A 57,671-nucleotide genomic window follows, 5' to 3' on the forward strand; every position below is an offset into this window, starting at 1 on the left:
TGAAAGCTAAAAGCTACTTATAGTAAGTATTTACCTATTGCCCATTGCCCATTCCCTATTGCCTCTTGCTATACCCTAACCCGGGTTATCAACAGCGATAAGAATTGCTATAGAGAATTAAATTAATTACTAATTTTTAAACTTTGGATTTTGGGTTCAGGCACACCCCAACTTTTGAGAATATTATAGGCAATAATTTGATGTCCGGCAATATTCGGGTGAATCCCATCCCGAGTTAATAGATTTTGTCCCTGTCCCCCATAACGTTGATAGGTGATAATGACATGACGAAAGGGAATATTTAAGTCAATAAATTGACAGCGATATTGCAGGGCAACATCCCGCATTACCGCGATATATTCTGCAATGCGTTGATTTTCTCGACTACTCAGATCTTCCTGAATAATAGTAGGTGATAATAATAAAACCGGAATGGCTTTTGAGGTTGCTACCTGTACCATTGCGGTTAAATTTTGCCGATATTCTTGGGTTGTGGGAATATTCGGTCTGGCGGTCGTCGGAGTTTGGAAACTTTGTAAAACATCATTCACCCCAATATTAATCGTAATTAAATCGGGTTTTTTGTCTAAAACATCTTGTTTAAATCGTTCATTCAGTTGGGTTGAAGTATTCCCAGAAACACCTGAACTGATGATTTCCACGGGTTTATTAGGATATAGTAAATTCAAATAGCGTTGTAATAGCCAGACATAACCCCCATATTGTCCTCCACTTTGAGTAATACTATCCCCAACCACCACAATTCGCTGTTTATTGCGTAGGGCTTCAGGTTGGGGGTCGATGGTGGGTTGAGGTGATGGAGGTTGAGGCGGTTTAGGGACTGGAGACAGAGGAGGGGTTGAGGTGGGAGGGAGATTTGGGGACGGTGCGGCTTGTATGCGTACCGATGCGGCTAGAGCATACCATCCTAAACCACCGATTGTAAGGGTAAGGAGAAATCGGACTACAAATGTCTGAACTTGTTTCATCTGTGAGCAGTGTTATGGGAAGTTACAGCAGGGATAATTCAGTTATCAAGTATCCGCATTATCAGTTATTAGCGCAAGAGTTAAGATTTAATCAACTGTCCACTTCTTTACTGATTACTGTTTACTAATAAGTAGAATTTGATCATTTCCAATTCAGAATTTTTAGAAAATCCAGGGGAATGAAATATCGTTTACAATCGGGTTCCATCGGGAATATTATCGGCGTGTTTATGGAAAAAAACCAATCCAAATATCAGGTAGTGATTCGGACAACCTCGGGAACGAATAATATTGGTGAACTATTTGTGGCGGAGGAATGCGCCTGGTTAACCCAGGAAATCCAAGATTGGCTTCATCCTCGCTAACGGGCTTTAAAACGGAGAGGGAGGGATTCGAACCCTCGGTACGGAGTTACCTGCCGTACAACAGATTAGCAATCTGTCGCTTTCGACCGCTCAGCCACCTCTCCAGGAGCGACAATTAAGTATACTAACAGATCATTTGGGGTTTGTCTAGGGGGGAGATGAAATTTTTTTTCGGTTAGACAGATTCCGGTGCGACCCCTTCCCCAACCCCATCACGACTAGAAAAAACAAGATAGACTGTTGATTAACCCTTTTCGGCCTTTTTTCAAGCTGTCCCATGAACAGACAAGAATTTTTAGATCGGTACCAAGCGGGAGAGCGCAATTTTACTTATATTGATTTAAGTGAGGTGAACCTAAGCGGTGTCAATTTGCAGGGGGTTAACCTCACGGGCGCGAACCTCACAGGTGTTAACCTCAGTTGGGCGGTATTAAGCAAAACTCAATTAGTGGGAGTGTGTTTTCGTCGGGCTGATTTACGCAGTACGGTATTAACCCGGAGTAATCTGAATCAAAGCAATTTAAGTGGTGCAAATCTGACGAAGGCGGACTTACGATTTGCCACTTTACAACAGGCGGATTTGAACTGGGCGGTTTTAATTGAAGCGGATTTAAGCAATGCGGATTTAACAAGCGCGAAATTAGATCAGATTAATTTAGAACAGGCAAAATTAAATCATGCTGTATTAATCGGTGCAGAATTAATGGAGGCGAATTTAACCCGGGCAAGTTTAGTGGCGACAAATTTAACCAAGGCAAATTTACGAGAATCTCAGTTAGCGGGGGCTAATTTAAAAGATGCAATTCTGATTGAAGCCAACTTAACGGAAGCAGACTTAAATGGTGCTACTTTACGGTCTACGAATTTAACGGGGGCGGATATGCACCGAGTTGTATTAACGGGGGCAGATTTAACCGATGCGGTTCTTGATGGGGCAGATTTAAGTCGCGGAAATTTAACCGGAGCTTATTTATTAAAAACCAGTTTTAAAAAGGCTTATTTATTACGGGCAAATTTAGAGGAAGTTTATCTACTTTGGTCAAATTTAACCGAAGCGAATTTAAGGGGGGCAAACCTCCGTCGGGCGGATTTAAGCGGGGCTTATCTGGGGGATACGATTTTAAGCGAGGCGGATTTGCGAGATAGTTTATTAATCGAAACTCGTTTAATTAGAACAAATTTGGAGGGAGCAAAATTAACAGGGTGTTGTATTTATAATTGGCAAAAATCAGATGTGGAACTGAATAAAGTAGAGTGTGAATATGTTTATACTGAGTTTGATTATACGAATAAAAAACCCAAAAATCGTTATCCCAGTGACCGAGATTTTTTACCTGGAGAATTAGCTCAAGATTCGCCAGAAGATAGCCAGTTAATTCCGGTAGAATTTACGGAATATCCGAATTGGGAAGCCTTGGTTTATACTTTAGTTAAAGTAGAACAGGAGAGTCATGAACTTGAGTTGATCATTCAAGGATTTGAAACCCAACCGGATAGTTTTTTACTGCATATTAGGGCAAATTATTTAGTCAATGCTAAACTTTTGAGTCAACAGATTTTAACGTCCTATCCGGCCATGAAGCAGAAACTTATACAGAAGCGATCGGATATTTTGGGGTTATTAAATTTAGAGGTTCCTATTTTTAATGCGGCGGCTGATTTGGATGGAATTCCTGAAGCGGTGATCTCTCCTGTTATAATCGAAGGGAATAACCATCAAACTTTGTATCAAGAGATTTCTCGTCAAATTCAAGGGATTTTGCGATCGCAGGAACCAGAAAAATTTGTGGTTAGTGTCCAAAGATTATTAGATTTCCTGGCTAAAAATGGTGTAGAACTTGAGGATTTGCAACATCAAGTGATTATTCAAGGTATTGTGCAACGCGCCCAAAGAGAACCTCTATTTAAGGAGAATTTATTCCGTTGGGAACAGGTCGCCAGTCCGACGGAAAGAATTTCGTTAATGGGGGAATTAGTTAGATTTGCGATCGCTCTTTTATGGGAAGAATAAATCAGTTATTAGTCATCAGTTATTACCAATTCGTAATTCGTAATTACCTATTACCAAGGACTACCAATTAAGTTAAAACTCGCCCAATAGTAAGGATGAACTAAAGATAAATTTTCTAAATTTTCCAGCTCTGGAGGCAGGGGAATTGATAGATTTTCTTCTGATAAGAATAAAGAATTAGACTGAAATTTTGCTGTCCCTCGCAATAAGCTGATTTGTGCATTTCGTAACGCTTCTGCTTTAGTGTTGGTTTTGGTTAAATAGTGGTAAAATTCCGCCATTAATCCCAAGGTTCCAGCATCACTAATATACCATAAACTCGCTAAAACTGACTTGGTTCCAGAGGCGATCGCTAACCCGGCAAAACCCAATTCTGCTTGATTATCCCCGATGGCAGTTCGACAGGCAGACAGGGTTAATAAGTCCGCCGTTGGCTGTTGCCATCCCATTTCAGACATTTGGTCTAAGGTTAATTTGGTATCCCATAACTGAATAAAAGAATTGTGGGGACTACCCGGTCGAAAATCGGCATGGGTGGCTAAATGGACAATCGGGAAAGGTTGCGTTTGATATTGTTGTTTAAGGTTTTCTAAAGTAAACTGTTCATTCAAGAAATATTCTCCTTCGGTGCGTTGTTCGGTGATGGTTTTAACTTCAGTGGGAACACTGGGTAAAGCACTTTGTTCCTTAAAAACAGAGGCCCCCATCGCTAAAACTTTCTCTTGAGAAATTGAACGATAGCGAGTATCTAAGGAGCTAAAACTCGGAATCATACTCAAGCCATATTTTTCAATTAAAAATTGCTTGCCATCATGGAGAGCCGCTAAAGGAAGGGATTTAAGTCCCGTATCTAAACTTAACATCAAAATATCGATATTATTTTCCTTTAAGGTTTCCTCAAGAGGTGCAATCATCCATTGATAAAGTTGTTGTGCCGATTGTAAATAACTGGTCGTATCCCGTTTACGAGGGGATGTAATTTCACTCACAAATTCCTTGGTTTTGGAAAACAATACTTCTGGAATTGCCTCGGGAACATTTTTGTGAACTACTGTATTTTCTAAAACTGCAACTAATTCTAATTTTTCTGGTCGAGAGTATACATAAATAACGGCTGATTTTTTGCCCGTTTCCGCTTGAATTTTCCTTAATTGGCTTTGAATTTCGGGTACAGTTAATTGGTTAGTGGAAGCGGGTTTTCCCAAGTAGTTGACATATTCTAAATTAACTAATTCTTCAATCTTTACAACTGCCGTTCCCACATCACCCGCATCGAAAATCCGATTAATTTCTACACGAACATCTTGAATAGAGGTTTCTGCAATACTAGAATTACTAATCGATGAACTTTCAAGGGTGATTTGATTATTTTCATTAGTTTTAACCGTTAATTCACCTGTATCTCCCGATAATTGATTCTTTATTGTTAGAGCAATTAACGGATCAATTGTCAATACCTGCTCAGTTTTATTCCTGACTATATCTTTTTCATCCGCATCAGGTTCTGTTAACAAACTAGGAGTCGGTTGCAAAAGTGTTTCAACTATTTCCCTCTCCCGTTGGACAATGGGTGTGGGAATTTGTGTGGGAATTTGTATGGGAATTTGTGTGGGAATTTGTGTGGGAATTTGTGTAGGAATTTGTGTAGGAATTTGTGTGGGTATGGGTGCAGGAATCGGCGACGGAATTGGGGGAATTGGGGTCGGAAAAGGCGACGGAATTGGGAGAATTGGGGTCGGAAAGGGCAACGGAATTGGGGGAATTGGGGTCGGAAAGGGCAACGGAATTGGGGGAATTGGGGTCGGAAAGGGCAACGGAATCGGTTCTACCGTGGGAATGGGTGTGGGTTCTACCGTGGGTTTTATTGTGGGTTCGGGTGTGGGTTCAGGGGGAGCAGTATAATTGGTTGTAATAGTAATATTTCCTCGGGTAAAAGTAGCCGGAGGAACGGGAACAGCAAAACCTGATTGTAAGGTTTCTGAACCCGTTGTAATCGCCCCGGCGGTTCCGTTTTTGGCTGCATCTCCAATAATAAAAGGAGTCTCTACACCGCCCCCATGTTGAATTGTAATAGTGCCATTTCGACTTTGCCCCGCCGAGGAAATACTGGCATTAATTCCATTAAAATCGGTGAAGGTTTCTTGAACTCGTAATAAATTTTCTGTGGCAATTTTAATATCCCCTCCACCAGAGGCTAAAATCCCTGAAATTAAAATATTGTCAACCCCATTTAATTCGATATTTCCCCCAGAAGTTCTAATGGTGTCAACGGCAATTTTTCCAGGGGATTGGAGAATCACAGGCCCTCCGGTGGTGGTAATATTACCAACGGAAATATTATTCCCTAAATTCTGATTTGAATTAATAAAAATAGTATCATTAATTGTGGTACTTTCTTCTAAATTTGGAGAGTTACTCGGAGTCTGACCTGAACGCAAGATTAAACTAGGACTCCCACTTAAAATACCCGCATCAGCATCACTAGAATTGGATAACGCAATATCCGCTTGGGTAATATTAATATCTCCCCCTAGAATTGAACCTTGAGCCTCTATTTTTAAGGAAGCCCCTTGATAATCTCCAAAAATCACACTCCCATTAGCATAAATAATCGGGTCATAGAGACTGAAAAAGGTTCCTCCGCCTCCTGATAAATTCAAGATTTGAAAATTTCCTCCCGCCGCAAAATGGGTATCTCCCGAAATTAACCCATCACTAATTAAGGTTAAATTCCCTCCCGCTTGTAGGGGAATTTGAGGAAAATTCAGGGCTAAAATATCAATATTTTGATTTCCTTGAATCGTGAGATTTCCCCCAGAAAATGCTTGAAAGGGGATTTTTCCATCCCGAATGATGACGGTATTGTTAGCGAATAGGTTTAGGTTTTCTGTGGTGTAGAGTTGACTTTCAATTAAGGTTAGATTCCGACTCGCATGGAAAAAAGCATTATCGGCAATTGTGGCAGTATTTGATAATACAATATCCCCGGATTGTACGGTTTTTCCTTGAGTTAAAACAATTTCTCCCGCTTGATTAATACTCAGATTTGTGGCTTCTTTTATTCCTGCTCCGGTTAATAATTGTGGGAGAGATAAAGGAGCGATCGCTAATTCTTTTTCTTCTCCGGTTGGACTAATTTCTAAACTGAGTAAATAACCCGCTTGACTCATTCTAACTAAGTTTTCTCCGGGTACAGTTTGCACTAAAATTGTCCCCCCTTGCAGGGAACCTTGATTAATAATAGTTCCGGCTAGTAAGGTTAATTGTTGTTCTGCATCGACTTCTAATTCACCCAAATTAATGATACTCCCAGGTTCAGATGAGTGAAAAACAAAGGCATTAGGACGACCCACAAGCTGATTCCAATTGGCATCTCCCACCGCCGGAAACCAACTCCCAGAACTTAAACCAATGCCATCGGCGGTTGTTGCCAAAAACGAAGCGGGAACATCCAAACGGGCATGGGAACCAAAAATTATTCCCGCCGGATTCATTAAAAATAGATTAGAGTTGCCGCCCGTAACTTGAATTAATCCATCAATAAAAGACGGATTTCCCCCATTAATTCGCCCTAAGATATTTTGAATATTGGGGGTAGAAATAAAATTAATAATTTGATTCTGGGGAACATTAAACTGTTGAAAACTATGGAATAAATTAGCCCCATCCCCAGAAACTTTTCCCCCGGTAATATTAATTTGAACTGGGGAACTCCCTGGGACTGTTACGGGTGTAACAAAGGTTCTAGTATTATCATTTGCAGGAATAACCGATTGAGCTTTAACCAGAGAAGACCCTATCATCAACCCGGGACTGCTCAACAAGACAGAAATGAGAAAGGATGGGGATATTTTGGTCATATAAATCAATTAATTGGATTTGATTTTTTATACGCAGCCCAACCCCCAAAGGCGGAAATATCTGGCCATCGATAGTGTTCGACTAATTCCCGGGGATAGAGCATCGCAGTTAGGACTTCCCCATCTTCTAACTTGATATCCCCTGGATACATATTCGGAGGTTCATTAATTAGTAAATGTTCATACTGGGCGTGGGAAATTTCATAGACTTCTCCAGGGATAGAAATTCCGTCTTCTCCAATTTCATAAATTGCCGGATGCCAACCATTGCCCGCCGCGTGTAAGCGATATAGGGGTAAAGTTTTAGCAGATTTAATCAATTTTGCTTTCCCTAAATTTTTATGATCCGGTTGACCCTGGAGGGCAGAACCACAAATAAAGATACGTTTAGTGTTATCTGTCATATTTTGATTAAACTCAGCGATCAATTTATAGCATTTTTTGAGCTTGTAAAGTACATTTTATACAGTATTCTGTCACAGAAATCAAGAGAATTGTGGAGAGAATAAAAAACAGAGGTTAAAAAAGATTAAATTTTGATTTATTGGTTTTCAGGAGTATCAAATCATGGATAAGATTACCCAAATTCGTATTAATAGCGATCGCCTACATCACCGAATTAACACTTTAGCCCAAATCGGTCAACAGCCTTCGGGAAGTATTTGTCGCCTCGCCTTTTCCCCGGAAGATCTACAGGCGCGTGCTACTGTGAAACAGTGGATGCTAGAGGCGGGAATGACCGTTAGCACCGATGCGGCGGGAAATCTCATCGGCCGCTATCCTGGTAAAAGTCCTACGGCTCCGGCTTTAGCGACGGGTTCCCATCTCGACACCGTACCCACGGGCGGACGCTATGATGGAGCCTTGGGGGTATTAGCTGGCATAGAAGTAGCACACACGTTGAAAGACTATGATCTACAACTCCATCATCCCCTAGAAGTGATAGTATTTATCGACGAAGAAAGTACCATGATCGGTGCCCAGGCGATGGCTGGGACGGTGTTACTCGATACCCCGGATCGTTATCAATCGAAGGCAGGAGAGTCGATTCAAGGCTGTTTAGCACGAGTGGGAGGCAACTGGGATAACCTAGCAACGGCAGCACGCTCACGGGCCGATCTGGCGGCGTTTGTGGAACTGCACGTTGAACAGGGGGCTATATTAGAACAGAATGGAGTTTCTATTGGAATTGTGCAGGGGGTGGTGGGCATGGAACGCCTAAAAATTACGATTATTGGAGAAGCCAACCACGCTGGAACAACGCCGATGGAAATGCGACAGGATGCGTTAATAGCGGCAGCAGAATTGATTTTAGCCGTGCGAGAAATAGCCTTAAAAATGCCATCTCAACCCGTAGCAACCGTAGGATATATTAATCTATTACCCAATGCAGTTAATATTATCCCCGGACAGGTAGAACTATCAGTTGATATGCGAGATTTATCCCAGAATTGTTTAGAAAAAATGTTAGCACAATTGCACCATAAAATAAGAGCGATCGCTAATTCAACTCATACCCAAATTTCAACAACTCCCTTACTTAGTGTTAAACCCACTTTAGCAGCTTCTGAAGTTCAATCAACAATTGAATCCGTTTGTAAACAGTTAAACCTAAATTATTATTATCTTCCCAGTCGCGCCGGACATGATGCCTTAGAAATCGGTAGAATTACTAATATGGGGATGATTTTTGTCCCCTCAAAAGGCGGCTTTAGTCATTCCGAAGCCGAATATACATCCCCCGAACATTGTACCCAAGGAGCCAATGTATTATTACAAACTTTACTGTTATTAGGTCAAAGCCATTAAACATCATCTGGGATGTGCATATAACAGAAAAATCCGATTATCCCTTCCTGTCTTAGTGCCTTTGTGTTTCCTTAATAATCTCTTGAAATAATCGTTTAATTGCTCTATAATAGGATCATTTATTATCGTTATAAATCATGATTATGAACAATCATCAACCCCTATCTTTACCTAAAATGGGATGCGGAACTTGGGCCTGGGGAAATCGCATCCTATGGGGTTATGATCCCAGTATGGATACACAATTACAACAAGTATTTAATTTGTGTGTCAGTCAGGGTGTCACCTTATTTGATACGGGAGATTCCTATGGGACAGGAAAATTAAATGGACGCAGTGAATCGCTTTTAGGACAGTTTTCTCAAGAATATCAAGGAATTAATCAAGAGCAAATTTGTATCGCCACAAAATTAGCCCCCTATCCTTGGAGATTAACTCGTAAATCGATGATTCATGCCTGTGAAAATTCAGCCCAACGGTTAGGAAAAAATGTCGATTTAGTTCAGATGCACTGGTCTACAGCTAATTACGCACCTTGGCAAGAAGGGAATTTATTAGAGGGTTTGGGGGATTTATATGAACAGGGATTAGTTAAAGGAATTGGCTTATCTAATTATGGGCCAAAACGCTTAAAAAAAGTTTATCAAAAATTTGCAGATCGGGGGATTCCGATTTCAACTTTACAGGTACAATATTCTTTATTATCGACCTATCCAGTCACGGAATTAGGGTTAAAAGAGGTTTGTGATGAATTAGGAATTAAATTAATTGCCTATAGTCCGTTGGGGTTAGGATTATTAACGGGAAAATTCTCGGAAAATACTCCTTTACCTAAAGGCATTCGGGGGGGATTATTTAAAAAATTATTACCTGGAATTCAACCGATTTTAGCTTGTTTAAAGGAAATTGCAGAATTTCGCTCTAAAACCTTAACCCAAGTTGCTTTAAATTGGTGTATTTGTAAAGGGACAATTCCAATTCCTGGGGCAAAAAACCTAGAGCAAGCTAAAGATAATTTAGGGGCGTTAGGGTGGTATTTGGACTCAGGAGAAGTTGCAGCGTTAGATAATGCTGTAATGCGTTCTAATCAACAAATGGTACAGAATATTTTCCAGACTTCTTAGTGTTTATAAATTTTATCATTAATCATAGCCAACTGTGAACAGTTAGCAATCATTACCTGTTTCTTCTCGTCGTTCTTGAATGAACTCATCAACTAAATTACCTTCAGGGTATTGAGATTTTAAAATCTCTCGTGATTTTTCTTCTAGGCGTTGGGTTTCGGCTTCTTTTGCAAGTTCTAGCAACACTATCCGTTTTTGTTCTAGTGGTAATTGTTGGATCAGATCAATAATTTGTTCTATTGTTACAGTTAAGGTGGGCATAAGGATTGTTCTGAAAGATTAAATTAAGATAGCGAATATTAGAATAATATGATATTTTTGAGTATAACACAAATATTATCTAACAGACCAATCCTCTAAAGCCATCTGGATTATACTATCTACTGAGGTAAAATCAGAAGCATCAACTGGTCTTAGCTTTTGACGAGATTTCATATATTTTCGATAATTGATATAATAATCTTGAAAACTCTTATAAACTTCATTAATTTCTGTTGTTCTTAAAGGATAATTTAAGTAACAAGGATCATTTCTATAACAACGAGTATAAAAATCTTCAATTTTTTCAACATTGGTATAATCATCAGTACATATTCTAATTCTATCTACTCTTTTAACATTCTTAGTCACCATTGAAAAGATAGTAGGTAAATAAACATATAATGATAATTTATCTTTTGGATCTGTTTGTTCGGCGGGATCATACATAAAAGATATGCAAGTTTTATCAGTTAATAACTCACCCTTTTTATTGAATTTTGCAAAAATCATTTCTTTTGAAGAATAATTATATTGAGTCTCTAAACTTAGATCAGGACTATAAGATAGTATTTTTTGAATGATTAATAAAATCCTTTCTCTAATTTCTGGTTTGTCTAACAAATATCCCTGAATAAAGGAAGGTAAAGACTCAAATAATGAATCTTCTATGATTTCAATTGGAATTTTTGATAAAATTCTATTGTCAAGTTTTTTTAAAAGCAAAAAATATTCTCCATTGTCGTATTGTTTGACTTCATGGGTTAATAATAAGCAATCAGGAATCATTTTTTGAGCATAATCAATGGTTGAACTATTGAAATGTGAAGCGATCGCAATTAAAAGAAATTTTTTACTAAAATCTACTCGTTCAAAATTAGGATCTTGATGAGATTCTTTTCTGAAGAAATCTTGATATCTTAATAGTTGATCTATACTGGTTTTTCCTTCTCCTTTTTTAAGCTCTAATATTGCCAGTCTACCTTCTGGGTTAACTCCTAATATATCAGAACGATTTTGTTTATTAATAAAATATTGTTTTTTAACTGGATCTAAACTAAGCAAAGGTTTAAGATGTAACCAGATAAATTCTTCGAGTAATGCTTCAGACTTGAGCAAAAATTTTCCCTTAGACTGTCTTAACATGATTTTTATAAAAATAACCTATTTTATTATCAACCAAACTTGAAACTAACGCTATATTAATATCCCATTAATTTGTAGGGGCGGGTTCCCTAGGGTTTTTGACATCCTACTGTTAATCTTTGTAAACCCGCCCTCTCTCTCTTTCCTTAAGGATTAAAGAAAAGGGCGGGTTTATTCAGGTTAAGGGTGGGATTTTAATATTTTTGTAGAACCCGCCCCTACAAATTTTGGGAAAAATATTAGGGAAAATGTGAACAATCTTTTTCTAAACAACGAATAACCTCGGAACAGAAACTGCCACATCAGGAAACGCAAGCGGGTAAATGTTTCCTTGAGTTAAAATCTCTTGAGATTGATACTCGCCCTGTTGAGGATTTCTAAACATAATTAATGTCTGATTTCGTAAATTCACAACCCAATATTCTCGAATATTTTCTGTTGCGTAGACTTTGCTTTTTTTCTCTAAATCTTTTGTTAAACTAGAATTAGAAAACTCAATTAACCAAAAAATATTATTGGGATAGGGATGATGCTCTAAATAAACACTTCCCAAGGGTTCAACAATCGCCAAATCCGGTTCAGGTTCAGAACTCGATTGAAATAAACTAATGGGTTTTCCTTCCCGAACTTTTGCCCGATTTCCTAATAAATTTCTTAAATAATCTGCTGTAGCATCACTAAAATAAGCGTGGGGAATTCCTTCGGGAGACATTTTAATAATTTGGCCATTCAATAATTCAACAGATCGATCATCCAGAATTCCAGCATCAATCATGCGATGATAGTCTTCTATTGTCCATTCTAAAAGGGCGATTTTCATTGATGTTGCCTTTCGGTGAATTAATGGATATATTTATTCTATCAATAAAAACGAATTGTGTTAAGGTAGAATCAGAATAATAATAGGAAATTAACAATAAATGGAAAATACTGGGGTATTAGATGCGGTGATGGGGGGAATAGCGATCGCAATTTTAATTGGAGGATTAGTAATGCTATTTAAAGGCATTTCATCCATGCCCAAAAATTAATGGTAAAATTGATTAACGTAAAAACAATTAGATCAGAATTACATCCCGTGAATTTTCAATCAATTATTGCTACATTGAATCAATTTTGGAGCGATCGCGGCTGCTTGATTGCCCAATCCTATGATACCGAAAAAGGGGCGGGAACCATGAACCCCCATACCTTTTTACGCGCCATTGGCCCGGAACCCTGGTCGGTCGCCTATGTGGAACCCTGTCGTCGTCCCACCGATGGCCGTTATGGAGAAAACCCCAACCGTTTTCAGCATTATTATCAATATCAAGTGTTAATTAAACCCTCTCCTAATAATATCCAAGAGGTTTATTTAGACTCCTTGAGACTGTTAGGAATTAATCCCGAAGATCATGATATTCGCTTTGTAGAAGATAACTGGGAATCTCCTACTTTGGGTGCTTGGGGTGTGGGTTGGGAAGTTTGGTTAGATGGGATGGAAATTACCCAATTTACCTATTTTCAACAATGCGGAAGTATTGATTGTCGTCCCGTTTCCATTGAGATTACCTATGGTTTAGAACGTCTAGCCATGTATCTACAAAATGTGGATGCCATGACTAAAATTTCTTGGACTGATAGGATTAATTATGGGGATGTTCACCTCCAGGGAGAAATAGAACAATGTACCTATAATTTTGAAGCCTCAAACCCGGAATTTTTGTTTACTTTGTTTGGACTTTATGAACAGGAAGCGGAACAATTAATCGAAAAAGGATTGGTTTTACCGAGTTTAGATTATGTTCTCAAATGTTCCCATAGTTTCAATTTATTGGATGCTAGGGGAGTCATTGCGGTAACAGAAAGGACTCGTTATATTGGTCGAATTCGCAATTTAGCTAGACGGGTCGCCCAACGCTATTTAGAACAGCGAGAACAGTTAGGTTTCCCCTTAGAAAAAACCTCCCTAGTTAGATAAACAAGTCGGGTGCGTAAGCTCCACACACGCACCACTCCACTTAACAATATAGCGGTTTTTAATCCGAGGAGATACCGGGTATTTTTGAAGAAATCACAAATACACGAAATCAAAAATCATCATCATTGTCTTCATCCAGATCATCGGTTTCTATAAAGTTCTCATTTTCATTGATTTCAATAAAATCAGTTTTTTTGTCTAATAAAGTAGCGGTTTCAGATGTGGGTTTTTCTTCTAATTCAATCATTTTTCCTTGAAAGAAATCGACTAGTTTTTGAGAGGCGATCGCTAACGCCTGAGTATCTGCTTGTTCAGGACTTATCGGAAGTGTTTCTACTGTTTCAATCGGTTTAAATGAATAATTATTAATCGTTTCGATTTGATTCTGTTTATTAATATTCTGATTTGGAGATTCAGAAATTTGTTGTTCTTCTTGAGTATTAATTACAGGAGGTTGTACAACTTCAGGAGAAGAAACCGTAGGATTATTAACGGGAGGATAGGAGGGAGAAGGAGGATTAACTTCTTGAATTTGATTGACAGAATTTCCGCCTCTACTATCAAAATTAATTTTAACGAAATTACCGAAAACCTGCTGAAAGGCTTTTTCTAAACTGGATAATTTTTGTTTAGTTTGTGCCATTTTTAACAGAGGTTCAGATTTCATTTTAATATATGCAACTTCCGAATTAAACTGAATTAAACGCCCGTGTTGTCGAAAGAAAGATTGTGTTCCTGGGAGTTCAATACAAGCTAATACCTTTTGCCAAATTTGATCTAAATTACCATCAGTAACAATAGGTGGTTCTGCGGGAGTTGCGGGAATTTCTGCTTTAACTTGGGGTTGAGGTTCTGGGGTATAGGTAGGTTGAGAAACTGGAGAATTAACTGGGTTTGGTGGCGGGTTTGAAGGTTCTGAACGTTGCACAAAGAGAATGGTTTCGGGTTGAGGTTGAACCATTCTTTGAGGAGTTTGGGTAACAGTAACCGTTTGAGTAATAACAGATTTTTGTAACGCTGCTGGAAGTAACCCTAATAAGATAATTTCTAGCCATAAACGCGGTTGAGTTGAATGTTTGATTTGAGCTTCACTTTCGCGTAAATGTTTCTGACCTGCTAATATAATTGTACTATCCCAACGGTGGGAAAATTGACACAGTTGTTCCCAAGTCGGTTGAGTTAAAGCGACTAAATCAGAACGAGTTGATGCAGTTTTAGCAATTAATAAATCTCGATAAAATCCGGCTAAATTTTGCAAAACAATTAAAGGTTCCCGTCCTCGGTTTAAGAGGTTACGAATACAATCTAAAATAATAGCTGTATCCCCTGAATCAATGGCTTCTAATAAACTGATTAAGTCCCGTTCAGGAACTGCCCCCACTAAATCCCAGACTTTTTCAACAGTAATTTCACCGGATAATAAACTGAGTTGATCCAGCAAACTTTCGGCATCTCTTAACCCCCCTTGGGCAATTTGAGCCACCATAAAAACCGCATCATCAGCAATATTAATATTTTCCTGTTGAGCAATATATTTTAAATGTTTGATCATTGAATCTAGGGGGATTCGTCGAAAATCAAACCGTTGACATCGAGAAATAATAGTAGGTAAAACCCGTTGGGGGTCAGTGGTTGCTAATACAAATACAACTCGATCTGGAGGTTCTTCTAAGGTTTTTAAGAGGGCATTAAACGCTGCCGTACTTAACATATGACAGTTATGAACTAAAAGTCCATTAGCGACAAAATTATGATGATCTTCTACTTCAATATCATAAACTTTAGCGATTTCTCCGGCTTGAACAGATACGACTGTTTCTAAACTTGTATTCCATTGATGGGATTGAATACTGTTCAAAGTCTGACAGCCATTTTCTGGTGACTTCAGCACCCAAGGCGATCCGGTAGTAGAGTTTACCTGACTTTGCTTTTGTATAGGATTGTACTGTGGCTGGATATCCTTTTGTGGTGAGCCAATTGGCAATGATTTGATTTTCTTCGCCGGAGTATCCTTCAGTACAAAAGTTAATTCTAGGGCTTCCGTGTGGGCTAAGGATGAGTGTTCCATCATCCATGTACCACCAGGCAAGTCCTTCTGAATTAATCCGGTTAAGCCAGTCAACAGAAACGATTTTTTTGTTGTTATTTGGTTTAACAACGTTAAAGACTTCTTGGAGTTGGATATGGCAAGCGGTATGACAACAGATGGATAGGTTTCCATACCCTTGATTTGGGGTAATTCGTAATTTAGGTCGTAAGTCTGACAATTGAGATGCTTTGTATTCCATCCATTCTTTTTGCTTGTCTCCATGTGTCCAAGCCAATCGGGGAAATCGGCTATTTTTGTTAGGATAGGTGATGGAACCGTCTCCGAGTAAAGTTCCATAGATAAGCCCAAGTTGATCGATTGACAAAACTGTGGACTTAGCCAAGAAATGTTCGGTTCTTTTATCCCAAATTCCGTGTCCTTTTCTGTAAGGATGTTTTTCCCAGTGAGTTTGAATACTTTGAATTCCTCTACCTTTTTGTTGAAGAAATTGGGGCACATCCAGTTTTTCTCCACACCCACAGGCACAGAAAGGTTGAATAACTTCAGCTTGTTCCATGATGACATCCAAGTTATAGGATTTTTTGCCATAGGCATTTCCATAAAATTGATGTCCTCTGGAAAATCTTCGGATTTTTCCATCAGTCCCCCATTTGTAAATGAAGGTTCCACACCCACATTCACAGGGGATAAGATCTTCATTCCTTCTCTGACGTTTTTGGCTTCTATCCATCCTGTTTCTGTTCTTAATAAATGATTATCTGTGCATCTAATTTCGTAATTTTTTGTTTTAATAACAAGGGTAGAACGTTCTCCTTGATCTAACCATCGAAGAACTTTTTTATATTCCCACATTCCTTTATCTTCGTTATAACTTAAAACTTCTTTTCCTTTCAATTGGGGATTATCAATTCGGATGAGTCCTTGACGGGTCTGAACTAAACTATCTCCAGTTAAACATTCATCTATAACATATACTTTATACCGACATTGAACCGGGGCAAATTGCGATCGCTCAATTAATTCTCTAATATTATCAACTCCGGTATTACTGGCCGCGTCAATTTCAATCACATCCAAGGTTGAACCATTGGTAATCCCTTTACAAATATCACAAACCCCGCAAGGAGTGGCCGTGGGAGTGGAATTGGCCGAACAATTCAGAGATTTGGCCAAAATTCTGGCGCTTGAAGTTTTGCCCGTCCCCCTTGGCCCGGTAAATAGGTAAGCCGGGGCGATGCGTTGAGACTCGATCGCATTAGTGAGGGTGGTAGCGATCGCCTCTTGTCCAACCAAATGGGCAAAGGTTTGGGGACGGTATTTGTGGTGTAGGGGTTCGTAACTCACAACGCAATACTAAAATCAAGGGAATAGGAAACATTCTTAGCTAGAATAGCAGTAGAGTAGAAGCATAAACCTGGCTTGCAGTGTAACATAAAAACTTCAGGGTTCTAGTAAGGTATAAAGGGAACTATCCCATCTCTTGTTTAGTGAGTTTTTACTAAATCCTAGGCAATGGAATGGAATCTTTGATAACTTGGAGTTAAATAATTTGATCATGACAATATCAAGGGTTTATTTTAGTTTCTTTTAATAGCTTTACCAGAAATTTATCAACCTGAAAGCCATGAAATTTATGAATAACATTGAAGGAGAAAAAACGAGCAATTAAAATAAATTCAATCAGATCGTTAGAAGACTACAGATGTACTATTGTCCTACTGTTTTCATTTTAACATATCTTGGATCGGTTAAAACAGTTTTACTCCAAATTACGAAAGTTGAGTCTACAGTTTAGTGATTATAACTTATGTCTAATCAAATTATTCTAGTTCAGCCTTTGCTGGCAGCAAAGCCCCCAAAACCTCCGGCTAAAAGTCCCCAACTGGGTACGGATATAATCTGGATGGGGGCGACGGGTGTTTTGTTTGTTTTACTATTAGGAAGTATGATTTTTTTCAAAATCAAAACCAAGGCTTTAACTAAACAGGTAAACACAGAAATATTTAGGAATAAAGAGCTACAGAAAAAATATAAATTGGCGGTGGGAACGATTGCCAAAATGGAGAAAAATCCCGACTTAATTCACTCCAGGGAATTTAACTTAGATTACTTGAGAATGCGGATGGCGGAGGATGTTTTCCACTATGCCATTATTGTTCAAATTAAGATGAAAGTTAAACAACAAATTTCCATCGCCCTCCGCCCGACTCAAACCGCCGTGGGAGAACAAAGCAATGCCGGAACAGCCCGTCAAGTGGATTCCATCTTTGATGTCGAATATGAAACCGGAATTGCTGGAGACTCGAAAAAACGGGTATTATTTCGGATTCAAGTGCGACTGATGAAGTTACCCACCCAATCGACATCTACTACCATTAATGAAATTATTGATTGTTTAGAAACCTATTTAAGTCCTAGTGATGAACATGATAATTGGCAACCCACGATTCAAGGGCGGATTGTTCATATTGAATGGGATCAAAAAGCCAAACCCACGCCTCTGCTAGTCTTAGAACAATCGAATGAAGGAGTAAATGTGACCTTCCGTACTACTCGACCGGCGGGGATTAAATCATCACCCCATGACACTCCCGTTGAAGAAACAAATCAAAGTAAAACTCCAGGTAAAACTCAACGAAAAAAAAGCAGTAAATCAGAATCTGGTAAATCCACTTAAGTTAGCTTTTAGCCAGATCAAATAGAACCGTTGTCATATAGTTATTAGCCCATTCTTCACCAAAGGCTTTTTCTAGGACACGGCGAGTTTTATCATTTTGTTGTTGTTGAGTACAATACCGTTCTTGACCAGCAATAATTTCTAATTTCTGTTCCTCGGAAATCGGGTTTTGAGCGATCGCATATTCACAATGAACTTTTAAATATTGGGTCACAATTTGCAAAAATTGAGTTTCTTCTTCCGGTGTTGTCGGTCGAATAAATAAACAAAATTCCGAAAAAATATCTCCCCAAGTGGGAATTTCCCGGGGTTGGGAAAACTTTTGTTGGGGTTGGGGTTGTAATTGCTGTTGATAGGGTAATGGTAAACTCCGGTCTAAACGGGTTGGGGATAAATCCACAATGGCGGCACTAATTTGGCCCCGTCCCCCCACTAAATCCGCCCCAAACATGGGGATATCATATTCCACCCTGGGAAACATCACGCAATGGAGAATATCCAGGTTTTGGCCAACTTTAGCCAATTCTAAATGGAGTTTACGAAAGTGTTGGGTTTGATAGCATTTATTTTCAATGATCAGCTTTTCCCCTTCTAGGCGTCCCTCCACATATCCTAAATCTTCTGGTAAATGGTAGGGTTGCAAATCCAGATATTGATGCCAACTGGCCTCAATTTGGGTAGCGAGTTGGCGGATGAGGGAATGCTGTTGTTCTCGAATTGAGGGGGAGGAGGTGTTGACCATTGTAGGATTTTAAATGTTTCGGACTTATTTTTAAAATATCAGTTTAGGATGAACATTAACTCATCCCTTTAGAAAAGTAGCTTAAAATTATGTTTGGTTTAGGTTGGCCGGAAATTGCAATTATTTTAGTGGTGGCGGTGTTAATTTTTGGCCCTAAAAAAATTCCTGAAATTGGGAAAAGTTTAGGCCAAAGTCTCAAAGGCTTTAAAGATGGACTCTCCAGCCCTCCAGAGGCTTCTGATTCAGTCCCCTCCGAGACGGAACAGAATTCCCACAAATCCTAATGTATTCCAACCCCGTAGGGGCGGGTTCCATACTAATATCTGTTTCTAACAACTGATCATTATAAACCCTCGCCCAACCCCAGATATTTCTGATTCTGTCTCCTCTGAGACAGAAAAGAATTCCCACAAGTCCTAATGTATCCCAACCCCGTAGGGGCGGGTTCCGTACTAATATCCATTTCCAACAACTGATTATTATAAACCCGCCCAACCCCACAATAATACTGAATTAATCGTTGATTTATGGGTAATCGGGGCAGGTTTTGGTCGGTTGTTTGTGGGTAGTGGGTAGTAATCGGGGCGGGTTTTGGTCGGTTGTTTGTGGGTAGTGGGTAGTAATCGGGGCGGGTTTTGGTCGGTTGTTTGTGGGTAGTGGGTAGTAATCGGGGCGGGTTTTGGTCGGTTGTTTGTGGGTAGTGGGTAGTAATCGGGGCGGGTTTTGGTCGGTTGTTTGTGGGTAGTGGGTAGTAATCGGGGCGGGTTTTGGTCGGTTGTTTGTGGGTAGTGGGTAGTAATCGGGGCGGGTTTTGGTCGGTTGTTTGTGGGTAGTGGGTAGTAATCGGGGCGGGTTTTGGTCGGTTGTTTGTGGGTAGTGGGTAGTAATCGGGGCGGGTTTTGGTCGGTTGTTTGTGGGTAGTGGGTAGTAATCGGGGCGGGTTTTGGTCGGTTGTTTGTGGGTAGTGGGTAGTAATCGGGGCGGGTTTTGGTCGGTTGTTTGTGGGTAGTGGGTAGTAATCGGGGCGGGTTTTGGTCGGTTGTTTGTGGGTAGTGGGNGATCACCGTCGAGGAATTGAGGCTGGGAGAATGGGAATTGTTATTAGACTCATGGATGGGGTTGCGAACCTCAATTAATTGAATCGCGCGATTCACACTTTCGGGTAAAATCACGACCAACGATCCCGCCCCAGCCCGATCCAAAGCCGTATTCACCGCTTGGGTTTCATTCAAAATCGTTTCATAACGTACCCGAGGGTTAGGGGCAGTACCTAAAACCTGCTGAATCCCTTGGCTGATTAACCGAGCCGCCAAACCCCGTTCTCGGCCCCGGGTATCATCATCCTCCTTGACAATAATCTCATCAAAGATATCCGCCGCCAGTTGACCCAAGGTGACAAAATCCTCGTCTCGGCGATCGCCCGGGCCACCAATCACCCCAATCCGATGCCCCGGCCAATTTTTCACAAACGCCCCTAACGCCATGTAACTTGCCGGGTTATGGGCATAATCAATCAGGGCGTGATAACTCCCCATATTAAATAAATTCATCCGTCCGGGGGTTTGGGAAGTCGAAGCGATAAAGGTTGACAAACCCGCTCGAATATGCTCTATTTTCACCCCTTGGGCAAAGGCCGCCAAACAGGCCGCCAAAGCATTGGCAATCATAAAGGGGGCCAGACCTTTCATCGTAATTGGAACATTCACCGCCTGTTCAATCCGCAGCGTCCAATCCCCTTTTAAAATCGACAGATAGCCATTTTCATAGACGGCGGCCAATCCCCCGGATTCCGTGTGTTTCAACACAATTTCATTATCGGGATTCATGGTGAAATAGGCGATTTGAGCCTTCACCCGTTCGGCCATTTGTACCACCAATGGATCATCGGCGTTTAGCACCGCATAGCCTTTGGGCATCACCACTTCCGCCACCACGCTTTTCACCTTCGCCATTTGTTCCGGGGTATCAATATCCCCCAATCCCAAATGATCGGCCGACACATTCAGTACCACCCCGACATCACAGGTATCAAAGCCTAACCCCGCCCGCAGGATACCACCCCGGGCACATTCGAGCACAGCAACTTCCACCATCGGATCTCGCAGAATCAGTTGGGCGCTTTGGGGCCCAGTATTGTCCCCAGGTTCGGCTAAATGTTCCCCAATATAAATCCCGTCGGTGGTGGTATAACCTACCGATAAACCCGTTTGTTTGATGATGTGAGCTAACAAACGGGTAGTCGTGGTTTTCCCATTGGTTCCGGTGACGGCTAAAATCGGGACGCGACTGGGTTGACCGGGGGGAAACAACATATCCATCACCGCCCCCGCCACATTCCGGGGTAAGCCTTCACTGGGGGCGACGTGCATTCGGAACCCTGGGGCGGCGTTGACTTCCACTACCACCCCATCTACTTCCCGTAGCGGTTTAGAAATATCGGGGGTGACCACATCAATTCCGGCAATATCCAAACCGATAATTTTAGCAATCCGAGCAAACAGCCAGACATTATCCGGGTGAACTTCATCGGTGCGGTCAATGGCACTGCCCCCCGTACTGAGGTTAGCCGTAGCCCGCAGAAAACAGACTTCTCCCGGGGGCATAATGGTGTCCAGGGTATGACCTTTCTCCGCAATCATCGATAGCACGGTTTTATCCACCACAATCCGAGTTAGGACATTATCATGGCCATCACCTCGACGGGGATCACGGTTGGTTTTTTCGATTAACTGTTCAATGGTTAATTTGCCATCCCCCACCACATGGGCCGGAACCCTTTCGGCCACGGCCACCATTTTGCCGTTCACCACTAACACCCGATGATCTCGACCGGTATAGAAGCGTTCTAAAATCACACTGCGGGTTTTAGAGGCATTACTGGCTTCCTCGTAGGCCATCACCGCCGTTTCCCATTTGGTAATATCCAGGGTAATCCCGCGGCCATGGTTGCCATCGAGGGGCTTAATGGCAATCGGATAGCCTCCGACTTCCTCAATAGCATCTTGGAGTTCATCCAAATAGCGAATCACCGTCCCCCGTGGCACGGGAACCCCGGCATCCCGGAGAATTTGTTTTGTTCCTTCCTTATCACAGGCGAGTTCTACAGCTAAGACTCCGGTTTGGTTGCTCAGGGTGGCTTGAATCCGTTTTTGATAACAGCCATAGCCAAACTGAATCATAAACCGAGCATTCAGTTGTTGCCAGGGAATATCCCGGGCTTCGGCTTCTTTAATAATGGTTTCTGTACTAGGGCCCAGGGAGGCTTGAGCTTTTAATTCCTTGAGATCTTCAATATCTTGGGCGAGTTCTTCACTGGGATAGGCACCCGTATCGGCAATACTTTGGCACAATCGGACGGCGGCCCGTCCGGCATAACGGCCAGCGTGTTCGTTATCATACTCAAAGGCCACCTGGAAAATCCCCTGACTGGAGGTTTCTCGGGTACGGCCAAATGCTACGGGCATTCCGGCTAACTGTTGCAACTCCAGGGCAACGTGTTCAATAATGTGTCCCATTAAAGTTCCCCTTTCTACCCGACTGAGGAACCCCCCTCGGACGCCCGGTGAGCAGTGATGTTCAATTAAACTGGGGAGAACAGAAGTTAAGCCGTTATAGAAGCCTGGAATATCGCAACTATAGCGTTCCGTTAATTCTTCTAAATCCAAACGCATCACAATCAGTTGATGGCGTCGGATACTCCAGTAGTTAGGGCCTCTTAAGGTTTGTATTTTAAGAATTTTCATAGGGGTGTGAGTACATAATGCTCCGAATGGGCCGGGATGATAGTCCGCTTTATTCAATTTCAAGCTAAGGTGACTTGTAAACTGTTTGCAGTGAACAGTTTTTCACAACGATTGCCGTTTTGGAGATCAGAGCAGTGGGGATTTAAAACTTTCGAGACCTGCCCATTTTCCATCGCCCCTAATCGGGGTTCCCCATCTTCAAAATTAGAGGGGAAAACCTTGATCTGAACCACGTCCTGGAGTCGGTGATCTGTGAATTTACACGCTGGGTGCAGAACTAGGACGACGGGAATGGAGGTTATACTGATCACCATAGGATAAAATATGTACCCGCAAATTGAAGACACTCAGGGGATCGGTGGCTCCTGCATTCACTAAGTTGGTGTAGGACATTTCGTGGGTATCCACAATGGTCACGCACCCTTTTCCCACCACCCGCAATAGGCCTTCGGCTTCAAATAAGGCACAGGTATCTTCATCAATGCCAATGCCCACTTTATCGGGGTGGGCTGCCACCGCACTCACCAATCGTGCCATGCGATTCCGGTTATGGAAGTGTTGATCGACAACCAATTCTGGCACAATATCTAAGCCCGTTGCCATATCCACCAGGGAGCGATTGGGAGATTCCCCACTGCCGCCTCCGGCAATCATGTGGTGGCCCATCACGGCGGCTCCGGCACTGGTTCCGGCCAAGGCCATGCGCCCCTGTCTGGCCCCGGCTCTAATTTTTTCCATCAGCAGGGTATCGGCTAATAAACTGTAAAGTCGCAGTTGATCACCGCCGGTCATAAATACCCCGGTACAGGTCTCCAAGAAGGCGTGCCACTTGGGATCTTCACAATGATGGCGTTCGCGAATATCAAAGACGGCAATGGATTTTGCCCCCATTTCCTCAAAGATTTTTTGGTATCTCTCTCCTTGAACCGCGGGTTCGCGGGAGGCGGAAGGAATGATGGCAAGGTTGGCGTTGGAAGCACCAGCCCGGTGAACAAAGGTTTGCAGAATCTCACGTCCATGAACTTTGTCTTCTGCTCCACCAATAATCATGATAGAGGTTTTGGTTTGTTGGGGAATCATTTGTTCAAGGGCTTGAGATGTCAACTGCTGCATAGTGTGTCTCCTCGAATCAATCTATACTGGGTTCAGCTACTGGAGTGATGAGTTTTGCCCTCATGTTCGATGGGGCTGGTTTTGATTCCTCTGTGGAGACCGAGATCACCTGATCTCCCACCCTCCTGAATCAGAATTCACCTGGTGGAGTCCTCTGATGGGAAGGGAAGGGCCACGGGTTTTTCGTGGTAGTCACCTAAAGGATCAGCTTTGGACTCCCAATTCTTTCACGGGTTAATTTCAAACCGAACCCAGTTCGGGTAGCAAAGCCCGAGTCAAAAAAGCTGCTTCATTTTAGTATATTTTGATACGAATTAACAAATATTTTAGTTTATGGACTATCATATACCATGAGATGTTTGTTACAAGTTTGAGCCTAAAAAAATTTTAAGCCTAAGTGATCAACTAATAATACTGTGCGTTTTGACATTATTACTCTATTCCCCGATTTTTTTAGTTCTCCCCTTAGCTCAGGTCTTTTGGGTAAAGCCCTGGGGAAAGAAATTGCTCATGTCCATTTAGTTAATCCCCGGGATTTTACCCAGGACAAACATCACCGAGTGGATGATGAACCTTTTGGGGGTGGTGTGGGCATGGTTTTAAAACCAGAACCGATTTATGCGGCGGTTGAGTCTTTACCCCAATTCCCTCGTCGGGAAGTGATTTTTTTAACTCCCCAAGGGGAACAAATGCACCAAGGGCTATTCCGAGATTTAGCGTTAAACTGTGATCAAATTGTCTTAATTTGCGGACATTATGAAGGCATTGATGAACGAATTATCCCCTTAGTAACCAGGGAAGTTTCTTTGGGGGATTTTGTTCTCACAGGGGGAGAAATTCCAGCTATGGCACTCTTAAATGGAGTGGTGCGATTGTTACCAGGAACTGTAGGAAAGGAGGAATCTCTCAAAGCTGAAAGTTTTGAACAAGGATTACTAGATTATCCCCACTATACTCGTCCGGCGGTGTTTAGAGGAATGCCCGTTCCTGATGTTTTATTATCAGGACATCATGGCAAAATTGAGCAGTGGCGAAGACAACAACAACTTCAACGTACCCGTGAACGTCGCCCGGATTTGTGGCAAGATTGGATCCGCGAACACCCGGACGAACGGGTTTAATTCGCTAATATTTTGCCTTAGTTTGCCTTTCTAACCTATTAAACTGAAGCAGTCAACGTTTGGCTTTGATTCGAGTCTCTGGTCGCTAATCGTTAAGGGCTGAAGTTTATTCGTTTTTAATCCCTATGAATGCTGATACCCCGGAAGACTTAATTCAAGCGATTGATTTGGCGTTGGGTCAAGGGAATTTTAATCAAGCTAAAACCCTCTCTACTCAAGCCAGTCAAGATTATCCTAATCACGATAAAATTCAACGCTATGCTAGAATTTTATCGTCACCCAATGTGCCTTTTCAGCAACTCTCCCGCAACCCCGATACTCCTTTAAATCTCAATTGGGTAATTCGGCATCGTCAACATTATCGAGGTAGATGGGTGGCTTTGGAAAAAGGTCATTTAATTGCAGATGCGAGTTCCCTTGATGAATTATTTGCTCAGGTGGGAAAGGAAAAAATGAAGGATTTATTTTATACCATTGTTTATTAAGTAGAGGCATACTTTTTAGGTCTGGGTTTGGAGCGGATATTGATTAAATAAATAGAACATTTCCCCATGAGTTAAATTAGAAATGCTACTATTAATAGTATGGTTTCGGTTTATTGGTGAAAAAGGTTAAGTCTATCTTCTGGTAGAAGGTAAACCCTAATCACTCCAGATACAGTATGTTTAGCCAATTAATAAAAAATAAGGAGAAAATCATGGCTACGGAAAAACGTGGATTTGCTTCAATGGATCAAGAAAAGCAACGGGAAATTGCAAGTAAAGGCGGTAAAGCAGCCCATGAGTCGGGACGCGCTCACGAATTTACTTCCGAAGAAGCCAGAGAAGCCGGACGCAAGGGCGGTAAGGCGGTCAGCCAAAATCGCGAACACATGGCAGCCATTGGACGCAAAGGTGGCAAGAATAGCCATAAAAAAGATAAAGAAAATGAAAACAATGCTGACGAAAATCCCTAATCTCAGGGAAGGATGTTTTAGTAAACTGTCATAAAATCTGAGTTTTTTAACAAAAAACTGTTTTTGTTGGTGATGGCTTGCACAAATAGGGCTATTTATGGGATAAACCGTGTTTGTGCAAGCTCAACCTTGATCACAAGTTTTTAGACTCAACTCGGTGAGTTTAAAATTATCGGCCCTAACCTAAATAGCAAAAAAAATACTTGACATTTTCGGAGGGCTTGATTATAGTGGATTCACCTAGTTATTAGGTTTGAGTGGAAAATTGACTTCTGTCTCATCTATCGGAATCAAAAATACAGTAGTTGCCAATGCAGTTAGGACATTAATGATGGCTGTGATCCTTAATTATTAAGTGTTTTACTCCTGTCCCTTGTCTTCTGTCTGTTGCCTCTAGCTGTATTCCTGATTCCGATACCTGAGACTTTAGCCAAACACAATCAAAACTACGGGTTTTAATTCAATTCTTTAGACACTGCGCTGAAAGTGCTAGTTTTGGAGTCCTGTTTTGGACTCGGAAATGGCGAATAGGTCTTAATTCAGGCAAAGGCGTTTGAAGGGTTAGAATTCAAAACTTTATTAATACTAGGCGTCTAATTCATCAAAAAAAAATTAGGAGCCAGTTATGAAAGGCAACATAGCAATTTCTTGGGATGTTCAAAATGTTCGGATTTCTCTTGAAAAAATTGAACTTTTGAATCAATGGTTAAATCGACAAGGCTGTATCTGGGAATTGAAAAAGAAAGCTTATTCTAACTGGAGGGGAGAAACTCAACTATTTGCAGAGAAAGTCTCTGCAAATAGTTTTAAAACAATTCATGTTGCTCCCTTGAAAAAAAATGCCGTTGACAATCAGATTATTCAAGATTGCGAAGATGATATAATGCCAGAGAAGAGCATTAAAATTGTAATTTTAATTACAGGGGATAAAGACTTTTTACCCTTAGTTAAAGATTTGAAAAAGTCAGAGAAAAAAGTAATATTAATTCATGGTGCTAATGTTAGTAAAGCCTTGAAAAAATCCGTGGATATAGCCTATAATATTAATGAATTAATCGACTCTGTTAATCTCGATAAAGCAACTCCAGAAACACTAGATTCTCCCGCCATAATTCCTTATGAAGAAGCTAAAAAATGTTTAATTGAATTGATCAAAAAGGTTCAAAAAGATGGAAAAAAAGCTACTCTTGCTGTGCTAGGTCGTTTAATCAAAAACCATCCTCAACTTGCAGGATACAAAAAAGTCTCATCCATTGCTAAACCCGATGGAAAAATTTTTGCTAAATTCGGTAAATTTGTAGAGGCGGTAATTAAGGAGGGAATTATTCAAGATTGTAATGGAGAATTGATTTTAGTCTAAGTTGAGAAAAATTGCGATCGCCTAAATATAATATGACCAAAACCCAACTACCAGAGATTAAAAACGAACAATTGCGATTACAAGCATTAACCCATCGCTCCTATTTGAATGAACATCCTAACGCCGGAGAAGACAATGAAAGATTAGAATTTTTAGGGGATGCAGTCCTCGGATTTTTAGTGGGAGAATTGCTATTTAAAAAACGCTATCCCGAAGATATGACCAAAATGAGTGAGGCAAATATGACCCGTTTGCGGTCTGTGTTGGTTGATGAAAAACAACTGGCTAAATTTGCCGTGCAATTTAATTTAGGAGAGTTATTACGGTTAGGAAAAGGCGCGATTCGAGACGGGGGACGCACCAACCCTTCCTTGCTGAGTGATGCCTTTGAAGCCTATATTGGAGCCTATTATTTAGATACCAATATTGATGTTGTCCGAGAGTTTATTCATCCCCTATTTTCTACTGTTGCCAATGAAATGGTCTTTCCCCAGTCGGAAACCACCCCTCAAACCTTAATTGATTGTAAAAACCGCTTTCAACAATGGGCGTTAGAAAAATCCGGTGAAAACCCCAAATATTATGTGGTGGGAGAATCTGGGCCAGATCATGCCAAGGAATTTGCCATTGAAGTTCGGGTTAGGGATAAGGTATATGGCTATGGAAAAGGGAAGCGCAAACAGGATGCGGAAAAAAAAGCCGCCGAAGTGGCGCTGCAAAAGTTGAGTCTATTGTAGTGAGTCCTTTAGGACTCTGGGCCCTGAAGGACTCTAAGCCCTAAAGGGCTTACTACATAGGGTTATTCTTCTTCTGAACTGGTATCGAAATCCTCGTCATCATGGCTATCAACCTGGGTGACAGAATTCGCTGAAACCACAGCCCCACTATCTAAAGCGCCTCTAACTTTTTGTTCAATTTCTTTCGCCAAGGTGGCATTTTCTTCTAAATAGGTGAGGGTTTTGTCTCGTCCTTGACCAATATTATCGCCGTTGTAACTATACCAAGCTCCTTTGCGTTTTAATACCCCGGTTTCTTCGGCTAAATCAATTAAACAGCCTAAAGTAGAAATACCTTTTCCAAAAATAATATCAAATTCTGCAACACGGAAAGGCGGGGCAATTTTATTTTTAGCCACTTTAACTTTCGCCCTAATTCCGTATTCATCCGTTCCCCGTTTTAAGGTTTGAATTCGACGAATATCTAAACGTACAGAGGCATAGAATTTTAAGGCATTTCCCCCCGTTGTGGTTTCCGGGTTTCCATAGACAACACCAATTTTTTGACGCAATTGGTTGAGGAAAATCACGGTACAATTCGACTTACCAATATTCCCAGTGATTTTGCGTAACGCCTGACTCATTAACCGAGCTTGTAACCCCATGTGGGAGTCCCCCATGTCCCCTTCAATTTCAGCCCGGGGAACGAGGGCGGCCACGGAGTCAATCACAATAATATCCACGGCCACAGACCGTACCAGTTGATCCACCACCTCTAAGCCCATTTCTCCGGTGTCCGGTTGAGAAACCAGTAAATTTTCGGTATCCACCCCTAGGACGGCCGCATAGCTCGGATCTAGGGCGTGTTCGGCATCGACAAAGGCGGCGACTCCTCCGGCTTTTTGGACTTCGGCGATCGCGTGCAGGGCTAAGGTGGTTTTACCCGAACTTTCTGGCCCATAGATTTCAATAACCCGTCCCTTGGGTAAACCGCCCCCCAAGGCCAGGTCTAGGGTTAATGCACCACTGGGAATGGTTTCCACTTTCATGCGGGTGGAATCCCCTAACCGAACAATGGCCCCTTTGCCAAAGCTGCGCTCAATTTGGTTTAATACAAGGGTTAGAGCTTTTTTCTTTTCTGCCCCAGAATTATCTTTAGTATCTTTAGCCATTCGCTGTAATTTTAAGTAACGGTTAATTTAAACATCCTAGCCACCCTAGCCGCCAGTGGCGCATAATTGGTATGGTAGCAGTTATGCCGGGGTTCTGACTATTAGACATCTCCGACGAGCTTAACAATTTTTTGCAGTTTGTCCGTCCAAGGTTTGAGGGAATTTTCCCCATTATAGGCGAGATTGATGTTTTCGTCAATATAAAAACAATAATTCTATCGTTTTTAACGAATTAAACTTAGATTAATTACCCATGTCCTATCGATATATTTTATTTTATAAACCCTATGATGTCTTGAGTCAGTTTACCGATGATGATCCGACAACAGCTATGCGTAAAACCCTGAAGGATTTTATTACGATTCCGACTATTTATCCCGTGGGACGGTTAGATCGAGATAGTGAAGGATTATTACTTTTAACCGATGATAATTTTGTGAAACATCGCTTAATTGATCCTAAATTTGCCCATCCTCGAACCTATTGGGTACAGGTGGAAAAAATACCGGATGAAACAGCATTACAACAGTTAACTCGGGGGGTACAATTATCAGATTATCGGACAAAACCCGCCCAGGTTAAACTACTTTCTACCGAACCCAGTTTACCGCCCAGGGAGCCTCCCATTCGGTTTCGGAAAACCGTCCCAACGGCTTGGTTGGAATTAACCTTAACCGAAGGTCGTAACCGTCAAGTGCGGAAAATGACGGCGGCGGTGGGGTTTCCGACGTTGCGTTTGGTGAGGGTGGCGATCGCCCATTTAAGTTTAACAGGACTTGTACCGGGTCAATGGCGAGATTTAACCGAAGTTGAATTAAAACAATTAAGACAAGTCTTAGGAAATTATTAATTAAACCTCCCCAAAATTAAACCCTAATTATTGATTAGGTTTTCCGCCTCCAATTAAATATAAGAGTGCCATTCTAACGGCAATTCCACTGGTCACTTGTTGAGAAATTAAACTCAATTCTGGATCATCCATTAATTCCGAACTTAATTCTACTCCTCGATTTACTGGCCCGGGATGTAATATTTTAACATGGGGTTTACAGACTTTTAACCGTTCGTGGGTCAGACCAAATAATTGATGATATTCGCGTAAACTGGGTAATAAATGGGCGGTCATCCGTTCTTTTTGTAAGCGCAAAGTCATGACAAAATCAGCATTTTCCAAAGCCTCGTCTAAATTCCAATGTAAAAATAATTTTCCGGGACGATTTTTGCCAAATTCCGCAAATAATTCTGGAAGTAAAGTTGGGGGGGCGGCTAAGTGTAATTCCGCTTGGGTAGCGGTTAAACTCCAAATATTAGAACGGGCGACCCGAGAATGTAAAATATCTCCAACGATGGCGATTTTTTTGCCATTTAATTGTTCAATTTGAGGGTGATCCGGGTCAAGAATTCGACAAATGGTAAATAAATCTAAGAGTGCTTGGGAGGGGTGTTCGTGTTGACCATCGCCCGCATTTAAAACCGCTACTTTTGCATTTAAACGATCTAATTCGGCGGCGATCGCAAAGGGAACTCCCGCCTCTTTATGGCGAATAACCATCATATCCGTCCCCATGGCTAAATAGGTTTTAGCGGTATCGAGAATGGTTTCTCCTTTGCTCAGGGATGAAGTCCCCGGGGCAAAATTTAAGGTATCGGCGGAGAGTCGTTTGGCTGCAAGTTCAAAGCTGTTACGAGTCCGGGTCGAGGGTTCAAAAAATAAATTAGCGACCACCTGACCTTGGAGGGCGGGGACTTTTTTGGTGCGACGTCCTAAGACTTCTCGAAAGCTAGTGGCGGTTTGTAAAATGGTATTATATTCCGTTGCTGTAAAATCAGCTAGGGATAAAATGTGGCGGCGAGTCCAGGGAGCAGTAGCCATTGTCAAATAATTAGTAATTATAGGATTTTAGAATCAAAATTTGAGGTTTAAAATCATCGAAATTTTGATCCAATATTTAATTATACTGGGTGATCGTTCAAAGCGGAATATCAACCTCAAGGCTTGAAGAATAAACTAACAGTTATTTTCAGAATACCCTTTGAACCATGAACATTATCCAATCTTTTTTGACCGCTTGTATCCTTAGTGTTACTATTCTTAGCTTAAGTAGTTGTAGTACCCCTCCGGTAGACACTGAAACCCCACAGTCACCGACGCCTGAAGCCACTGTTTCCCCTCAACCGACCTCTGAACCTCAAAAACAAACTCTCTCCCCTGCTGACACCGTTCCCGTGACCATTTATCAGGTGGATAGTCAATGTTCTGAGTTAGTTCCTCGACAAATTACGCTTCCTAAAGAACAGGCTTTAGAAAGGGCGATCGCAGAGGTTTTAGAACAACAAAGTAGTTCGGATTTTACCTTAAATTATCGGATAAAAGTGGAGCCAGACAAACAGGTTGTGACGATTGATTTTCGGGTTCCGACTAATGCAGATCGGACGTTTAATTCCCTATCTAGTTGTGAACAATTAGCTTTATTTGGCAGTTTGAGGAAAACAATTATCAGTAATTCTAACTGGCAAATTAATGAGGTAATTTTTACTGAGCAAGGAGAAGAAATTGCCTTGTAAAAGGGAATAGGGAATGGGGAATGGGGAATGGGGAATGGGGAATGAGTTGGCTGGATTTAGAAGTGTCCTAACTGTAATGCGTACCGCTATATCTAAGAATATATTGAGTCCGGTTGAATCCAATTTCTTGAAGTTCAAACCAAGTTTGGTTACTAAACCCAGGAATTTCTGATTTCCAAGCCAAACAGATTTCCGGTTTTAACGTCTGTATTAAGGGTTGAAATACTGTTTCAGGTTCGTGGGAAGTTCGACGCACCGCTAAGGTCACTTTTTGGTTTAAAATGAACCGTTGACTCGGATCTCGATCCCATAAAAATGTATTCCATTTAAACCAATATTGTTTTTCATATAAAGCAGACCAAACTTGGCTTTTAGAGGCTGCAATCTCAATTTCCGTGTATAAATTTGGCATAGGGATTTGTTAGTGAATTACGAATTACGAATTATGAATTACGAATTATGAATGAGTAGGGAGTAATGGGTAATGAATATGTATTTTTATAGTGTTATTATCGGGAAAATAATTATCAATTTCTCTGTTTTTACAGATAATCATGTCTAATCTTTCCGAATGGACTCTATTACATACCCAACTCCATCGTACCCTACGCGCTCGTAATATTTTACCTGCATCTCAACGGTTATTGGTGGCGGTATCGGGGGGACAGGATTCCTTATGTTTAATTCGATTATTATTAGATTTACAACCCAAATGGCATTGGCAAATTGCCATGGTGAATTGTGATCATCGTTGGCGTTCTGATTCTCAAGCCAATACCGATTATATTGAACAATTAGCTGATAGTTGGCAAATCCCCTTTTATCGAGAAACTGCTGCTATTATTCCCGCTACAGAAGCCGCAGCTAGGGAATGGCGTTATCAGGTTTTAACTGAAATTGCTCAAAGCCATAATTATCCCTATATTGTTACAGGTCATACCAAAAGCGATCGGGCTGAAACTCTACTTTATAATTTAATTCGAGGTAGTGGTGCCGATGGTTTACAAGCCTTAACTTGGCAACGTCCTCTTGATTCAATATCAACAAATTCGATAATTTTGGTTCGTCCTTTATTAGAAATTACTCGGGAACAAACAGGGCAGTTTTGTCAAGAAAAAGCCCTAAAAATTTGGCTAGATAGTACCAATAATGATTGGCATTATGCTCGTAACCGCATTCGTCAAGAACTTTTACCCTATTTACAAACCCATTTTAACCCCCAAGTCGAATCTCATCTAGCCCAAACCGCAGAATTATTGCGATCGGAAGTTAACTATTTAGAAGAACTCACAGAAACCCTATTTCAACAGGTGGTATTTTGGGAAAATGGCAGTCAAGATCGATTAAAAATCAATCGTTTAGCCCTGCGTCAAACCCATGAAGCCCTACAACGTCGAGTCAGTCGAAAAGTCTTACAAAAGGTTATGAAAAAATCTGCTAATTTTGAACAAATTGAAAAATTAACCGCTTTAATTAGTGCTCCAAACCGTACCCAAACCGATCCTTTTCCGGGAGGAGCGATCGCCATTGTTGAGGGAGAATGGATCGTTTTTAATTTTTCTTTGAGTAACTTCTAATACAATTGTTAAGAAACCCTATCCTTTGAGAAACTCGACCCTACAATGCAAAATAGCACTATAGAATTGACAAAGGAGCCTTCCTATGGGCTATGTATGCGAGCTAGGGACAGGTCAAAGCATTTATTTAGAAAATCAGGGAGCCCAAACTGTTGTCACCCTCATTAGCAGTGGCCCTGGACAACAGCAACAAGCGAGTAGCAGTTTTACAACCGGAGTTTGGACTTTACCCCCCCAGGTGTTCCAAACTCCCCATGGTCTGGTACTCAAAGTCATATCCGAACAAGGGGAAAGAAGCTTACAAATTCAAGGAACTAGCGTTAGTATTCTGGGTGAAATGCCCTCGGTGATAGACTCTCAACAACTCACGGTTCACGAAGTCACGAGCGTACCTGTTTCTCCACTGAAACCGATGGAACCGATGAAAATGGAACCCATGAAACCCATGAACCTAAAAATGGGGGATATGCAGATGAACATGAACCCGATGTCCATGCGAATGGGTGATATGGAATTGCGAATGGGGTCGGGTTCACCGGAGGCAAGTCCTAAGTCTTTTTGTAGTCAATGTGGGACATCGGTCAAACCAGAAGACCGATTTTGTTCTAATTGTGGTCATCAATTGTAGGGGCGGGTTCATCAAGATTTAGGTGATTAACAAAGATATCAAATAACCCGCCCGTACCCGAAATCAGTCATCAGTTATTAGTTGTAGGGGCGGGTTCATCGAGATGCGCGGTGATTAACAAAGATCTAAAAGAACCCGCCCGTACCAGTTTTTCGTCACTAGCTAATATTGCATATCTAATATATTTAAAAAATGTCCATTAAAGTTAGTCTTAACCATCAGATTTCCTATCAGTTTGAACGTCCGGTTATTCTTAGCCCTCAGACCATAGGATTGCGTCCTGCTCCCCATTGTCGGACACCGATATTGAGTTATGCTCTGAATATTTCCCCCTCCGACTATCAACTGACCTGGTTACAGGATCATTATGGCAATTTTTTGGCCAAGGTTAACTTTCCCCAAACCACTGATTATTTTAAAATTGAAGTAGATTTAATTGCCCAAATTCAACCAATTAATCCCTTCAATTTTTTAATTGAAAGCTACGCTACCAACTATCCTTTTGAATATGAACCGCGTCTAGCCAAAGAACTTAGTCCATTTTTAGAGATTACGGAATCGGGAGAATTACTCAAAAATTGGGTAGAACTTCATCGTCAACAGAATATTTATACCTCTAATTTTTTACTTGATTTAAGCCAGAAACTAGCTCAAGATATCCAATATCAAATCAGATTAGATCCAGGTATCCAAACCTGTGAAGAAACCCTAGAGAAAAAAATCGGTTCCTGTCGAGATACGGGATGGTTATTAGTTCAAATTTTACGCCATTATGGATTGGCGGCTCGATTTGTTTCTGGATATTTAATTCAACTTAGTAATGATATTCCGCCCTTGGATGGGTTGCCAGGGCCAGTTTATGATAATGCTGATTTACACGCCTGGGCTGAGGTTTATCTTCCGGGTGCGGGTTGGATTGGACTTGACCCCACCTCGGGTTTAATTACTGCTGAAGGTCATATTCCTTTAGTTTGTGTAGCCGACCCCCAAGATGCCCGGCCAGTTCAGGGAACTTTTGAACCTTGCGAGTCAAAACTAGACTTTTCGGTAACAGTTTCTCGCTATCACGAAATCCCTAGAGTTACTAAACCTTATACGCAAGAACAATGGCAAAAAATCAATGATTTAGGCGAAATAGTTGAAAACAATTTACAGCATTTTAATGTGGGCTTAACCATGGGAGGAGAACCGACGTTTGTTTCAATTGATGATTTTGAATCTTCCCAATGGCGGATTGCAGCATTAGGAGAAGAAAAATACAAAATTGCTGGGAAATTACTAAACCGATTAGAAGCTAAATTTGCTCAAAATGGGGGATTAATTCATTATGGATTAGGAAAATCTTATCCAGGTGAAGCATTGCCCCGTTGGGCTTTAGGGTGTTATTGGAGAACAGATGGAATTCCTTTATGGCATAATCGAGAACTCTATGCTCAGGAGGATAAAGATTATAATTATACCTCAAAAAATGCCCAGATTTTTATTGAATCTTTAGTGAGAAATTTAGGAGTTAAATCTGATTGTATTATTTCGGTTTACGAACTAAATTCTAATATTATAGCTGGATATACATTGCCGATTTTAGCAATTAAAAAGGCAGAAAATATTCATTGGAGTAGTTGCCAATGGCGACTTTCTACCCCCAACAAAATAGAACTTGTAACGGGAAATTTACCCATAGGATTTCGCCTACCTTTAAGTTCTTTAAATTGGCAAGATGATCAACTTGAACAGGAAGCAATTATTCCCTTAACTCATCCGCCAATTATTCCGAATTTTGCACCCTTAGAATCTCCCATTAATTCGATTCGGGTGGCTTTAAGTGTGGAAGTTAGACAGGGAAAAATTCACGTTTTCTTACCTCCAATTTCCTCCCCTCGGAGTTTTGTTGATTTAATTACGGCCATTGAAAATACCACCGCCCAACTCCAATATTCAGTCCTAATAGAAGGATATACACCCCCGGCTAATACCGGAATTATCGGGTTTCAGATTACCCCAGACCCAGGAGTGATTGAAGTTAATATTCATCCCGCCTCTAATTGGCAAGAATTAGTCGAAATTACCACTATTTTATATGAAGAAGCGAGATTATCCCGTTTAGGAACGGAAAAATATCTATTAGATGGACGACGAATTCCTACTGGGGGAGGTGCCCATGTTACCATAGGCGGAAAAACCGTTTATGATAGTCCGTTATTACGTCGTCCCGATTTATTAAAAAGTTTAATTACCTATTGGCAAAATCACCCCAGTTTATCCTTTTTATTCTGTGATTTATTTGTGGGGCCCACCAGTCAAGCTCCCCGGGTAGATGAAGCTAGACATGAAAGTTTATATGAGTTAGAAATTGCCTTTCAACAGTTAAAACCTGAAGCCCATATTCCGCCTGAATTAGTAGATAGATTATTAAGAAATTTATTAGTTGATATTACTGGAAATACCCACCGTTCAGCTTTTTGTATTGATAAGTTGTACCCTATTGAAAACCCTAGAAATCAATTAGGACTATTGGAATTTAGGGCTTTTGCCATGCCTCCTCATCCTCAGATGAACCTATTACAAATGTTGTTAATTCGGGCATTAGTAGCCTGGTTTTGGGAAAAACCCTACAACCATTCGTTAATTCGTTGGGGAACAACTCTACATGATCGATTTATGTTACCCCATTATTTGGGAGAGGATTTAAAAACAATTATTGAGGACTTAAAAACCGTTGGTTATGAATTTCAATTTGATTGGTTTGCTCCTTTTATTGAATTTCGGTTTCCCCGTTATGGAGAAATTACAAAAGAGGGAGTAGAATTAGAACTACGTCATGGAATTGAACCTTGGCACGTTTTAGGAGAAGAAACGGTGTCAGGAAGTACGGCACGTTATGTAGATTCCTCGATGGAAAGGGTGCAAATTCTATTAAGAAATGCTCTAGGAAATTCTGCCAATATTGATAGTTATTCGGCTCGATATATTGTTACCTGTCAGGGTCGTCCTATTCCTTTAAAATCCACTGGCAATCCAGGAGAATATGTCGGTGCGGTCAGGTTTCGGGCGCGACGCTATACATCTTTATTACATCCCTCTATTGCTCCCCATGATCCTTTAATTTTTGATATTGTTGATACTTGGTCAGACCGTTCTATCGGGGGTTGTACTTATTTTGTGAGTCCGCCTAATGGTAAAATCTATCAACAATTTCCGATCAATCATCGAGAAGCAGAAGGTCGAATGTTAGAACGATTTGTCGCCATAGGCCACACATCTGGGTTAATCAAACTTCCACCCTTACACTTAAATCCCGAATATCCTTTAACCTTAGATTTACGCCAAATTCCTTAAATTGAAAATTGTTAAGAAATATAAATTGATTTCTGATTAAAGATATTGCATCAGAATGAGTATTTGTTAACATTAAACTGTTTAGGAGTTTATGTTTTATGAACAATTTGCCTGACCAACCTCCTGTTGAGCAGTTGCGTGATTTTATAAATCGAGTTACGCAAGAGGCCACAGAATTAAAAACGGATTTTGTTCCTGAAGTCGGAAAAGATATTGGAAAACTTATAGATTTTCTAAACGAAATTAAAGAAAAACTGCCAAGCTCCAATTAACAATAAGTAGGTGGGCGAGAATATCCCGAATATCCCACTATTCCAGCATAGCCGAAAGCTATTTACAGCAAGGGTTTTTCCAATCTACCTAGTTGGGTTTAATTACGCCTACCTACTTAATCTTCACATTTCTGATTTTAAATGATTCAGAAACATTTCAAAGTAGTGCAATTCTGCTGATTTTAAATCTGATTCCTTTCCTTGTTTTTTTATATCTTCTATTGCTGCTTGATAAGGAATAGGATTGCCAATAGAACGAACAGTGATGAAATCTGTTAAAACAAGATATCTACCTTGATGAAGGCTTTTAGAAAGCCATTCCATGTACTTACTTATGTCTTGCTTAAAATTTTCTACCTGTTCCTTTGATGTCAAAAGTTCCTGATATTTTTTTGAGATTGGCTCCATAGCCTGCTCAATCCAACAATTAGCCTTTATGTCAACCAGATGACCAGCATTATCACAAGCTTTAAATCCCTCATTCATTTTTTGAGCTTCTTGGGCTGTACGGCTGATAAAACCAGTAATCTTAGTTATATCATACTTGACGTCTGCATCATCAAGTTTTTTTTGAAAATATTGACATCTTTCAGTTAGTTCTTTAATCTCTTTCTTGCATTCTTCAATCTCCTTGTTTTGTTGCTGAATTATCATTTCTAAACTATTAATCTTTGCATCCTTTTGAAGTTCGCTTCTGATCCATTTAAACGTATTCGGAACTGAGTTAACAACAGCACTACCAATACCCGATAATGTATCCATGATCAATTCTCCTTTTTTTAAAACGGCTTTTCCGTGCTGAGGTTAATAATCCAGCACGGGGAACACAGTATTATTCAACTAAATCTAAATCACATAGTTAAAATAAGTCCCTGATAAGTGTAAATTTTTCACGTCTGAGACAACGCCAATTAACTCATCATTAGGGTCGAAGATATTATTCCGATTGGTGTCTAGGAAAATACCTGTGTCAGAAGCATGGAAAGGAGATGCCCCTAAAACATAGTCATTAGAATTGCCAAACAATTGAATTGTGTCTTGATGTTTTTGAAAATCTTTAATCAGTGCATAATCCTTGACTCCAGGAGACAATAAATCCCCATCATCGTAATACACCTGATTCTTGCCCAAGATGAAAGTATCTTTCTCTCCACCTCCAGTCAGGATATCTATTTCATCTATTCCCGATGAAGAACCCGTGACGATATCAAATACACCGTCTAGGGTATCATTGCCCGCCCCTCCCACTAGGGTGTCGTTGGATGGATAAGTGATGGACGGTACACCCTGAACACCACCATTGCCCAGTAGAAGATCATCTCCCGGGCCACCTTTCAAATAATCATTGCCACTGCCACCATCGAGGGTATCGTTGCCAGAATCGCCCTCCAGGAGATCATTTCCCAGATCTCCCCCCATACTATCGTTACCAATACCACCAAAAATCTGATCGTCTCCACTTTGTCCAAAAATTCGGTCGTCACCCTGTTCGCCATACAGAGTATCATTGTCCTCGGCATCAGTGGAGCCTCCCCCGAAAATCAGATCGTTTCCTCGGCCACCATGGACGATATCGTTTCCCTCGCCAGGACGAATATCATCATCGCCATTACGTCCAAAAATCTTGTCCTGACCCGATGTGCCGTTAATTAAATCGGGAGAATTGGTTCCTAATATGAGATTAAATTCTGATTTATTTTTCATGATTGCACAATACCTTAATGATTAATGGAAAACGCGCAGTCAATTGATCGACAAAGAGAGCAGAATTAAAACAATATTTAAAAAACCTTTGAAACCAAGAGCTACACTGTCTCGTCTGGTCTAAGCAACGGTAAAATTTCTTATGAATACCCTCACATTCTAGTCGAATAATTGTCGAATAATTATAAATACCTATAATTCTTATATTTTCTTAACTTAACCTTTAGGAAAACATGAGAATGCTGAAAAGCTAAAATCTTGATCCGAACTCATTCATTAATTTTGGATTAATTGAATAGATATCTGTCTGAAGGAAGACTCTTTTTCCTATATTTACTATTAGTATCTGTACAGATAACTAAGCCAACTGTAAAAAAATCAGTGTAGTTCAATTCGGTTTATTTAGCTGGAATCAAGCCAATACGGAGTAAGATCATGAGTTTAGAAAATCGCGTTAAAGCAACCGCAAAAAATATTGAAGGTAAAATTCAAGAAGCGGTGGGAGATGTGACTGGAGATCCCCAAACTCAAGCGGAAGGAAAAGCCAAGCAAGCCGAAGCAAAAGTCCGTCATACGGTTGAAGATGTGAAGGACGCAACTAAAAAAGCTATTGACTAATCAGTGATCAGTTATAAGTTATCAGTTATTAGTAGTTATTAGTCTGTTAGTTGACATCCACCCCGCCGTAAAACGGGCGGGGATTCCATCTATTTCAACAAATCAACCCTTCGACAAGCTCAGGGGACAACTGCTGAAATTCTGGCGGGTTGACGCTTCGCCGAGATGTGCTTTCTTTACAGAAAGACTGACCTTCTCTCCACGTCCGTTTAGAGTCTCCGAATGTCCTCCGGCGACCAAAATATTAATTGCAGCGTTAACATCTCTATCGTGAGAAATACCACAATTCAAACAAATCCACTCTCTAACATTTAACTCTTTTTTGCCACCGCGAAAACCGCAGCAAGAGCAAGTTTGAGAAGTGGGAGTCCATCTATCAATCACTCGAAAATCACGTCCATACATGACTGACTTAGCTTCTAACATAGCTCTAAAACTACGCCAACCCAAATCAGAAATAGCACGGGCTAATTTTCTGTTTTTAACCATTCCTGAAACATTCAAGTCTTCCAAGACTATTGTTTGATTCTCACGAATAATCTTAGTTGAAAATTTATGAAGGAAGTCGTTTCTAATATCAGAAATCTTAGTGTGAAGTTTAGCTAATTTCTTTCTAGCAACTTCCCTTCTTTTGCTACCTTTCTGTTTTCTTGACAAATTGCGTTGTAATTTCCTTAAACGCTTTAATTGTTTCTTTAAAGGTTGGGGAGATTTAACTTTTTCACCATTACTTAGTGTAGCAAAATCGGTGATCCCTAAATCAATTCCTACTGAATTATTGTTTTTAGGTAATTGCCGAGGATTAAATTCAACTACAAAGCCAACAAAATACCTGTCAGCACTATCTTTGATTAGGGTAACACTAGAAGGTGTTGCGGGTAATTCTCTACTCCAGATTACTTTGATATCACCTATTTTAGCTAGGTGAATGTAACTAGAATCAGGATAGAGTTTGAAGCCGTTATCAGTGAACTTAGCAGACTGTTTAGACTTACGCTTCTTGAATTTAGGAGGTTTAACTTTTTTACCTTTTCTTTGTCCTTTACAGGATTTAAAAAAGTTAGAATAAGCCTGCTCCAAATCTCTCAAAGACTGTTGCAAGGGAACCGAGGAAACTTCTGTTAACCATTGCTTTTTCTCTGTTTTCTTGAGTTCTGTCAGTCTTTTAGAGAGTTCACTGCTAGAAGGTTTTTTGTTACCCTCGCGATATTGTTCTTGGCAGTAAGCGCTCGTCATCGTTAAAAACTACACGACAACAACCAAACAATTGAGACATCAGCCTCTTTTGTTGGTTAGTTGGGTAGATTCTGTACCGATACCTGGCTTTCATTGTTTTTGTTGCTCACAATCACTTCTTTAGTATACTCTAAAATAGAATAAAAAGCCTAAGTGGAACTTAGGGGTTTTAAACCCATTTTTCTGATAAAATTATAGTATTATTGTTTTGAGACTGGCTTGGTTTATCCCTAGTCAGGATTTTCTATGTTATGAAATATAAAATTTAAAATCAATGGAAGATCCCCAAAAGACTCGTGTTATTCCCATTGGAATTATGGCAGGAATTGCCGCCTGCTTAATTGCTGTGGGCGCGGGGTTAAGCTGGTGGACATTAAGCTCCCGTTCTCCCAAAGAACCTGTTGTCTCCTCCCCAACCCCAACCTTACCACTGCCCACGACCTCACCATCGGAAACCGTAGAGAAAACCCTAGGGATTTATTGGGTAGAGGATAAAAACGGTCGGTTGGCGATTATTTCTCAACCTGTACAAATTCAAGCCCAAAATGACCCGACGGTATTTTTAAGTATTGCCTTGGATCGATTATTAGCCGGGGTTTCTGACCCGAATCAATTTAGTGAAATTCCCAAGGGAACAAAACTTCTGAACTTAACCATCAACAACGATGACGTTTATGTGGACTTATCCCCCGAATTTACCCAAGGTGGGGGAAGTGCATCCATGACCGGACGCTTAGGGCAAATCGTTTATACCTCTACAACCCTCAACCCCAACAGCAAAGTTTGGCTGTCCGTTGCCGGGAAACCCTTAACGGTATTGGGGGGAGAAGGTTTAGAAATTCCACAACCGATCACTCGCTCAATTTTTGATCGAGAATTTAGGTTTTAAGGAGATTTGAGAATGTCTGGATGGCTGGCCATGGGATTTGGTAATTTAATCTGGTTTAATTTTAATTAATGGCTGGCCATATTCAACGGGGGAACCATTCTGAATTAAAATTTCCATTACTTGGCCAGAAAATTCCGCCTCAATTTCATTCATCAACTTCATGGCTTCAATAATGCAAACGCTCTGACCCGTAGAAATGCGATCGCCAATTTCCACAAAAGGGGGCTCATCCGGTGCAGGAGAACGATAGAAGGTTCCCACCATCGGGGAAGTAATTTCGACCCACTTTGATTCCGCCGAAAGGGGTGGAGGAGCAGCCACCGATGGTGTTGCTGGGGTCGATGAAGTGAGAGCTTCCCCAACTGGAGGAACAATCGCAGTAGGTACCACCGGAGACGACACCAACTGTGAACTAACCCCCGCAGCCGTTAATTGCGTTTCCACCGGAGACAAAGCCTGAGATCCGGGCGAAACTTCTTTACGAACGGTCAGTTCAAAATCTGCGCTTTTGAGTGTTAGCTCTGAAATGTTAGTTTTATCGAGATCAGCCAGCAGTTCACGAAGCTGGTTCAAATCTAGTTGCACAGTTGGTATGTCTCCCCTAAATTTGCAGTCTATCTTGATTCAGTCCGTTGGGGTGTGTTTAACCCATCGCCCAACAGCCTAAACCGCTTAAATATGAAATCATAGTTCGGCGAGTTTTCACTCTCGACCTTGGTAGCTATCGGTACGGGTATCAATCCGAATCCGTTCCCCCTTAGTAATAAATAGGGGAACCATAACCTGAGCACCTGTTTCCACAATAGCGGGTTTTGTACCCCCTGTGGCGGTATCTCCTTTGACTCCGGGATCGGTTTCGACCACTTCTAAGGTGACAGAGTTCGGGAGTTCTACTTCCAGAACCTGCTCTCCCCAACGAACCACGTTAACGGTCATGTCATCTTTAAGATATTTAACCCGATCACCAATCTCAGATTCCTTCAAATGGGCTTCTTCATAGGTTTCCATATCCATGAAAACGAAGTCTTCCCCATCTTTATAGGTATGTTTCATTTCGCTTTTTTCCAGGGTCGCTTGAGGAACAGTCTCTCCCGCCCTAAAAGTGCGTTCTACTACACTACCCGTCTGTGCGTTTTTGAGCTTTGTCCGCACAAAAGCAGAACCTTTTCCGGGCTTAACGTGCAGAAATTCTATTACACGCCAGACTGAACCATCTAATACAATCGTGACACCTGTGCGAAAGTCGTTACTGGAAATCATGCAAGCTAATACCTGGGCAGAATAATCGGCATCTAATTGTACCCCTGAACGGGGAACAGAGGATTAATTTTTTTCCCGCAACAACGGGCTAAATAGTGGCAATATCAGTATAGAGAACAAAAGTTAAGATTTATGTTGCATTTGTCCAATTCCATGAGAAACACCTATAAACATTGGTTGAGAACGGGTTTAGTGGCTGTGCTGCTATTTACCCTATCGGTGGGTCTGAGTGCCGCCTGGTGGGAGGGTGACAGTTCCCCAAAACGGGAAAGTATCCTACCCCAAGGCAATGCCATTACCGATGGTCAAGCCCTATTACGCTATGCTCTGCCCATTGATAACGAAGCAGCGAGAAAAATCCAATCCAGTTTGGAAGGCATTAAGTCCCAACTGCGGGGAAAACGCTGGAGTAATATTAATGGCAATATCACCACCGCTTCTCGGGTTTTAGCCACCAAAGAGGCAGAATTATTGGCCAATATTCCCGAAGAACGCCAGCCCCAAGCTCAAGTATTAGTTGAACAAATTAAACAGGATATTGATAGTTTACGGGCAGCCGTTGAACTCAAAGATACGCAAACCCTTTTATTAACTCAGGGTAAAATATTAGATAACATTGGCACATTAGAAGAATTAATGGTTAAGGAATTTCCCTTTGAAGTTCCCGCCGAATATTCTAATTTGCCTCAATTAAAAGGTCGGGCTACCATTGAAATTCAAACCAATAAAGGCGATTTAACAGTGGTTGTGGATGGTTATAGTGCCCCAGTGACGGCGGGTAACTTTGTTGATTTAGTGCAACGGGGATTTTATGATGGCTTAAAATTCATTCGTTCAGAAGAATCCTATGCCCTACAAGTTGGAGATCCTGAAGGCGCGGACGATGGTTTTATTGATCCTAAAACTGGAAAATATCGGGGTATTCCGTTAGAAATTTTAGCCCAAGGAGATCAAGAACCGATTTATAACACCACCTTTGAAGAAATTGGTCGTTATCAAGATCATCCGGTTTTGCCCTTTTCTGCTTTTGGAACTTTAGCCTTAGCCCGTCCAGAAGCCATTCCCGACGGTGGATCTTCTCAAGTTTTCTTCTTCCTATTTGAACCGGAATTAACTCCGGCTGGACTTAATTTATTAGATGGTCGTTATGCTGTCTTTGGCTATGTCACCCAGGGAAAAGAAGTGTTAGAAGAACTGAGAAAAGGAGATGTGATTGAATCAGCAAAAGTGATTCGAGGGGCTGAAAATCTTGTGCAACCCTCTTAATTTAGGGTAAATTATTAACAATTAACAGAACCGATAAACTGTTAATTGTTAATCCCATATTTTGTTTAATTTAGTTTTTATTAATTATGGCTATCCTAGAGTTGATTTCCGTTGCTGGTTTGGGTGTATTAGTAACTTTATTGATTGTTAATTTAGGAAATAGTCGAGAACAACAACGTCAATTAGATTCGGCATTTTATCGATTAGTTGCAGCCCAAGGTGGCAAAGTATCCCTAATTCAACTATCAGCTTTAGCCGGAGTTAGCCCCGAATTCGCCCAAAAATATTTAGATCATCAAGTTCAAGTCTTTTTAGCATTCCCTGAAATTGATGATGAGGGAAACACCTTTTATCAGTTCCCTAAATTGCGTTTACCTCCCCGTTTAGAGCGAGAATGGTAATAGGTAATGGGTAGGGGGAGCAGGGGAGGCAGGGGAGGCAGGGGGAGCAGGGGAGGCAGGAGAAGTAAACTCTTTCCATTACCCATTACCCATTACCCATTACCCATTACCCATTACCCATTACCCATTACCCATTCCCTATTCCCTGTTCCCTGTTGCCTGTTGCCTTGATTAAATTTTTCGCGGAAACTTTTCTCCTGGTGTTTAACGGCGGCTAAAAGTTCAGCATTTTGTAATATTACCCCAACTTGATTATTAAAAACCTGCATATATTTCTGATCATTGCTATCAAAACTGACTCGAAATGCTTCGGGAACTTCCGTATCATAACTTAACACTTGATCATTATCTTCAAGGGGTTTCTTTTTATTAACTAATTGAGTCACGCCAATTAACTCGCCATCCGGGTTCCAAACAGGCATACACAATAAACTACAGGTACGATATCCCGTTTTTTGATCGGTTTTTTTAGCCGTTTCTGAGTCAGGATAATCATATAAATCAAAGGGAATATTCAAAGAAACTCCCATTTCTGCCACTTTTCCCGCATACCCTTGACCTACTTGAATTCTAATTTCATGCTCTGAACCATCATTAAAAGTAATTTTAGTCCAAAGTTGATGATTTTGCCGATCTAATAACCATAATGTACTGCGATCTGCCATCATTAAATCTTTGGCAGCAGCCATGACTCGTTTGAGAATTTCATCAAGTTCTAAACTACTTTGACTCACAGAACGAGTCGCGGCCATTAGAGCGGCTGCAACTCTTTGTCCTCTGGCGGTTTTATGATAGGAACAAAAACTTTCTAAAATCATCCGAATTAAGGGAGCATTTTCTAAAAATTGTTGTTCGTCATCACTTGTAAATCCTTGATGATCGATTTTTTCTGATAAGGGAAGACTGCGATCGCATCCTAATTTTAACTTATTAATCGCTTGCACAACCGTCACTAAAATTCCCTGTTCATTTAATAACGGAAAAGCCAACATTGAATAAGTTCGATAACCATTTTTCCGATCTTGTTCTTGAGCCGTTTTTGATCTAGGATCATCATAAAAATCATAAGGAATATTCACGACTTTTTTTAATTTGGCAACTTCTCCCACAATCCCTTTATCAGCCGGAACTCGAATTTCTAAGGGACAATTTTCTTCGCTTTCAGCAATCATTGACCAAAATTCATTCCGTTCTTCATCCAACATAAATATAGTCGTGCGATCTGCATTTAATAACTTTCCTGTTTTCAAAGTAATTGAGCGTAATGTGGCATCTAAAATTTCATCAAACCCCTGTCCATCCATAACTTGATTTAACATAGCTAAGGTTTGGCTAATCACGCCTTGGGGAGTATTTTCGGCGTGTTGTTTCATAGCTTCATATTGTCTGGCATTATATAAAGCTACGCCGACTTGGGAATTAAAAATCTGCATATATTTTTGACTATTAGCATCAAAACTTGCTTCAAAACATTCCGGTGCCGTCGGCCAATCATCGGGTTCATATTCGGGAAATTCACCCTGTTTGCGCCTATTAATTAATTGAGTTACACCGATTAATTCACCATCGGGATTTAAAACAGGCATACACAATAAACTACAAGTACGATATCCGGTTTTTTGATCGGTTTTTTGCGATATTTCCGAATCAGGATGAGCATATAAATCAAAGGGAATATTTAAAGTATTTCCCGTTTCTGCCACTTTTCCAGCAAATCCTTGTCCGATTTTTAATCGCAGTTCTCGAATTGAGCCATCTTCAAAGGGAATTTGTGTCCATAGTTCCTGGGTAATTTTATCTAATAACCATAGGGTACTTCGATCTGCATTCATCAATTTTTTAGCGGCTTTCATCACCCGTTGAATAATTTCTTCACAGTCTAAACTACTTTGATGAACCGTTCTAGTGGCTTCTGTTAAGGCTTCAGAGGCTTGTATTTTTTGGGTTAGTTTATAACTTTCATAACAGCTTGTTAAAATGCGTTGTAAACCGGGAGCATATTGTAAAAATTGCTGAGGTTCGATTTCAGTAAATCCAGCTTTATCAATTTTATCTGGAAAAGAATCGGCTAAAAAGTGATTTTTTTTAAGTTTATTAACTAAATGAACAAAAGCAAAAATTGTTTGATTATCTTCTCCTAGAGGAAGGGTTAACTGATTATAAATTTGATACCCAATTCTAGGATTTTGGGTTTCGGCAAAAATCGAATACCAGTCCGCAGAATAATCTGAAGTCGTGGGAATGGCTTTTTTATAAATCGTGACTCGTCCGGCGGTTTGATTATTCGCTAAAATTGAAATTTTTGTGGTTTGATTTCCGGTAAATCGGGTACTAATTGACCAAATTTCGTTTTTATCTTTATCAATAAAATAAATCGTCATTCGATCCACACACATTAATTCTACCAGTTTTAAGGCAATTGAACCTAAAATTTCACTTAAAATATCATCAAATTCTTTACCCTCCATTTCTCGCAACATGGACAGTAGTTTTTGTTCTTTTTCCCCAATAATTTGATTAAAACTTGGTTCTTGACTCGCTAAGGTTCTTTGTAACCAATTTTCGTTAAAAACCGTTTCATAAATTCGGTTATAGACTTTTAATTCGGTTCCCTGTTTAACCACTAATCCCGACAATCGCAGTTCCATTTGTTCCACAGTAATATCCGTGGGAATACTGCCTTTTTGCAAAATATTTTGATATAAAGTTAAGCGAGATATAATCCGATTATCGGCTTTTAGAATCCGATCTCGAATGGTTTTTAAATGGGGAGGTTCATCTTGAGATTCCCAATTGTCAATAAAACGGGTATGGATTAACTGTTCAACCCAACTCTGGACTTGAGAACTAGGAATATCCAAATATTGAGTATTTTCAATTACTTTTTGATGAATTAGATAACAGAGTTTTTGAGTTAAAAAAGGTTGTCCTCCTGTCCAGTCTAAAATAGTTTTTAGGACTAACTCAGGCTGACTAATTTTCCCGATTAATCCATTAATTAAGGGTTGCACTTCTTGATAACAAAATCCATTCAGTTGAATGGGACGACCTACATTAAAAGGGTTACAGCTTTTATCCTGCATTAAATCATTGGGTGTGGCGACCCCTAATAAGGCAAAGGTTAATAAGGGATATTCGTCACAGGTTCTAATAAATGCAAAGAAATCATCCGCACAAAAATTCAGGCTAAGAATACTATCAACTTCATCAATAAAAATAATAATCGGTTGTTGAATACAGTCTAATAATACCTGTTCAATTAACTCGCTTAACCGTTGAATGGGGGGTAAAAATTCTCGTTCCTGTAACCAAGCTTTTAAATGAATGGGAAGCCGAAAACTGGTGACTAAACGCCTCATAATTCCCGCATACCATTGATCGGGTGTAATATCTTGGGAACCAATTTTTGTTAAATCTACGGCCGCACAAGCAAAACCTTCATCTTGTAGTTGATGTAAAGTTCTGACTCGTAAACTGGTTTTTCCCATTTGACGCGCATTCAAAACATAACAAAATTCTCCCGCTTTTAAGGCTTCATATAAGTCCCGGTCGGCTTGTCGAATCACATAACTAGGAGTATCTAAAGATAGATGTCCACCGACTTTATAATGATAGGTTTGAGTAGATGTTAAATTCATAAAATTAAAGTAAATTATTAGGTTTTAATCATTAAACGATGACCAAAATAGTTTTGATAAAGTTCAAAGCGAGGAGTAACTTCATTTCCTTGCAAATGAACTAAACCTAAACTATGTAATTTAAACGCTAAAATTGATTCTAATTCCACAGGTTGAGGAGAACAAACCACCTGATAAAAAGCTTGGGCTAATTCAGGATGTTGTTGTAAATTCCATAAATGTCGGCGGAGATGGTCGCCATAAATTCCAGCTTCTGTAGGTGCTATTTCTGCGAATTGTTCTAAACTTATGGAATATTGAACCAGATGATAAAGTGCTACTCGAACTAAATAGGGATGTCCCCCCACTATTCTCATTAAAGTTTCGACTTCAATATCTCCCCAATTTAATCCATGTCGGTGTGCTAACTCGTTAACTTGAGTTGCGGTAAATTCGGTTAATTCAATCGGTAAACCGACATTAAATGGAGATTGATTAATGTCTAAAGGAATATAAACTTCTGTAGAATGAACAATTACTAAGCGGAGTTTTTCCCAGAGTTCACTATCTCCTCCTCCATAGTTAGCTTCTTCATACCAAGCTCGGAGTAAACTAAAGAAATCATCGGCAATATTCGGATATTGAAACACTCGATCTACTTCATCTAATCCTAGGACTAAAGGCGTATCACTTTCTGATAACAAATAATCCTCAAAATAAGCTGTACAATTATCTTTACTCCCAAATGTATCACTCCAATAATCGGGAACGTGATGGGCTAATTTTAATTTACGAGTTACTTTAGAACATAACCATTGTAACAGATGATTTAAGTTAGTAAAAATAGATTTATCCGCGTGTTGAAAACTTAAAGGAACCGTGCGATAACCCTGTTCCCGTCCCTGTTCTAAAATTCGCGCCATCAGTGAAGTTTTCCCCATCTGACGAGGTGCTTTTAAACGAATTAATGCCCCTGGATGGGTCATTTCGTGATAACATTGATCTTCATGGGGAACCCGTTTAATATAAAAAACCGATTCTAAACGGACTTGTCCACTGGGTAATTCCGGTTCTGCTACGGGAAGGGGAGAGGGAATTTCCGAGGAATAAAGGGGTTTAATTGAAAGGGGAAAAACCGAGGATATTTGCTGGGATTCTATTGCTAAATTCGGATGTTCTTCGAGTTCCGATTTATCCCAATTTAACCGTAAATTTTGCTGTGGAGATTCGGGAATAGACTCTTGCAAAAAACCCAGAATTTCTTGTATAATTAAGGTCGTATCTTGTTGATCTGTCCAGTTGCGTTGAAGGGTTCCCAATAAATAACTTCTTAGATCATGATTTAAGGGTAAATTAGCTGGACAATTCACCCAAATTGAAATAATTATTGGTAAACGGTGAGAATGAGTATCTTGTAATTCTCGGACTTGACGCAATTCTTCAATCACCATTTCACTAAGGGTTGATTGAGGGGATAACAGTAAAATAAAATAGTCACAGTGTTTTAATTCTGTATCAATTTCAGCTAAAAAATCAGTTTCCTGTTGATTGATTTGAGAGCGGGTGACTTCCCAAGCGGCTGAAAATACCTGATGCCCAACTTGAATTAAAATTGCTTCTAACTGCTGTGCAAAATTAATATTTAACTCAGTATTTCCGTGACTGATAAATACTCGATAAGAATGCGGAGAGAGTTGCAGTAGTTCCCCAGGAATTTGACTCAACCGAACACAATCATCTTGGTTTTGATACCTTTCTACTGCGCCTCTAATTGTTTTTTTTGTAACTTTTTCTCCGAAGGTTTGAGAGATTTTCTGCCAAAGTTTATAGCCAACATATTTTTCAATATAGCTAGGATTTAAAGGATAAATTTCATGGTAACTTTTCCCTTCCCAAGAGCCAATAAAAACCTCCCTTTCTAAATCATTGAAATGCTTACCCTGATGTTCAAAAATCAATTGATCAATCCATTCTAATGCTGCTTTAGCATCCATAGTCTAGTTATAATATATTTAATTTATTCATAAAAAATACTGTGATTAAACTGATGATGTTACAATTTTAATCAAGATTTTTGCACAAACCTCTCCCATCCGTGACCATTATACCCTTTACGCACAGGTACATTTTAATTATAAGTATTAATTTTAATCCCGGTGTGAGTGAAATCACTGAAAGTGTATAGAGAATTGTGATAGAAGTCAATCAAATCTTGGTAATTCCTGAATATTTCTGAGGTTTTATGAGGTTTTAAGGAGAGAATTCAGGATAAAGTATCAACTTAGCCTGGGGGAATTTTACCTATCGGTAAAAATTTGGCAAAACTAATGAGCTTTTCTGGTTTTCATTCGGTTCAAATTGAATCAAAATATAAGTAAATCCATTCTTGATCACCATTCAATGGAAAATCCCCTCTATCTCTAAGGAAAACCCTCGATATGTGCTACCTAACTCAAACTCTGATGATTCAAGACTGCATTCATCGTTTATACTTATGTTACTATCAAGTTTACGGCCACCAACAACTTGATTATGCCGACTTGATGGTCGAGGTGGCTAATTTTGCTTTGGAGCGAATTTCAAAAAGTAATGCACCATACCACAATGTTGAACATACGATTTTAGTAGCTTTAACTGGGCAAGCAATTTTGCGGGGAAAATATCTCAGCGAAAAAAATGTTTCCCCCCAAGAGTGGCTACATACAATTATTGCTTTATTGTGTCATGATATTGGCTATGTTAAAGGCATTTGTCGTCAAGACAGAATAGAAGACAGAATCTATGCTACGGGAAAAAATGCAGCAGCAATTCAACTTCTACCGGAAACAACTGATGCTAGTTTAACTCCTTATCATGTTGATCGGGGAAAACAGTTTATCCAAGAATATTTTGAACACAATCTCTTAGTTGATATTAACACAATTCAACACTATATTGAGTTAACTCGTTTTCCGGTTCCTAATGATGAAGAACATCGAGGTACCAGCGATTATCCTGGTTTAATTCGGGCTGCGGATTTAATTGGTCAGTTGGCTGACCCAAAGTATCTTCATAAAATGCCCGATTTATTTCAAGAATTTGAAGAAACTGGATCAAATCGACAGTTTGGCTATCATCATCCCGATCATATTAGACAGGCTTATCCAAATTTTTTTAAAAATGTTATAGCCCAATACATTCAAACCGGGTTGCATTATTTAACCTTCACTATGGAGGGAAATGAAATGATCAATCACCTGTATCAAAATGTGGAATTTGCCCAAAAGTATCCCGAAGACAAACCGATTAATTATTGCCCTATTCCTTATCAAAATTCTTCAATTGCTTAAAATAGATATTACACTGTAAATAGGCTGCTAAACCCCATGAATCTATCAGCTAGTCAATCGAATCCACCAACTCAAAAAATATATGTTAAAATCATCAATAGCATTGCGTACAGGATTGGGAACGGGATTATTTTTTACCCTCTGTTTTCTCGCTGTAGGAGATTTGTTACTGACCAGTGTAGAGTTAGGGATTATATCGGGATGGTCTGTAGGCTGTTTAGTCAAATGGTGGCAAATAGATCAGAAACCAGAATCAACAGAGACTTTTGAAATTGAAGCCATTACCGATAATCTTTCCGATATTCTAACGAAATCCAAGCTATTACCACGCCAATCTAAATCAAATCCCCGTCCCACCCAAGCTACAACCCTTTTGGGTTGGATTTTTAAACAAAATAAAAATTAATTTTTTTATCATGTTTCTGTTTTTATCTAAACTTTTACCTTTATTTATTTACCCCTTGGGATTGAGTTGCTTATTAATGTTTGTGGCTCTATTTACCCTGTGGAAATATCCTCGATGGACAGGAGCCGTGATCGGTTGTGCCCTAGTGATTTTATTATTAGGAAGTAGTCGAGGGGTTGCTCAATTATTAGTGGGATATCTTGAATCTCAAAATGTGCCCAAAACTGAACTTCCTAATGCTGCGGCTATTGTTGTTTTGGGAGGTGGGACTAAACCTGCTTTACCGCCACGTCCTTGGGTAGATGTCGGGGAAGCCGGCGATCGCATTTTATATGGAGCCTTATTACATGGTCAGAAAAAAGCCCCTTGGTTAATCTTAAGTGGGGGTAGAATTAATTGGCAAGGAGGGGGTGATCCCGAATCTCAAGATATGGCTAAAATTGCTGAAGCTATGGGTGTTTCTCCCTCGGCAATTTTACAAGATCGGACTTCATTAAATACCTATGAAAATGCGGTGAATGTACAGAATATTTTGAAAGAAAATAATATTCTAGGGCCGATTTTATTAGTGACTTCTGCTTTACATACTCCGCGATCACTATTAATTTTTAAACGTCTAGGAATGGATGTGATTCCAGCACCCACGGATTTTTTAATGATTCCTTCTGAAATTAATCAGGCTCAAAAAACTTGGCAAGGTGTTTTACTCAGTTGGATACCCGATACCCTGTCTTTGCATCAAACCACCCAAGCCTTAAAAGAATATATTGGATTAGGAGTTTATCGGTTACGGGGTTGGTTGTAGTAAAGATGGGGAATGGGGAATGGGCAATAGGCAATGGAAATCTCAACCTATTGCCCATTGCCTATTCCCTATTGCCTCTTGCTATAACTGATTCCTGTGTTAAGGTGAAAGCATTCCTTAATCTAGGATTGTGATCATGCCATTTGAATGGGAACAGACAGTTAAACAACCCGATCAGGCTGTGGTGGCAGCACTCCAAGCTCATCAACTGACCCGTGAGTTTCACCAAGAAGTTGAATATCGGGATGAATTTGCTCAATATTGTTACTGGTATTATCAAACCGCCGCACGCCACCGCCAAGAACTTGAAACAATGCGAAGGGATATTAATATTTTAGGTTGGTTTTTGGGTAAAAAATAGGAGACAAAGAGAAATCATGAATCAAAATTCTCTTGTCCCCTATGTTCTCAAACTATTGTATCAATTCTAACTCATCTTCTCGGAAATGGGCCTTGAATTTATTGCCAAAATCCACAACAATAGGCAAATTCGGGCTAAGGGGTCTTCCCCGCCAGTCGGTAATCACAGATACAATATTTCCTTCAAGTCCCTTAGTATCAAATTCCTGATTCCGATGTTCGGGATGGACATAAACGACAACAGATGTTTTAACAGAAACGCGATCGCCAGCCTTCATAAATTGTAACCTAGTATTTCTTCTCTAACTCCCCGGTAATAGCACCTGTAAGTGTCACTGGTACTCTTATCAGACAGTCTTTCTATATTTGCACAAAATTGCCACAAAACTCGCAGTAGCACAGGAAAATTTTGTTCTGGATTTAGCCGGAGAATCTGACCTTGACCATGAAGAAGAAGGAATACACCCTTCAAATCCAGTCTTCTTGATCGTTTTTTTTGCCTCGATAAATTTGACCTGTGGCGTGAATTTGGCGAGTTTTTTCAAATAAAGTTTCGTCGGTATATCCCCAGGTTTGTAAGATTATTTCTAAATTGCTTTGAATATCCTTCGCCCCCGGAAAACCTCGATAACGAATTTTTAAACGGGCTAACTCTACTAGATTATAGTCCGTTGCTTCTTGCTCTAAAAGACTCAGAACAATCATTCGATCAGTATTGTATTGAGGATGTTTCTGTTCTTGAGTTGTCATAACTAGCGATCGCTTACCCGAGTCTTGATCACAAAATTTATCCACTTTATTCTAACACTATTACAGGACTCAAAAGCAATCTGGGGAAAGTTTGTTTTTTTACCGGATCAATTTGATTGAACTTGTATTAGAGAATAGACACTCTAATACGGACAACTCTTATGCGAATCTACAGCACTATTTTACTATCGACTTTGTTAGTAGCTACCCTGACTCGTTATCTTCTTAATCCGATTAATGTTAACTCATCTTCAAAAAGTGAAGTGGTAGCTTTTATCGCAACTCAAACCAGTCCAGAATTTGATACACAAGGCGTTCCTCATCGGGGAAGTGGACGTTAATGATCATGATCAAAAAACACAGGAGTGAGTTAAGAAACAATAGAATCATATCTATAATATTTCTTGGAATTTTAGACTCACTCCATTTTTTTTACATTTGATGAGGGGATGATCAATCAGGATTTGATTGATGATCCGGATCGGTAATTAAAGCATTGGTATTCACAGGTAGTCGTCCCAACAATCAGGCAAAAATGTCTAACTTTATTACCGTCTTAATGATCAGTACCATTGTGAGTGTGCCTCAGAGTTTTGACCCTCAACCTCAAATCATGGAACAGCGTGATCCAGAACAAATTCAGTTTTTCAAGTCCAGAGAATTCCCTGCGTCTCTGAACTCCGATCAAATAAAAATCACCCATCACAGCCACGACGATCAAAATACCGAAGATATTTCTCCTAAACGCGGTGATGGACGACGGAACACCTGATCACCATTTAATCGGCTGACCGTTTTTTCGTTATTCCATAGCTTCTCCTCCAACAACGACATTGCGGATGCGTAAACTCGGGCCACCGCAGCCTACGGGTAAACCATTTTGTCCTCCCTTTCCACAACCCCCCGATTCATCCCAATAAAAGTCATCACCAATGGCTTCAATATCTGCTAGGGTGGTGAACACATTTCCCGATAACGTCACATCTCGGACTGGTTCTTCTAATTTGCCATTTCTAATCATCCAGGCTTCCCCGGCACTGAATGTAAACATTTCACCATTAGTCATTCCCCCCAACCAATTGCGAGCATAAACCCCTTCTTTCACATCACTGAATAAGTCCTCAACGGAAGTATCACCCCGTTCGATCCAAGTATTTGTCATTCTGACTAAGGGGGGAAAATGATAATTCAAACAACGGGCATTTCCAGTAGGGACTTCTCCTAATTTACCTGCGGTTTCACGGGAATGAAGGCGACCGACCAAGGCCCCATCTTGGATCAGTTGGGTGGTGGTCGCTGGAGTTCCTTCATCGTCATACTGATAACTTCCCCGATGTCCGGTCGGGGCTGCACCATCAAAGATTTGGAGATTTTTCGGGCCAAATTGACGCCCCAAGGTCATAACTTCTAATAAATCAGGATTTTCATAGGTCATATCCGCTTCCGACAAATGACCAAAGGCTTCATGGACAAATAAACCGGACAAAATGGGGTCGATGACAACGGTATAAACATTCCCTTTAACGGGGGGAAGGGCCAGGGAATTTACCGCCCGCCCCGCCGCACTGCGAACCTGCTGATCAAGATTTGTCAGGTCTTCATAGGCCTTGCGGGAACCGGTGGTTTCTCGTCCCGTTTGTACGGTTTCCCCATTTCTGGCGGTGGCTGCAAAGCGCATTTCCATATCGACCCAAGATTGTTCTAAGAGGGTTCCTTCGGAGGTGATCAGAATTATTCTTTGGGTGCTGTCGTTGTAGCGGACAGAAATGGTGGCAATACAGGGGTCAACACTACGCAGAATTTGGCCGTAGCGATCGCATAATTCTTTTTTTTCGGCTAGGGGAATTTGACGGGGATCGGTTCCCGTTAAGGGTAGGTTACAGCTATCTTGAATAATTGGAACTGGGGCGAGAATAGTTTCTTCGGTACCAATAAGTTTGGCGGCGGTGATGGCTTCACCAATGCGATCTTCTAGGGTTGAGAGGCGATTAAAACTAGAAAAACCCCATCCGCCTCGATAGCAAGCTCGAACCTGACCGCCGATGGAAAGTCCTTCACTCAAGGTTTCAATTCGATCTCCTCGTAATAATATATCTGTTTCTTCAGCTTCTTCCAGACGAATGGCTAAGTAATCTACTTGGGACTGGTAACGCCCCATTAAATCGGCTAACAGATTCTTCACATCGGCAAGCAAACTAGGCATAATGGTCAGCAGGGAATGGGGAATGGGGAATGGGGGACAGGGAACACCCAGTAATAGTTCTGGTTGTTTCATATCAGTATTGAAATATTATAACCTTGGCGCGGGTTGCTATATTCGGATATTGAGCATCACCGGTTAAGGGGAATCTCGACGCTGAATAAATTCAAACCCGCCATCTTTATTTAACTGCATAATATTTCCTCTCCAGTTAATTTTTCGAGGTAGAAACAGGGTGATAATAATATGAATCGGCAGTAAAACTTGAACTAAAATTAATACAATAATATGGGTTTTTGGTGTGGCATTTCGCAGATATTTTTGATTGAAGTTATTTAACAGGGCATAATTTAGACCAAAGTAAATAACTACATAAATCAAGGTATAGATAGAAGGAAATAATATACTGTAAATCAAGACAATTGACGGGAACATTGTGGGGATAAATGCTGTCAAATAAAAGACAATTAGTTCGGAAAAATGGGAAGATTTTAAAATAGAGGCTTGGGGAAAGATAAACCAGCGTGTGATTAGGTTAAAATAGTGGGTGGAGTCTTGGATTTGGGTACTAATTCCATGACAAACGGGAGTTTGGGCGAGTTGATAACCCCGTTGGCGAAAATGTTGGGCGATCGCATAATCATCAACAATAAATTTATCTAAAGCGGCAAAACCATTAACCTTTTCTAATACTTCTTTTTTGATCACAAAAAACATTCCATTAATGGTAAAGGGATTAATTAGATAGGTATAGGGAATATAGGTAAGTAGGTTATTGCCATTAACTACACTGGAAACTAAGGTTGACCAAAAATTAGAAAAATTGATATAATAGGGTAAACCAAACGCCACACCAATATCAGGTTTTTCTAAATATGGTAGACATTGATCAAAGGCTTGATTAGGTAACATAGTATCATCGTCCAACACCGCAATAATATTACCCTTTGCTTGTTTTACTCCTTCAATCAGTTTAAACATTTTCGGACTAATTTGATTCGGAGATGGAGGTAGGGAGATTAATTTAATCTGGACATCGGCATAGGTTTCCATTAGTTGACGACATCCCATTTCTGCCGGGGCATCATTCTGATCAATTAGCCAAATAAATTCTAGTTGATGGGATGTTTTTAGGGCTAAATTGTGACCCAGACAGTCCCATAAGGTCGGATCACCGCTGAGGATTGGTTGTAGGATGGAAATTTGATAGGATGATACCGTTTGTATAGATTCAGATAACCGTTGCGCTTTTTGGAAGAAATGTTGAATTAAAACCCATTT

Annotated in this window: 52 protein-coding genes, 1 tRNA gene and 1 pseudogene (1 of these 54 running past the window's edge); 28 read left to right on the forward strand and 26 right to left on the reverse strand. The window is 40.3% G+C overall.

Annotation, left to right across the window (positions count from 1 at the left end; translation table 11 throughout):
• Positions 1 to 122: 122 nt before the first annotated feature.
• A complete protein-coding gene (locus tag PL11201_RS04710) occupies positions 123 to 989 on the reverse strand; it encodes an SGNH/GDSL hydrolase family protein (protein ID WP_079677464.1) in 867 nt (288 codons plus the stop codon).
• A 179-nt stretch (positions 990 to 1,168) separates the two neighbouring features.
• Here PL11201_RS04710 and PL11201_RS04715 point away from each other — a divergent pair, with 179 nt between their 5' ends.
• Positions 1,169 to 1,354 carry a hypothetical protein gene (locus PL11201_RS04715; RefSeq protein WP_079677465.1) on the forward strand — a complete coding sequence of 62 codons (186 nt, stop codon included), beginning with the start codon at positions 1,169 to 1,171 and terminating at the stop codon, positions 1,352 to 1,354.
• A 12-nt stretch (positions 1,355 to 1,366) separates the two neighbouring features.
• Here the strand turns inward: PL11201_RS04715 and PL11201_RS04720 are convergent.
• Positions 1,367 to 1,458 (reverse strand) — tRNA-Ser (locus PL11201_RS04720).
• A gap of 173 nt (positions 1,459 to 1,631) precedes the next feature.
• Here PL11201_RS04720 and PL11201_RS04725 point away from each other — a divergent pair.
• The gene (locus PL11201_RS04725; RefSeq protein ID WP_079677466.1) at positions 1,632 to 3,365 is read left to right on the forward strand and encodes a pentapeptide repeat-containing protein; all 1,734 of its coding nucleotides are present in this window, start codon (positions 1,632 to 1,634) and stop codon (positions 3,363 to 3,365) included.
• Positions 3,366 to 3,415: 50 nt separating this feature from the next.
• Here the strand turns inward: PL11201_RS04725 and PL11201_RS04730 are convergent, their stop codons facing one another.
• Together PL11201_RS04730 and PL11201_RS04735 are read right to left on the reverse strand one after the other, a co-directional pair.
• On the reverse strand, positions 3,416 to 7,168 hold the full coding sequence (locus PL11201_RS04730; RefSeq protein WP_144017686.1) for a CHAT domain-containing protein: 3,753 nt from the start codon (positions 7,166 to 7,168) through the stop codon (positions 3,416 to 3,418).
• 62 nt (positions 7,169 to 7,230) lie between these two features.
• Complete coding sequence (locus PL11201_RS04735; RefSeq protein ID WP_079677468.1) at positions 7,231 to 7,629, reverse strand: allophanate hydrolase-related protein; 399 nt, start codon at positions 7,627 to 7,629, stop codon at positions 7,231 to 7,233.
• Between the two features lie 163 nt (positions 7,630 to 7,792).
• Here PL11201_RS04735 and PL11201_RS04740 point away from each other — a divergent pair, with 163 nt between their 5' ends.
• Both PL11201_RS04740 and PL11201_RS04745 read left to right on the forward strand, forming a co-directional pair.
• Positions 7,793 to 9,034 (forward strand): Zn-dependent hydrolase, encoded by a 1,242-nt coding sequence (locus PL11201_RS04740; protein ID WP_079677469.1) that lies wholly within the window; start codon positions 7,793 to 7,795, stop codon positions 9,032 to 9,034.
• Between the two features lie 143 nt (positions 9,035 to 9,177).
• Complete coding sequence (locus PL11201_RS04745) at positions 9,178 to 10,158, forward strand: aldo/keto reductase (protein WP_079677954.1); 981 nt, start codon at positions 9,178 to 9,180, stop codon at positions 10,156 to 10,158.
• A 42-nt stretch (positions 10,159 to 10,200) separates the two neighbouring features.
• Here the strand turns inward: PL11201_RS04745 and PL11201_RS04750 are convergent, their stop codons facing one another.
• The 3 genes from PL11201_RS04750 to PL11201_RS04760 all read right to left on the reverse strand — a co-directional run bounded on the left by PL11201_RS04750 (position 10,201) and on the right by PL11201_RS04760 (position 12,382).
• Positions 10,201 to 10,419: a hypothetical protein gene (locus PL11201_RS04750; protein WP_079677470.1), complete on the reverse strand. Its 219-nt coding sequence runs from the start codon at positions 10,417 to 10,419 to the stop codon at positions 10,201 to 10,203.
• Positions 10,420 to 10,494: 75 nt separating this feature from the next.
• The gene (locus PL11201_RS04755; protein WP_079677471.1) at positions 10,495 to 11,562 is read right to left on the reverse strand and encodes a PDDEXK family nuclease; all 1,068 of its coding nucleotides are present in this window, start codon (positions 11,560 to 11,562) and stop codon (positions 10,495 to 10,497) included.
• A 265-nt stretch (positions 11,563 to 11,827) separates the two neighbouring features.
• Positions 11,828 to 12,382, reverse strand: a complete 555-nt coding sequence (locus tag PL11201_RS04760; RefSeq protein WP_079677472.1) for a Uma2 family endonuclease — start codon at positions 12,380 to 12,382, stop codon at positions 11,828 to 11,830.
• Between the two features lie 258 nt (positions 12,383 to 12,640).
• Between PL11201_RS04760 and glyQ the strand changes: the two genes are divergently transcribed.
• A complete protein-coding gene (gene glyQ / locus PL11201_RS04765; protein WP_079677955.1) occupies positions 12,641 to 13,522 on the forward strand; it encodes a glycine--tRNA ligase subunit alpha in 882 nt (293 codons plus the stop codon).
• A 109-nt stretch (positions 13,523 to 13,631) separates the two neighbouring features.
• On the opposite strand, the gene dnaX is transcribed toward glyQ, so the two are convergent.
• Entirely contained in the window at positions 13,632 to 16,916 is a 3,285-nt protein-coding gene (gene dnaX, locus PL11201_RS27025; protein ID WP_079677473.1) for a DNA polymerase III subunit gamma/tau, read from the reverse strand.
• Positions 16,917 to 17,379: 463 nt separating this feature from the next.
• On the opposite strand from dnaX, the gene PL11201_RS04775 reads away from it, so the two are divergent.
• The gene (locus PL11201_RS04775; protein ID WP_079677474.1) at positions 17,380 to 18,249 is read left to right on the forward strand and encodes a hypothetical protein; all 870 of its coding nucleotides are present in this window, start codon (positions 17,380 to 17,382) and stop codon (positions 18,247 to 18,249) included.
• A gap of 1 nt (position 18,250) precedes the next feature.
• On the opposite strand, the gene PL11201_RS04780 is transcribed toward PL11201_RS04775, so the two are convergent.
• Positions 18,251 to 18,991, reverse strand: coding sequence for a phycocyanobilin:ferredoxin oxidoreductase (locus PL11201_RS04780; protein ID WP_079677475.1), 741 nt, complete (start codon positions 18,989 to 18,991; stop codon positions 18,251 to 18,253).
• 89 nt (positions 18,992 to 19,080) lie between these two features.
• Between PL11201_RS04780 and PL11201_RS04785 the strand changes: the two genes are divergently transcribed.
• Complete coding sequence (locus PL11201_RS04785; RefSeq protein WP_079677476.1) at positions 19,081 to 19,275, forward strand: Sec-independent protein translocase subunit TatA/TatB; 195 nt, start codon at positions 19,081 to 19,083, stop codon at positions 19,273 to 19,275.
• A gap of 816 nt (positions 19,276 to 20,091) precedes the next feature.
• Here PL11201_RS04785 and cphA read toward each other — a convergent pair.
• Both cphA and PL11201_RS04795 read right to left on the reverse strand, forming a co-directional pair.
• Positions 20,092 to 22,734 (reverse strand): annotated as a pseudogene (cphA, locus tag PL11201_RS04790) (cyanophycin synthetase); the annotation flags it as partial.
• A gap of 258 nt (positions 22,735 to 22,992) precedes the next feature.
• The gene (locus PL11201_RS04795) at positions 22,993 to 23,847 is read right to left on the reverse strand and encodes a cyanophycinase (RefSeq protein ID WP_079677477.1); all 855 of its coding nucleotides are present in this window, start codon (positions 23,845 to 23,847) and stop codon (positions 22,993 to 22,995) included.
• Between the two features lie 416 nt (positions 23,848 to 24,263).
• Between PL11201_RS04795 and trmD the strand changes: the two genes are divergently transcribed.
• From trmD to rnc, 5 genes are all read left to right on the forward strand, one after another.
• Entirely contained in the window at positions 24,264 to 24,968 is a 705-nt protein-coding gene (trmD, locus tag PL11201_RS04800) for a tRNA (guanosine(37)-N1)-methyltransferase TrmD (RefSeq protein WP_079677478.1), read from the forward strand.
• A 125-nt stretch (positions 24,969 to 25,093) separates the two neighbouring features.
• The gene (locus tag PL11201_RS04805; RefSeq protein WP_079677479.1) at positions 25,094 to 25,453 is read left to right on the forward strand and encodes a hypothetical protein; all 360 of its coding nucleotides are present in this window, start codon (positions 25,094 to 25,096) and stop codon (positions 25,451 to 25,453) included.
• Positions 25,454 to 25,665: 212 nt separating this feature from the next.
• Complete coding sequence (locus tag PL11201_RS04810) at positions 25,666 to 25,923, forward strand: KGG domain-containing protein (RefSeq protein ID WP_079677480.1); 258 nt, start codon at positions 25,666 to 25,668, stop codon at positions 25,921 to 25,923.
• Between the two features lie 625 nt (positions 25,924 to 26,548).
• Complete coding sequence (locus PL11201_RS04815; RefSeq protein WP_079677481.1) at positions 26,549 to 27,283, forward strand: NYN domain-containing protein; 735 nt, start codon at positions 26,549 to 26,551, stop codon at positions 27,281 to 27,283.
• 32 nt (positions 27,284 to 27,315) lie between these two features.
• The gene (gene rnc, locus PL11201_RS04820; RefSeq protein WP_079677482.1) at positions 27,316 to 28,020 is read left to right on the forward strand and encodes a ribonuclease III; all 705 of its coding nucleotides are present in this window, start codon (positions 27,316 to 27,318) and stop codon (positions 28,018 to 28,020) included.
• Between the two features lie 62 nt (positions 28,021 to 28,082).
• On the opposite strand, the gene recA is transcribed toward rnc, so the two are convergent.
• Positions 28,083 to 29,171 carry a recombinase RecA gene (recA, locus tag PL11201_RS04825; protein WP_079677483.1) on the reverse strand — a complete coding sequence of 363 codons (1,089 nt, stop codon included), beginning with the start codon at positions 29,169 to 29,171 and terminating at the stop codon, positions 28,083 to 28,085.
• A 253-nt stretch (positions 29,172 to 29,424) separates the two neighbouring features.
• Here recA and PL11201_RS04830 point away from each other — a divergent pair, with 253 nt between their 5' ends.
• Positions 29,425 to 30,021, forward strand: coding sequence for a pseudouridine synthase (locus tag PL11201_RS04830; protein WP_079677484.1), 597 nt, complete (start codon positions 29,425 to 29,427; stop codon positions 30,019 to 30,021).
• 27 nt (positions 30,022 to 30,048) lie between these two features.
• Here PL11201_RS04830 and PL11201_RS04835 read toward each other — a convergent pair whose 3' ends face one another.
• Entirely contained in the window at positions 30,049 to 31,044 is a 996-nt protein-coding gene (locus PL11201_RS04835; RefSeq protein WP_079677485.1) for an aspartate carbamoyltransferase catalytic subunit, read from the reverse strand.
• Between the two features lie 167 nt (positions 31,045 to 31,211).
• Between PL11201_RS04835 and PL11201_RS04840 the strand changes: the two genes are divergently transcribed.
• Positions 31,212 to 31,736: a hypothetical protein gene (locus PL11201_RS04840; protein ID WP_079677486.1), complete on the forward strand. Its 525-nt coding sequence runs from the start codon at positions 31,212 to 31,214 to the stop codon at positions 31,734 to 31,736.
• A gap of 67 nt (positions 31,737 to 31,803) precedes the next feature.
• On the opposite strand, the gene PL11201_RS04845 is transcribed toward PL11201_RS04840, so the two are convergent.
• Positions 31,804 to 32,148 (reverse strand): SRPBCC family protein, encoded by a 345-nt coding sequence (locus PL11201_RS04845; protein ID WP_079677487.1) that lies wholly within the window; start codon positions 32,146 to 32,148, stop codon positions 31,804 to 31,806.
• Positions 32,149 to 32,290: 142 nt separating this feature from the next.
• Here PL11201_RS04845 and tilS point away from each other — a divergent pair, with 142 nt between their 5' ends.
• From tilS to PL11201_RS26410, 4 genes are all read left to right on the forward strand, one after another.
• Positions 32,291 to 33,313: a tRNA lysidine(34) synthetase TilS gene (gene tilS / locus PL11201_RS04850; RefSeq protein ID WP_079677488.1), complete on the forward strand. Its 1,023-nt coding sequence runs from the start codon at positions 32,291 to 32,293 to the stop codon at positions 33,311 to 33,313.
• Positions 33,314 to 33,398: 85 nt separating this feature from the next.
• Positions 33,399 to 33,941: a zinc ribbon domain-containing protein gene (locus PL11201_RS04855; RefSeq protein WP_079677489.1), complete on the forward strand. Its 543-nt coding sequence runs from the start codon at positions 33,399 to 33,401 to the stop codon at positions 33,939 to 33,941.
• Positions 33,942 to 34,133: 192 nt separating this feature from the next.
• Positions 34,134 to 37,277 carry a transglutaminase family protein gene (locus PL11201_RS04860; protein WP_079677490.1) on the forward strand — a complete coding sequence of 1,048 codons (3,144 nt, stop codon included), beginning with the start codon at positions 34,134 to 34,136 and terminating at the stop codon, positions 37,275 to 37,277.
• 98 nt (positions 37,278 to 37,375) lie between these two features.
• Entirely contained in the window at positions 37,376 to 37,549 is a 174-nt protein-coding gene (locus tag PL11201_RS26410) for a hypothetical protein (protein WP_159451513.1), read from the forward strand.
• A 123-nt stretch (positions 37,550 to 37,672) separates the two neighbouring features.
• Here the strand turns inward: PL11201_RS26410 and PL11201_RS04865 are convergent, their stop codons facing one another.
• Both PL11201_RS04865 and PL11201_RS04870 read right to left on the reverse strand, forming a co-directional pair.
• A complete protein-coding gene (locus PL11201_RS04865; protein ID WP_079677491.1) occupies positions 37,673 to 38,311 on the reverse strand; it encodes a hypothetical protein in 639 nt (212 codons plus the stop codon).
• Positions 38,312 to 38,395: 84 nt separating this feature from the next.
• Complete coding sequence (locus PL11201_RS04870) at positions 38,396 to 39,253, reverse strand: calcium-binding protein (RefSeq protein ID WP_079677492.1); 858 nt, start codon at positions 39,251 to 39,253, stop codon at positions 38,396 to 38,398.
• Between the two features lie 435 nt (positions 39,254 to 39,688).
• Here PL11201_RS04870 and PL11201_RS04875 point away from each other — a divergent pair, with 435 nt between their 5' ends.
• Entirely contained in the window at positions 39,689 to 39,871 is a 183-nt protein-coding gene (locus PL11201_RS04875) for a CsbD family protein (protein WP_079677493.1), read from the forward strand.
• A gap of 102 nt (positions 39,872 to 39,973) precedes the next feature.
• Here PL11201_RS04875 and PL11201_RS04880 read toward each other — a convergent pair whose 3' ends face one another.
• Positions 39,974 to 41,107, reverse strand: coding sequence for an RNA-guided endonuclease InsQ/TnpB family protein (locus PL11201_RS04880; protein ID WP_339394346.1), 1,134 nt, complete (start codon positions 41,105 to 41,107; stop codon positions 39,974 to 39,976).
• Positions 41,067 to 41,201, reverse strand: a complete 135-nt coding sequence (locus PL11201_RS27470) for a helix-turn-helix domain-containing protein (RefSeq protein ID WP_339394347.1) — start codon at positions 41,199 to 41,201, stop codon at positions 41,067 to 41,069. Before PL11201_RS27470 ends, PL11201_RS04880 begins: the two co-directional genes overlap by 41 nt.
• A gap of 180 nt (positions 41,202 to 41,381) precedes the next feature.
• Here PL11201_RS27470 and PL11201_RS04885 point away from each other — a divergent pair, with 180 nt between their 5' ends.
• Positions 41,382 to 41,996, forward strand: coding sequence for a GerMN domain-containing protein (locus PL11201_RS04885; RefSeq protein ID WP_079677494.1), 615 nt, complete (start codon positions 41,382 to 41,384; stop codon positions 41,994 to 41,996).
• A gap of 45 nt (positions 41,997 to 42,041) precedes the next feature.
• Here PL11201_RS04885 and accB read toward each other — a convergent pair whose 3' ends face one another.
• Positions 42,042 to 42,581, reverse strand: a complete 540-nt coding sequence (gene accB / locus PL11201_RS04890) for an acetyl-CoA carboxylase biotin carboxyl carrier protein (RefSeq protein WP_079677495.1) — start codon at positions 42,579 to 42,581, stop codon at positions 42,042 to 42,044.
• Between the two features lie 117 nt (positions 42,582 to 42,698).
• Positions 42,699 to 43,256, reverse strand: a complete 558-nt coding sequence (efp, locus tag PL11201_RS04895) for an elongation factor P (protein WP_079677496.1) — start codon at positions 43,254 to 43,256, stop codon at positions 42,699 to 42,701.
• A 132-nt stretch (positions 43,257 to 43,388) separates the two neighbouring features.
• Here efp and PL11201_RS04900 point away from each other — a divergent pair, with 132 nt between their 5' ends.
• Together PL11201_RS04900 and PL11201_RS04905 are read left to right on the forward strand one after the other, a co-directional pair.
• Positions 43,389 to 44,522, forward strand: coding sequence for a peptidylprolyl isomerase (locus PL11201_RS04900; protein WP_079677497.1), 1,134 nt, complete (start codon positions 43,389 to 43,391; stop codon positions 44,520 to 44,522).
• An 86-nt stretch (positions 44,523 to 44,608) separates the two neighbouring features.
• Complete coding sequence (locus PL11201_RS04905; protein ID WP_079677498.1) at positions 44,609 to 44,923, forward strand: hypothetical protein; 315 nt, start codon at positions 44,609 to 44,611, stop codon at positions 44,921 to 44,923.
• A gap of 113 nt (positions 44,924 to 45,036) precedes the next feature.
• On the opposite strand, the gene PL11201_RS04910 is transcribed toward PL11201_RS04905, so the two are convergent.
• Complete coding sequence (locus tag PL11201_RS04910) at positions 45,037 to 48,561, reverse strand: GAF domain-containing protein (RefSeq protein ID WP_079677499.1); 3,525 nt, start codon at positions 48,559 to 48,561, stop codon at positions 45,037 to 45,039.
• A gap of 17 nt (positions 48,562 to 48,578) precedes the next feature.
• Positions 48,579 to 50,534 (reverse strand): AAA-like domain-containing protein, encoded by a 1,956-nt coding sequence (locus tag PL11201_RS04915; RefSeq protein ID WP_079677500.1) that lies wholly within the window; start codon positions 50,532 to 50,534, stop codon positions 48,579 to 48,581.
• A gap of 444 nt (positions 50,535 to 50,978) precedes the next feature.
• Between PL11201_RS04915 and PL11201_RS04920 the strand changes: the two genes are divergently transcribed.
• The 4 genes from PL11201_RS04920 (at position 50,979) to PL11201_RS04935 (ending at position 53,441) form a co-directional block, all read left to right on the forward strand.
• Positions 50,979 to 51,869 carry a hypothetical protein gene (locus tag PL11201_RS04920; RefSeq protein WP_079677501.1) on the forward strand — a complete coding sequence of 297 codons (891 nt, stop codon included), beginning with the start codon at positions 50,979 to 50,981 and terminating at the stop codon, positions 51,867 to 51,869.
• Positions 51,870 to 51,951: 82 nt separating this feature from the next.
• Positions 51,952 to 52,275: a hypothetical protein gene (locus PL11201_RS04925; RefSeq protein ID WP_079677502.1), complete on the forward strand. Its 324-nt coding sequence runs from the start codon at positions 51,952 to 51,954 to the stop codon at positions 52,273 to 52,275.
• Between the two features lie 10 nt (positions 52,276 to 52,285).
• Positions 52,286 to 53,080, forward strand: coding sequence for a YdcF family protein (locus tag PL11201_RS04930; RefSeq protein ID WP_079677503.1), 795 nt, complete (start codon positions 52,286 to 52,288; stop codon positions 53,078 to 53,080).
• A 136-nt stretch (positions 53,081 to 53,216) separates the two neighbouring features.
• A complete protein-coding gene (locus tag PL11201_RS04935) occupies positions 53,217 to 53,441 on the forward strand; it encodes a hypothetical protein (RefSeq protein ID WP_079677504.1) in 225 nt (74 codons plus the stop codon).
• Between the two features lie 52 nt (positions 53,442 to 53,493).
• On the opposite strand, the gene PL11201_RS04940 is transcribed toward PL11201_RS04935, so the two are convergent.
• Together PL11201_RS04940 and PL11201_RS04945 are read right to left on the reverse strand one after the other, a co-directional pair.
• A complete protein-coding gene (locus PL11201_RS04940) occupies positions 53,494 to 53,718 on the reverse strand; it encodes a ferredoxin-thioredoxin reductase variable chain (protein ID WP_079677505.1) in 225 nt (74 codons plus the stop codon).
• 190 nt (positions 53,719 to 53,908) lie between these two features.
• Entirely contained in the window at positions 53,909 to 54,190 is a 282-nt protein-coding gene (locus PL11201_RS04945; protein ID WP_079677506.1) for a DUF3288 family protein, read from the reverse strand.
• A 161-nt stretch (positions 54,191 to 54,351) separates the two neighbouring features.
• Between PL11201_RS04945 and patX the strand changes: the two genes are divergently transcribed.
• Positions 54,352 to 54,531, forward strand: a complete 180-nt coding sequence (patX, locus tag PL11201_RS25840) for a heterocyst-inhibiting protein PatX (RefSeq protein ID WP_144017674.1) — start codon at positions 54,352 to 54,354, stop codon at positions 54,529 to 54,531.
• A gap of 194 nt (positions 54,532 to 54,725) precedes the next feature.
• Positions 54,726 to 54,962 (forward strand): hypothetical protein, encoded by a 237-nt coding sequence (locus PL11201_RS04950; RefSeq protein ID WP_079677507.1) that lies wholly within the window; start codon positions 54,726 to 54,728, stop codon positions 54,960 to 54,962.
• Positions 54,963 to 54,992: 30 nt separating this feature from the next.
• Here the strand turns inward: PL11201_RS04950 and PL11201_RS04955 are convergent, their stop codons facing one another.
• Both PL11201_RS04955 and PL11201_RS04960 read right to left on the reverse strand, forming a co-directional pair.
• Positions 54,993 to 56,393 (reverse strand): TldD/PmbA family protein, encoded by a 1,401-nt coding sequence (locus PL11201_RS04955; RefSeq protein WP_079677956.1) that lies wholly within the window; start codon positions 56,391 to 56,393, stop codon positions 54,993 to 54,995.
• A gap of 135 nt (positions 56,394 to 56,528) precedes the next feature.
• Positions 56,529 to 57,671, reverse strand: partial view of a glycosyltransferase family 2 protein gene (locus PL11201_RS04960; RefSeq protein WP_079677508.1) — the 3' portion only. It continues 54 nt past the right edge of the window; the window shows 1,143 of its 1,197 coding nt (coding positions 55–1,197); its start codon lies beyond the right edge, outside the window — the gene reads right to left on this strand; the stop codon is at positions 56,529 to 56,531.

It is taken from the genome of Planktothrix sp. PCC 11201 (genome assembly GCF_900009135.1).
Taxonomy (GTDB): Bacteria; Cyanobacteriota; Cyanobacteriia; order Cyanobacteriales; family Microcoleaceae; genus Planktothrix.

Bases quoted from the DNA above. Each gene is read 5' to 3' on its own strand.
- PL11201_RS04710 (WP_079677464.1), bottom strand. From the start codon at position 989: ATGAAACAAGTTCAGACATTTGTAGTCCGATTTCTCCTTACCCTTACA.
- PL11201_RS04715 (WP_079677465.1), top strand. From the start codon at position 1,169: ATGAAATATCGTTTACAATCGGGTTCCATCGGGAATATTATCGGCGTG.
- PL11201_RS04725 (WP_079677466.1), top strand. From the start codon at position 1,632: ATGAACAGACAAGAATTTTTAGATCGGTACCAAGCGGGAGAGCGCAAT.
- PL11201_RS04730 (WP_144017686.1), bottom strand. From the start codon at position 7,168: ATGATAGGGTCTTCTCTGGTTAAAGCTCAATCGGTTATTCCTGCAAAT.
- PL11201_RS04735 (WP_079677468.1), bottom strand. From the start codon at position 7,629: ATGACAGATAACACTAAACGTATCTTTATTTGTGGTTCTGCCCTCCAG.
- PL11201_RS04740 (WP_079677469.1), top strand. From the start codon at position 7,793: ATGGATAAGATTACCCAAATTCGTATTAATAGCGATCGCCTACATCAC.
- PL11201_RS04745 (WP_079677954.1), top strand. From the start codon at position 9,178: ATGAACAATCATCAACCCCTATCTTTACCTAAAATGGGATGCGGAACT.
- PL11201_RS04750 (WP_079677470.1), bottom strand. From the start codon at position 10,419: ATGCCCACCTTAACTGTAACAATAGAACAAATTATTGATCTGATCCAA.
- PL11201_RS04755 (WP_079677471.1), bottom strand. From the start codon at position 11,562: ATGTTAAGACAGTCTAAGGGAAAATTTTTGCTCAAGTCTGAAGCATTA.
- PL11201_RS04760 (WP_079677472.1), bottom strand. From the start codon at position 12,382: ATGAAAATCGCCCTTTTAGAATGGACAATAGAAGACTATCATCGCATG.
- PL11201_RS04775 (WP_079677474.1), top strand. From the start codon at position 17,380: ATGTCTAATCAAATTATTCTAGTTCAGCCTTTGCTGGCAGCAAAGCCC.
- PL11201_RS04780 (WP_079677475.1), bottom strand. From the start codon at position 18,991: ATGGTCAACACCTCCTCCCCCTCAATTCGAGAACAACAGCATTCCCTC.
- PL11201_RS04785 (WP_079677476.1), top strand. From the start codon at position 19,081: ATGTTTGGTTTAGGTTGGCCGGAAATTGCAATTATTTTAGTGGTGGCG.
- PL11201_RS04795 (WP_079677477.1), bottom strand. From the start codon at position 23,847: ATGCAGCAGTTGACATCTCAAGCCCTTGAACAAATGATTCCCCAACAA.
- PL11201_RS04805 (WP_079677479.1), top strand. From the start codon at position 25,094: ATGAATGCTGATACCCCGGAAGACTTAATTCAAGCGATTGATTTGGCG.
- PL11201_RS04810 (WP_079677480.1), top strand. From the start codon at position 25,666: ATGGCTACGGAAAAACGTGGATTTGCTTCAATGGATCAAGAAAAGCAA.
- PL11201_RS04815 (WP_079677481.1), top strand. From the start codon at position 26,549: ATGAAAGGCAACATAGCAATTTCTTGGGATGTTCAAAATGTTCGGATT.
- rnc (WP_079677482.1), top strand. From the start codon at position 27,316: ATGACCAAAACCCAACTACCAGAGATTAAAAACGAACAATTGCGATTA.
- recA (WP_079677483.1), bottom strand. From the start codon at position 29,171: ATGGCTAAAGATACTAAAGATAATTCTGGGGCAGAAAAGAAAAAAGCT.
- PL11201_RS04830 (WP_079677484.1), top strand. From the start codon at position 29,425: ATGTCCTATCGATATATTTTATTTTATAAACCCTATGATGTCTTGAGT.
- PL11201_RS04835 (WP_079677485.1), bottom strand. From the start codon at position 31,044: ATGGCTACTGCTCCCTGGACTCGCCGCCACATTTTATCCCTAGCTGAT.
- PL11201_RS04840 (WP_079677486.1), top strand. From the start codon at position 31,212: ATGAACATTATCCAATCTTTTTTGACCGCTTGTATCCTTAGTGTTACT.
- PL11201_RS04845 (WP_079677487.1), bottom strand. From the start codon at position 32,148: ATGCCAAATTTATACACGGAAATTGAGATTGCAGCCTCTAAAAGCCAA.
- tilS (WP_079677488.1), top strand. From the start codon at position 32,291: ATGTCTAATCTTTCCGAATGGACTCTATTACATACCCAACTCCATCGT.
- PL11201_RS04855 (WP_079677489.1), top strand. From the start codon at position 33,399: ATGGGCTATGTATGCGAGCTAGGGACAGGTCAAAGCATTTATTTAGAA.
- PL11201_RS04860 (WP_079677490.1), top strand. From the start codon at position 34,134: ATGTCCATTAAAGTTAGTCTTAACCATCAGATTTCCTATCAGTTTGAA.
- PL11201_RS26410 (WP_159451513.1), top strand. From the start codon at position 37,376: ATGAACAATTTGCCTGACCAACCTCCTGTTGAGCAGTTGCGTGATTTT.
- PL11201_RS04865 (WP_079677491.1), bottom strand. From the start codon at position 38,311: ATGGATACATTATCGGGTATTGGTAGTGCTGTTGTTAACTCAGTTCCG.
- PL11201_RS04870 (WP_079677492.1), bottom strand. From the start codon at position 39,253: ATGAAAAATAAATCAGAATTTAATCTCATATTAGGAACCAATTCTCCC.
- PL11201_RS04875 (WP_079677493.1), top strand. From the start codon at position 39,689: ATGAGTTTAGAAAATCGCGTTAAAGCAACCGCAAAAAATATTGAAGGT.
- PL11201_RS04880 (WP_339394346.1), bottom strand. From the start codon at position 41,107: ATGACGAGCGCTTACTGCCAAGAACAATATCGCGAGGGTAACAAAAAA.
- PL11201_RS27470 (WP_339394347.1), bottom strand. From the start codon at position 41,201: ATGAAAGCCAGGTATCGGTACAGAATCTACCCAACTAACCAACAAAAG.
- PL11201_RS04885 (WP_079677494.1), top strand. From the start codon at position 41,382: ATGGAAGATCCCCAAAAGACTCGTGTTATTCCCATTGGAATTATGGCA.
- efp (WP_079677496.1), bottom strand. From the start codon at position 43,256: ATGATTTCCAGTAACGACTTTCGCACAGGTGTCACGATTGTATTAGAT.
- PL11201_RS04900 (WP_079677497.1), top strand. From the start codon at position 43,389: ATGTTGCATTTGTCCAATTCCATGAGAAACACCTATAAACATTGGTTG.
- PL11201_RS04905 (WP_079677498.1), top strand. From the start codon at position 44,609: ATGGCTATCCTAGAGTTGATTTCCGTTGCTGGTTTGGGTGTATTAGTA.
- PL11201_RS04910 (WP_079677499.1), bottom strand. From the start codon at position 48,561: ATGAATTTAACATCTACTCAAACCTATCATTATAAAGTCGGTGGACAT.
- PL11201_RS04915 (WP_079677500.1), bottom strand. From the start codon at position 50,534: ATGGATGCTAAAGCAGCATTAGAATGGATTGATCAATTGATTTTTGAA.
- PL11201_RS04920 (WP_079677501.1), top strand. From the start codon at position 50,979: ATGTGCTACCTAACTCAAACTCTGATGATTCAAGACTGCATTCATCGT.
- PL11201_RS04925 (WP_079677502.1), top strand. From the start codon at position 51,952: ATGTTAAAATCATCAATAGCATTGCGTACAGGATTGGGAACGGGATTA.
- PL11201_RS04930 (WP_079677503.1), top strand. From the start codon at position 52,286: ATGTTTCTGTTTTTATCTAAACTTTTACCTTTATTTATTTACCCCTTG.
- PL11201_RS04935 (WP_079677504.1), top strand. From the start codon at position 53,217: ATGCCATTTGAATGGGAACAGACAGTTAAACAACCCGATCAGGCTGTG.
- PL11201_RS04940 (WP_079677505.1), bottom strand. From the start codon at position 53,718: ATGAAGGCTGGCGATCGCGTTTCTGTTAAAACATCTGTTGTCGTTTAT.
- PL11201_RS04945 (WP_079677506.1), bottom strand. From the start codon at position 54,190: ATGACAACTCAAGAACAGAAACATCCTCAATACAATACTGATCGAATG.
- patX (WP_144017674.1), top strand. From the start codon at position 54,352: ATGCGAATCTACAGCACTATTTTACTATCGACTTTGTTAGTAGCTACC.
- PL11201_RS04950 (WP_079677507.1), top strand. From the start codon at position 54,726: ATGTCTAACTTTATTACCGTCTTAATGATCAGTACCATTGTGAGTGTG.
- PL11201_RS04955 (WP_079677956.1), bottom strand. From the start codon at position 56,393: ATGCCTAGTTTGCTTGCCGATGTGAAGAATCTGTTAGCCGATTTAATG.